Annotated in this window: 53 protein-coding genes, 2 tRNA genes and 2 pseudogenes (1 of these 57 only partly in view); 30 read left to right on the top strand and 27 right to left on the bottom strand. The window is 70.8% G+C overall.

The window, feature by feature from the left end; translation table 11 throughout:
• Positions 1-66 precede the first annotated feature (66 nt).
• Positions 67-172, bottom strand: a tRNA-OTHER gene (locus tag CGL27_RS50230).
• Positions 173-209: 37 nt separating this feature from the next.
• The gene (locus CGL27_RS27565) at positions 210-1,022 is read right to left on the bottom strand and encodes a class I SAM-dependent methyltransferase (RefSeq protein ID WP_119990699.1); all 813 of its coding nucleotides are present in this window, start codon (positions 1,020-1,022) and stop codon (positions 210-212) included.
• A 58-nt stretch (positions 1,023-1,080) separates the two neighbouring features.
• Between CGL27_RS27565 and CGL27_RS27560 the strand changes: the two genes are divergently transcribed.
• The 17 genes from CGL27_RS27560 (at position 1,081) to CGL27_RS27480 (ending at position 14,752) form a co-directional block, all read left to right on the top strand.
• Positions 1,081-1,797, top strand: a complete 717-nt coding sequence (locus tag CGL27_RS27560) for a GntR family transcriptional regulator (RefSeq protein WP_119990697.1) — start codon at positions 1,081-1,083, stop codon at positions 1,795-1,797.
• A 609-nt stretch (positions 1,798-2,406) separates the two neighbouring features.
• Entirely contained in the window at positions 2,407-2,676 is a 270-nt protein-coding gene (locus tag CGL27_RS27555) for a DUF6284 family protein (protein ID WP_119990695.1), read from the top strand.
• Positions 2,673-3,164, top strand: coding sequence for a Pycsar system effector family protein (locus CGL27_RS27550; protein ID WP_119990693.1), 492 nt, complete (start codon positions 2,673-2,675; stop codon positions 3,162-3,164). The genes CGL27_RS27555 and CGL27_RS27550 overlap by 4 nt, the downstream gene beginning before the upstream one ends.
• Positions 3,164-3,511: a hypothetical protein gene (locus CGL27_RS27545; RefSeq protein ID WP_078642658.1), complete on the top strand. Its 348-nt coding sequence runs from the start codon at positions 3,164-3,166 to the stop codon at positions 3,509-3,511. Before CGL27_RS27550 ends, CGL27_RS27545 begins: the two co-directional genes overlap by 1 nt.
• Positions 3,508-4,365: a hypothetical protein gene (locus CGL27_RS27540; RefSeq protein WP_162953080.1), complete on the top strand. Its 858-nt coding sequence runs from the start codon at positions 3,508-3,510 to the stop codon at positions 4,363-4,365. Before CGL27_RS27545 ends, CGL27_RS27540 begins: the two co-directional genes overlap by 4 nt.
• The gene (locus CGL27_RS27535; RefSeq protein WP_119990689.1) at positions 4,362-5,273 is read left to right on the top strand and encodes a hypothetical protein; all 912 of its coding nucleotides are present in this window, start codon (positions 4,362-4,364) and stop codon (positions 5,271-5,273) included. The genes CGL27_RS27540 and CGL27_RS27535 overlap by 4 nt, the downstream gene beginning before the upstream one ends.
• Positions 5,270-5,599 (top strand): hypothetical protein, encoded by a 330-nt coding sequence (locus CGL27_RS27530; RefSeq protein ID WP_119990687.1) that lies wholly within the window; start codon positions 5,270-5,272, stop codon positions 5,597-5,599. Before CGL27_RS27535 ends, CGL27_RS27530 begins: the two co-directional genes overlap by 4 nt.
• An 89-nt stretch (positions 5,600-5,688) precedes the next feature.
• A complete protein-coding gene (locus CGL27_RS27525) occupies positions 5,689-6,192 on the top strand; it encodes a hypothetical protein (RefSeq protein WP_119990685.1) in 504 nt (167 codons plus the stop codon).
• Between the two features lie 17 nt (positions 6,193-6,209).
• Positions 6,210-6,812 (top strand): plasmid transfer protein TraA, encoded by a 603-nt coding sequence (gene traA / locus CGL27_RS27520; protein WP_119990684.1) that lies wholly within the window; start codon positions 6,210-6,212, stop codon positions 6,810-6,812.
• Positions 6,813-6,827: 15 nt separating this feature from the next.
• On the top strand, positions 6,828-8,888 hold the full coding sequence (traB, locus tag CGL27_RS27515) for a plasmid transfer protein TraB (RefSeq protein ID WP_119990681.1): 2,061 nt from the start codon (positions 6,828-6,830) through the stop codon (positions 8,886-8,888).
• Between the two features lie 169 nt (positions 8,889-9,057).
• On the top strand, positions 9,058-9,504 hold the full coding sequence (locus tag CGL27_RS27510; RefSeq protein WP_119990680.1) for a hypothetical protein: 447 nt from the start codon (positions 9,058-9,060) through the stop codon (positions 9,502-9,504).
• 16 nt (positions 9,505-9,520) lie between these two features.
• Entirely contained in the window at positions 9,521-9,916 is a 396-nt protein-coding gene (locus CGL27_RS27505; protein ID WP_119990678.1) for an ASCH domain-containing protein, read from the top strand.
• Positions 9,917-9,940: 24 nt separating this feature from the next.
• Positions 9,941-10,216 carry a hypothetical protein gene (locus tag CGL27_RS27500; RefSeq protein WP_119990676.1) on the top strand — a complete coding sequence of 92 codons (276 nt, stop codon included), beginning with the start codon at positions 9,941-9,943 and terminating at the stop codon, positions 10,214-10,216.
• A gap of 87 nt (positions 10,217-10,303) precedes the next feature.
• Positions 10,304-11,197, top strand: a complete 894-nt coding sequence (locus tag CGL27_RS27495) for a bifunctional DNA primase/polymerase (RefSeq protein ID WP_119990674.1) — start codon at positions 10,304-10,306, stop codon at positions 11,195-11,197.
• Between the two features lie 2 nt (positions 11,198-11,199).
• Positions 11,200-12,675 carry an ATP-binding protein gene (locus CGL27_RS27490; protein WP_119990671.1) on the top strand — a complete coding sequence of 492 codons (1,476 nt, stop codon included), beginning with the start codon at positions 11,200-11,202 and terminating at the stop codon, positions 12,673-12,675.
• Positions 12,676-13,137: 462 nt separating this feature from the next.
• Entirely contained in the window at positions 13,138-13,326 is a 189-nt protein-coding gene (locus CGL27_RS27485; protein ID WP_119990669.1) for a helix-turn-helix domain-containing protein, read from the top strand.
• 61 nt (positions 13,327-13,387) lie between these two features.
• Positions 13,388-14,752 (top strand): tyrosine-type recombinase/integrase, encoded by a 1,365-nt coding sequence (locus CGL27_RS27480; RefSeq protein ID WP_119990667.1) that lies wholly within the window; start codon positions 13,388-13,390, stop codon positions 14,750-14,752.
• A 160-nt stretch (positions 14,753-14,912) separates the two neighbouring features.
• Here the strand turns inward: CGL27_RS27480 and CGL27_RS27475 are convergent.
• A tRNA-Tyr gene (locus CGL27_RS27475) sits at positions 14,913-14,994 on the bottom strand.
• 189 nt (positions 14,995-15,183) lie between these two features.
• Here CGL27_RS27475 and CGL27_RS27470 point away from each other — a divergent pair.
• The gene (locus CGL27_RS27470) at positions 15,184-15,672 is read left to right on the top strand and encodes a YajQ family cyclic di-GMP-binding protein (protein WP_078642890.1); all 489 of its coding nucleotides are present in this window, start codon (positions 15,184-15,186) and stop codon (positions 15,670-15,672) included.
• 72 nt (positions 15,673-15,744) lie between these two features.
• On the opposite strand, the gene CGL27_RS27465 is transcribed toward CGL27_RS27470, so the two are convergent.
• From CGL27_RS27465 to CGL27_RS27410, 12 genes and pseudogenes are all read right to left on the bottom strand, one after another.
• Positions 15,745-16,137, bottom strand: a complete 393-nt coding sequence (locus tag CGL27_RS27465; RefSeq protein ID WP_078642889.1) for a YccF domain-containing protein — start codon at positions 16,135-16,137, stop codon at positions 15,745-15,747.
• Positions 16,134-16,997, bottom strand: coding sequence for a zinc metalloprotease HtpX (gene htpX, locus CGL27_RS27460; protein ID WP_078642888.1), 864 nt, complete (start codon positions 16,995-16,997; stop codon positions 16,134-16,136). The genes CGL27_RS27465 and htpX overlap by 4 nt, the downstream gene beginning before the upstream one ends.
• Positions 16,998-17,251: 254 nt before the next feature.
• Positions 17,252-18,811 (bottom strand): NADH-quinone oxidoreductase subunit N, encoded by a 1,560-nt coding sequence (locus CGL27_RS27455; protein WP_119990666.1) that lies wholly within the window; start codon positions 18,809-18,811, stop codon positions 17,252-17,254.
• Positions 18,808-20,457: an NADH-quinone oxidoreductase subunit M gene (locus CGL27_RS27450; protein ID WP_119990664.1), complete on the bottom strand. Its 1,650-nt coding sequence runs from the start codon at positions 20,455-20,457 to the stop codon at positions 18,808-18,810. Before CGL27_RS27450 ends, CGL27_RS27455 begins: the two co-directional genes overlap by 4 nt.
• A gap of 3 nt (positions 20,458-20,460) precedes the next feature.
• Positions 20,461-22,479, bottom strand: coding sequence for an NADH-quinone oxidoreductase subunit L (locus CGL27_RS27445; RefSeq protein ID WP_119990662.1), 2,019 nt, complete (start codon positions 22,477-22,479; stop codon positions 20,461-20,463).
• On the bottom strand, positions 22,476-22,877 hold the full coding sequence (gene nuoK, locus CGL27_RS27440; protein WP_119990660.1) for an NADH-quinone oxidoreductase subunit NuoK: 402 nt from the start codon (positions 22,875-22,877) through the stop codon (positions 22,476-22,478). Before nuoK (CGL27_RS27440) ends, CGL27_RS27445 begins: the two co-directional genes overlap by 4 nt.
• On the bottom strand, positions 22,877-23,461 hold the full coding sequence (locus CGL27_RS27435) for an NADH-quinone oxidoreductase subunit J (protein WP_119990658.1): 585 nt from the start codon (positions 23,459-23,461) through the stop codon (positions 22,877-22,879). The genes nuoK (CGL27_RS27440) and CGL27_RS27435 overlap by 1 nt, the downstream gene beginning before the upstream one ends.
• A pseudogene (locus CGL27_RS27430) lies at positions 23,458-24,176 on the bottom strand (4Fe-4S binding protein). Before CGL27_RS27430 ends, CGL27_RS27435 begins: the two are co-directional and overlap by 4 nt.
• A complete protein-coding gene (locus tag CGL27_RS27425; protein ID WP_078642881.1) occupies positions 24,176-25,141 on the bottom strand; it encodes a complex I subunit 1 family protein in 966 nt (321 codons plus the stop codon). Before CGL27_RS27425 ends, CGL27_RS27430 begins: the two are co-directional and overlap by 1 nt.
• Positions 25,138-26,676, bottom strand: a complete 1,539-nt coding sequence (locus tag CGL27_RS27420) for an NADH-quinone oxidoreductase subunit C (RefSeq protein ID WP_240450649.1) — start codon at positions 26,674-26,676, stop codon at positions 25,138-25,140. The genes CGL27_RS27425 and CGL27_RS27420 overlap by 4 nt, the downstream gene beginning before the upstream one ends.
• The gene (locus tag CGL27_RS27415; protein ID WP_119990656.1) at positions 26,673-27,389 is read right to left on the bottom strand and encodes an NADH-quinone oxidoreductase subunit B; all 717 of its coding nucleotides are present in this window, start codon (positions 27,387-27,389) and stop codon (positions 26,673-26,675) included. Before CGL27_RS27415 ends, CGL27_RS27420 begins: the two co-directional genes overlap by 4 nt.
• Positions 27,359-27,781, bottom strand: a complete 423-nt coding sequence (locus tag CGL27_RS27410; RefSeq protein WP_059149010.1) for an NADH-quinone oxidoreductase subunit A — start codon at positions 27,779-27,781, stop codon at positions 27,359-27,361. Before CGL27_RS27410 ends, CGL27_RS27415 begins: the two co-directional genes overlap by 31 nt.
• Positions 27,782-27,960: 179 nt before the next feature.
• Between CGL27_RS27410 and CGL27_RS27405 the strand changes: the two genes are divergently transcribed.
• The 9 genes from CGL27_RS27405 (at position 27,961) to CGL27_RS27365 (ending at position 40,506) form a co-directional block, all read left to right on the top strand.
• Positions 27,961-29,193 (top strand): sensor domain-containing protein, encoded by a 1,233-nt coding sequence (locus CGL27_RS27405; protein WP_119990654.1) that lies wholly within the window; start codon positions 27,961-27,963, stop codon positions 29,191-29,193.
• 288 nt (positions 29,194-29,481) lie between these two features.
• Positions 29,482-30,825, top strand: coding sequence for a sensor domain-containing protein (locus tag CGL27_RS27400; protein ID WP_119990653.1), 1,344 nt, complete (start codon positions 29,482-29,484; stop codon positions 30,823-30,825).
• 162 nt (positions 30,826-30,987) lie between these two features.
• Positions 30,988-31,659, top strand: a complete 672-nt coding sequence (locus tag CGL27_RS27395) for a response regulator transcription factor (protein ID WP_014054096.1) — start codon at positions 30,988-30,990, stop codon at positions 31,657-31,659.
• Positions 31,660-31,894: 235 nt separating this feature from the next.
• The gene (locus CGL27_RS27390; protein ID WP_078642876.1) at positions 31,895-33,847 is read left to right on the top strand and encodes a 2-oxoacid:acceptor oxidoreductase subunit alpha; all 1,953 of its coding nucleotides are present in this window, start codon (positions 31,895-31,897) and stop codon (positions 33,845-33,847) included.
• Positions 33,840-34,922, top strand: coding sequence for a 2-oxoacid:ferredoxin oxidoreductase subunit beta (locus CGL27_RS27385; protein ID WP_119990651.1), 1,083 nt, complete (start codon positions 33,840-33,842; stop codon positions 34,920-34,922). The genes CGL27_RS27390 and CGL27_RS27385 overlap by 8 nt, the downstream gene beginning before the upstream one ends.
• Positions 34,923-35,055: 133 nt before the next feature.
• Entirely contained in the window at positions 35,056-37,020 is a 1,965-nt protein-coding gene (locus CGL27_RS27380) for an APC family permease (RefSeq protein ID WP_119990649.1), read from the top strand.
• A gap of 162 nt (positions 37,021-37,182) precedes the next feature.
• Positions 37,183-38,040, top strand: coding sequence for an SDR family oxidoreductase (locus tag CGL27_RS27375; protein WP_119990648.1), 858 nt, complete (start codon positions 37,183-37,185; stop codon positions 38,038-38,040).
• A gap of 158 nt (positions 38,041-38,198) precedes the next feature.
• Positions 38,199-39,335 (top strand): EamA family transporter RarD, encoded by a 1,137-nt coding sequence (rarD, locus tag CGL27_RS27370; protein WP_119990646.1) that lies wholly within the window; start codon positions 38,199-38,201, stop codon positions 39,333-39,335.
• A gap of 226 nt (positions 39,336-39,561) precedes the next feature.
• Positions 39,562-40,506: a M28 family metallopeptidase gene (locus CGL27_RS27365; protein WP_119990644.1), complete on the top strand. Its 945-nt coding sequence runs from the start codon at positions 39,562-39,564 to the stop codon at positions 40,504-40,506.
• A gap of 47 nt (positions 40,507-40,553) precedes the next feature.
• Here the strand turns inward: CGL27_RS27365 and CGL27_RS27360 are convergent, their stop codons facing one another.
• From CGL27_RS27360 to CGL27_RS27335, 6 genes are all read right to left on the bottom strand, one after another.
• Positions 40,554-41,588: an ABC transporter permease gene (locus tag CGL27_RS27360; protein ID WP_240450648.1), complete on the bottom strand. Its 1,035-nt coding sequence runs from the start codon at positions 41,586-41,588 to the stop codon at positions 40,554-40,556.
• On the bottom strand, positions 41,575-42,558 hold the full coding sequence (locus CGL27_RS27355) for an ABC transporter ATP-binding protein (RefSeq protein ID WP_119990642.1): 984 nt from the start codon (positions 42,556-42,558) through the stop codon (positions 41,575-41,577). Before CGL27_RS27355 ends, CGL27_RS27360 begins: the two co-directional genes overlap by 14 nt.
• A 50-nt stretch (positions 42,559-42,608) precedes the next feature.
• The gene (locus tag CGL27_RS27350) at positions 42,609-43,862 is read right to left on the bottom strand and encodes a DUF2092 domain-containing protein (protein ID WP_119990640.1); all 1,254 of its coding nucleotides are present in this window, start codon (positions 43,860-43,862) and stop codon (positions 42,609-42,611) included.
• A 406-nt stretch (positions 43,863-44,268) separates the two neighbouring features.
• Positions 44,269-45,279 (bottom strand): polyprenyl synthetase family protein, encoded by a 1,011-nt coding sequence (locus CGL27_RS27345; RefSeq protein WP_078642868.1) that lies wholly within the window; start codon positions 45,277-45,279, stop codon positions 44,269-44,271.
• Between the two features lie 332 nt (positions 45,280-45,611).
• A complete protein-coding gene (locus CGL27_RS27340; protein ID WP_119990638.1) occupies positions 45,612-46,811 on the bottom strand; it encodes an FAD-dependent oxidoreductase in 1,200 nt (399 codons plus the stop codon).
• A 37-nt stretch (positions 46,812-46,848) separates the two neighbouring features.
• The gene (locus CGL27_RS27335) at positions 46,849-48,087 is read right to left on the bottom strand and encodes an ATP-grasp domain-containing protein (protein WP_240450647.1); all 1,239 of its coding nucleotides are present in this window, start codon (positions 48,085-48,087) and stop codon (positions 46,849-46,851) included.
• Positions 48,088-48,310: 223 nt separating this feature from the next.
• On the opposite strand from CGL27_RS27335, the gene fahA reads away from it, so the two are divergent.
• The 3 genes and pseudogenes from fahA to CGL27_RS27320 form a co-directional block, all read left to right on the top strand.
• Positions 48,311-49,561 carry a fumarylacetoacetase gene (gene fahA, locus CGL27_RS27330; RefSeq protein ID WP_119990636.1) on the top strand — a complete coding sequence of 417 codons (1,251 nt, stop codon included), beginning with the start codon at positions 48,311-48,313 and terminating at the stop codon, positions 49,559-49,561.
• Positions 49,562-49,611: 50 nt separating this feature from the next.
• Positions 49,612-50,121 (top strand): hypothetical protein, encoded by a 510-nt coding sequence (locus tag CGL27_RS27325; RefSeq protein WP_078642865.1) that lies wholly within the window; start codon positions 49,612-49,614, stop codon positions 50,119-50,121.
• Positions 50,122-50,348: 227 nt separating this feature from the next.
• A pseudogene (locus CGL27_RS27320) lies at positions 50,349-50,866 on the top strand (GntR family transcriptional regulator); the annotation flags it as partial.
• A 365-nt stretch (positions 50,867-51,231) separates the two neighbouring features.
• On the opposite strand, the gene nuoN reads toward CGL27_RS27320, so the two are convergent.
• The 6 genes in view from nuoN to nuoI are tightly spaced (at most 16 nt apart) and all read right to left on the bottom strand, a layout consistent with a single transcriptional unit that may run on beyond the window.
• On the bottom strand, positions 51,232-52,884 hold the full coding sequence (gene nuoN, locus CGL27_RS27315) for an NADH-quinone oxidoreductase subunit NuoN (protein ID WP_078642862.1): 1,653 nt from the start codon (positions 52,882-52,884) through the stop codon (positions 51,232-51,234).
• The gene (locus CGL27_RS27310) at positions 52,881-54,545 is read right to left on the bottom strand and encodes an NADH-quinone oxidoreductase subunit M (RefSeq protein ID WP_078642861.1); all 1,665 of its coding nucleotides are present in this window, start codon (positions 54,543-54,545) and stop codon (positions 52,881-52,883) included. The genes nuoN and CGL27_RS27310 overlap by 4 nt, the downstream gene beginning before the upstream one ends.
• Before the next feature lie 3 nt (positions 54,546-54,548).
• Positions 54,549-56,444 carry an NADH-quinone oxidoreductase subunit L gene (gene nuoL / locus CGL27_RS27305; protein ID WP_119990635.1) on the bottom strand — a complete coding sequence of 632 codons (1,896 nt, stop codon included), beginning with the start codon at positions 56,442-56,444 and terminating at the stop codon, positions 54,549-54,551.
• 16 nt (positions 56,445-56,460) lie between these two features.
• Entirely contained in the window at positions 56,461-56,760 is a 300-nt protein-coding gene (gene nuoK, locus CGL27_RS27300) for an NADH-quinone oxidoreductase subunit NuoK (protein WP_014054072.1), read from the bottom strand.
• On the bottom strand, positions 56,757-57,668 hold the full coding sequence (locus tag CGL27_RS27295) for an NADH-quinone oxidoreductase subunit J (protein ID WP_119990633.1): 912 nt from the start codon (positions 57,666-57,668) through the stop codon (positions 56,757-56,759). The genes nuoK (CGL27_RS27300) and CGL27_RS27295 overlap by 4 nt, the downstream gene beginning before the upstream one ends.
• Positions 57,665-57,671, bottom strand: partial view of an NADH-quinone oxidoreductase subunit NuoI gene (gene nuoI, locus CGL27_RS27290; RefSeq protein WP_203348501.1) — the final stretch only. It continues 608 nt past the right edge of the window; only the last 7 of its 615 coding nucleotides appear in the window; its start codon lies off the right edge, out of view — the gene reads right to left on this strand; it ends in the stop codon at positions 57,665-57,667. The genes CGL27_RS27295 and nuoI overlap by 4 nt, the downstream gene beginning before the upstream one ends.

Here is a 57,671-nt window from a genome sequence, read left to right as displayed (position 1 = left end):
GCTCCACCCTGACACAGCAAACGGCCCCTGACTGCGTTTCCGCAGTTCAGGGGCCGTTTTCCACTGTGGCGGCGCCAGGATTCGAACCTGGGTAGGCTAAGCCGACGGATTTACAGTCCGCGCGGCCGTACTGCTGTGATCAGGCAGAACGTCCCAACTGGGCCGCTCTGCCCCACACCTGTCCCATGGGTCGCGCCGAACAGCCCGGATTACAGGGGCGCCTTCCCGACCGCCAGCAGGTGGGAGCTGGCGGCCAATAGCTCGGGGTAGGGCTCAGCCATCCGCGCGGCTGTGAGTGCGGAGGCGAACAAGTCGTCTGTGGGCCCGTCCCCCGGCTGCTGCTCCACCACCTTGAGCAACGACCACGCAGGGCCCTCGATCCCGAACACTTCGACGTCGGTCAGCCCCGCCGCACGCAGTTCGTCCGCCAGTTCCTCGGCACGGTGGAAGTAGGCCAGGGTGAAGCCTTTGCCGTCGTGCACAGCGGTGCTGAGGATCTTGGAGATAGCCGTCTGTAGACGGTCGGTGTGCAGGTGGGCATAGCTGACGTGCTCGAAGAGCGAGGCGTACCGGTTGATGCCCGCCGCGGCGACGATTCCCCCCGGCTTCACTACGCGCCGGGCCTCCGAGAGGGCTTGGCGCCGGTCTTCCGGGTCGGGCAGGTGGTAGAGCGGGCCCAGTAGCTGCACGACGTCATAGCTCGCGTCGGCCGCGTCCAGTGCACGCGCGTCGCCCTGCGATGCGGGACAGATGGCCGCCGCCTGCTCGACGTGCCGGGCCACGGGGTCGATCAGCTCGACCTTGTAGCCGTCTTCGACAAGCCACCGCGCGTGCACCCCCGTCCCTCCCCCCACGTCGAAGACGCGCGCCGGGGCCGGTGGGAGGAAACGGCGCAGGATCTCCTGAGTGCGGATGAGTTCCAGCCGCCCGTCTGCCGACATGCCCAGCCGGGCGTTCTCGTCGATGACCTGTGAGTAGAAGTGTTCGATCTCCGGTGCTAGGGCCAGCTCTGGTTTCGACATAAGGGCAGTATCCTGTGTACCGGTGGACCAGTCCAGTACGGACCTGACAAGGGGAGCCATGGCGCTGCTGAAGTACGAGGAAATCGCGGAATCACTGCGGTCCCGGATCGCAGCGGGTGAGTTCGAGCCGGGCGAGATCGTCCCATCGGGGCGGGATCTGGCCGAGCAGTGGTCCGTGTCACGGGCCACTGCCATCAAGGCCATGGACGTGCTGCGAAACGACGGCGTGGTCGAGGCCAAGCAAGGCACGGGGTTCATCGTCACCGAGACCCCCAAGGCGCGGCCAGCGGGTGGGCGCCGGGCCGGTTCGGCGCGCGTGACCGGCGGCATGCCGTTCCTGCGCGTGGGCGCCCCCGACTGGGCGGCGCCTCCGGCGCACGTGGCCGAGGCGCTTCGGATGGACGGCGACGCGGAGGCACTCCGCCGGGTGCGCGTGATGCAGCTTCCCGACGGGAGCCCCCACAGCTACGCGGTGGCGTGGTTCCCGCCCGAGGTGGCGGAGGCTGCGCCCCGTCTGGCCCAGACCGCCCCCATCGCCGAGGGGACGACGCGGTACGTACGCCGACAGACCGGCCGGTTCCCCGTGGAGGGGGCGGACGTCACCACGGTGCGCCTGGCGACCGAGACCGAGGCGGAGCACCTGGGCCTGTCGGACCCAACCCCGGTGGCTGTCGTGCTGCACACGGCGTACGACCAGGAGGGGCGCCCGCTGGTCTGCGAGGAAGGGGTCACGCCGGGCCCCCTCTATGAGCGGGAAGAGACCTACGAGATGTAACCATCACGCACAACAGAAGAAGCTGGACCGGTCCGCCGGTCCAGCTTTTTTCGTGCCCAAAAAGCGACTCTCACCAGCGGATACGCGCCGACCCTCAACCGACTTCCACTCGAAGAGGGTTGACTGGACCGGTCCACCGGTCCAGTCTATGGATGTGGCCGCAAGCCAGCCCGAACCCCCTCGGGGGCGGGGCTACTTGGCCATGCGTACGCCCGGAGGGCCCCGTGAGACGGGTCCGAAGGAAGCGACTGGATCTTGAGAACTCAATAGAGGACGCACCGCAGCCTGCACACGGGAAGAGCGGCCGTCAGAAGCATCAGGCAACAGCGACAAGCCGTAGGCCCTGCCGCACGAGCAGCAAGCACCTTCTCCCAAGCCGTCCCTACAGGACGGACAAGTGACCCACACGTGCGGTGAGACAAGGGCAAAGATCGCGGAGCCCCGAAGGCAGCCTGACCGGTTCGAGTCCGGTCCGGGGCACTCCGGCCGCCGTTTGCGGCCGTGCCACGCGAGGTTCGCGCGGCTTTCCACCACAACGGCGCGCACCCCCGAAGCGGCAACTCCGGGGGTGCTGTTCGGGCCGTTCCCTTGTGAGAGGAACCACGACCCATGAAGCACATCGGTGCACTTCAGGCGGTTGTTACCGCCGATCTGTCCGATCGCGAGCCGACTGCCGCTGAGCTGGACGCGATCGAGGACGAGATGCCGCTGATCGAGGCGGAAGTCGAGTTGCTGGACGTGCAGATCAGCCTGCTTGACCGGCCCGCTTCGGAGCTGGACACGCGTCGTCTGCGGAGGGCTCGCCGCAAGGTGTTGGCCGTCCGGCGGGAGCTGACGAACCGCACCACCGAGGTGAACACGTCGGAGGTGGGCGCGTGAGCACCTCGGAGACGTCGGCCACTGCCGCCTCGGTGGCGCGGGTGGATGCGAACCTGACGTCGGCGTATGCGGACGTCAAGGCCGACATGGCCCGTACCGACAACAAAGTTGCTCTGTTGCTGGCGTTCGACGGCGCGGCCCTGGCCGGTCTGTGGACCGCCGGGACCGGGCTGTCCCTCCCGGTCGCCGCGATGGTGGTCGGCGGGGTGGCGGTTGTGCTGCTGCTCGCCTCGGCCAGCGTCCTGCTGGCTGCCGTCCGCCCTCGCCTCGGTGGGACCGATCACTGCTCGTTCCCCTACTGGGCTGGTCTGACGGCCGAGGAGCTGCTGGCGGACATGCGCCAGGACCGCCGCCCGGCGGCCGTCGTGACGCTCTCCCGGATCGCGGTCACGAAGTTCGAGCGGCTTCAGGTCGCGGTCGACCTGATCCGGTACGCGGCCATCCCGCTGGTGATCGCGGCCGGTATCGCGATCGGGGGTGCGGTGTGATGCCGACGCCCCCCGAGCGGATGGCGCCGCGGCGGCGCGTCGTCGCCACCGACTCCGTGACGCTGGCTGCGCGACTGGTGACGCTGCTCAACCAGACCGACGCCGTTACGGCGCTGCTGCGGGCCGTGCATGACGCGCTGGACCTGCCCCTGCCGGACATCACCGACGAGGACGAGCGGGAACACCGCGCGCTCCTGATCAACCGGGCGGCCCATGCACGGATCACCCTGGCCGGTGTCCTGGAGCAGGACCACGACATCGCAGGGGCTGCCGAGCATCTGGACCGTTGGATCGCCGACGAGCCGGTCACCTACACCCCCTGGGAAGACAAGGGGGCCCCGGCATGAATGGCAGGTCCCTCCCGCCGCGCGTCCAGAACGACGCGTTGAACCGGCTCCAGTCGGGGCTGACGACGGTCCTGGTGCTGGTGGCCGTGGTGGCGCTCGCGTTCACCGCGACCAACGTCACGATGTTCGCCATCCAGCACGAGGTCTCGCCCTGGATCGCGTGGCTGCTGGACCCCATGGTTGCGGTCGCTCTCGGGGCCGTTCTGATCGTGGACGGCCGGTTGTCGGAGTACGGCGTGAACCCCTCCGGCTGGGCCTCGGGGCTGCGCTGGTTCGCCGGTCTGGGCACCTGGGTCATGAACTGCTGGGGCTCGCTGTGGCCGGAAGGGAGCGCGTTCGGCGTTCCCCGGCAGGTGGATCCGGCCGGGCTGGTGCTCCACTCCATCCCCCCTGTCCTCCTGATCGTTCTCGCCGAAGCGATCACCCACTACCGGCGCGCGATCCTCGGCAAAATCGCCGAGCTGCGCGCCGAGGTGGAAGCGGTGGACGCCCCGGTGGAATCCGCCCCTGTCCCCCCGGTGTCCACCCCGGTCGCCGCACCCCCTGCTCCGGCCCCGACTCCCGCGCCGGTCCCGGCGGCGGTGGAGCGGTCGCCGCTGGTCATCTGTGGTGACAGCCAGGTGTATGAGCTCACCGTCCCCCCGGTATCTACCTCGGCCGAGGACGATGCCGTGGAGACGGAGAAGCTGCCCGCGGATGAGGCGTTGAACGTCATCCGCACGTGCTGGGTGATGGGGGAGACGATCACCGAGGCGGCCCGGAAGTCCACCCGTTCCACCTCCTACGTCCACAAGATCTACCAGCGTCTCCGGGACCAGGCATCCGGCCCCGAGCCTGGGGCGGTGGCGGCATGACATCCCCTCTTCTGCGTGTGCTGTCCTTAGGGGCCGGGGTGCAGTCCAGCACGTTACTGCTGCTGTCGGCCGAGGGCCGGTTGCCGCGGCTGGATGCGGCGGTGTTCGCCGATACAGGCTGGGAACCGGCCGCGGTCTATGCCCATCTGGACCGGCTTGAACAGCAGGTCGCGGCACCGGCCGGGATCCCGGTCATCCGTACCAGCGGCGGGAACATCCGCACGGATGCTCTCGACCCGGCCCATCGGTTCGCGTCTATGCCGCTGTTCGTGCGGAACCTGGACGGCACGGTGGGCATGATCCGGCGCCAGTGCACGGATGAGTACAAGCTGAAGAACATCAAGCGGCAGGTCCGCCACCTGCTCGGCTACCCCACCGGCCGCGTCCCGCGCGGGGTCTTCGCTGAACAGTGGGTGGGGATCAGCCGGGATGAGTTCACCCGGGCCAAGGACTCCGGCATCAAGTACGCGATCAACCGGCATCCGCTGCTGGAACTGGACTGGTCCCGCACCGACTGCGTGCGCTACCTAGCCGGTCACGGCTGGGGAGCCACGCCGAAGAGCGCGTGTATCGGCTGCCCGTTCCACTCCGACGCCCAGTGGCGCCACATGCGCGACCACCAACCCGAGGAATGGGCGGACGCGGTCGCGTTCGACTACGCCATCCGCAACGGCAACGCCCGCGGCACCATGACTGGTTCGCCCCTGCTCGGTGAGGCGTATCTGCACCGCTCCTGCCTCCCGCTGGACCAGGCACCGATCGACCGCATCACCGCCCATGAGTGGAAGCAGCGCCAAGGCTCCCTCCTGGACCTGCTCGCCGACCAGGGCGAAGAGGAAGAGCCCACGGGCTGTTCACCCTGGACCTGCCGCGGCGAAGACCAGGACGCGGCGGGGGCGGCGGCATGAGCGAGCCGATCGTCTACGCCGACACCTGGCGGCCGGTGATGGAAGCGGCGGGTTACCGCTGTCAGTGCACCGGCCAGTGCGGCAACGCCCACGTCAAGGGCAAGGGGCGCTGTCCGCGTGAGCACGACCAGCACGCCAGCAAGCACCGCGGCCCGGTCCGCCTGATCGCGGCCCCGGCTGACCCGCTCACTCCTGCTCTCGCCGCGGCCAAGCTGCCGCACCGGGAGTTGCGGGCCTGGTGCCCGGACTGCCTCACCGCGGCCCGCCGCCGCGCCACCGCAGCAGTACGCAACATCACGCCTCCGCAGCAAGCCGGGCTGTTTTGACCGCCCCGCCTGCCGGGCCCGTGCTCACCACCCAATCCCGAGGAACAGCGCGCTGCCTGACCACTCCACCCCTTCAAGGGAGATTCACTGTGTCTAGCCGTACCCGTGCCCGCGCCGTGAAGACGGCGGCGGGTGTCACGACCGTTCGTATCCCGCGCCAGCACGGTCGCCGCTCCGCTGACCCGTTCGTGGTCGTGGTGCCCGAACGCCCGACCCTGACCCGCCTGGCCCTGGACGCGGCGGCGCGGTGGCTGTGGAAGCACCGCCGCGCCCTTGCCCCGCTCACCCTCGGCATGCTGGCCCTGCCCATCACCGCACTCCTGCACGTGATGGCCTGGTGGTCCGCTCTGGTGCTCGCCCCCGCCGCCGCGGGCCCGCTGCTGTGGCTGGCCATCGCGCAGCGTCGCCGTCCGGCCAAGGACGGCACGGTGTGGGCCTGGCGCATCTCGGCTGCCCTGCTCGGCACCTCCGGGCTCGCCTGGACGGCGCTGGCCGCGGGGTTCGGCCCGCTGGCCGGTCCGCTGGAGCTGCTGTGGCTGCTCAACCTGATCGCCGCACAGACCGCCTGGCTCGTCGTCCGCCGCACCCACTGACCTGAGGAGAGGGCCACATGGCAAACAACGGAAGCACCAACCGGGTCCACAACTTCCGGAATCGGCAGGCTCAGCAGCCGTACCAGCCGCGCACCAACGGCAACAGCAACGGCGGGGGCGCGAACAAGAGCAACAAGTTCGCCAACGCGGGCGCCGCCGCGGGCGGGTTCGTCGGCGCGATGGGCGGCTCGTTCGTCCCGCCGATCAACGTCACGGTCAACAACAACCGCAGCAAGACCCGCGCCAACGGCGGCCGTCCGCACTCCGAAGCCCTGCTGCCCTCCCCGGAGTTCGGCTCCCCGGCGCAGGTGCGGTTCTACTGCAACAGCATCCGTGCCGCGGCCGTCACGCTCTCCATCGAGGTGGCCATGGGTGCCGAGATCCTCAAGGGCGTACTCAGCGCGGTGCCGGACCCGGAGGGCAAGACGTTCGGCTCCCGCATCCGGGCGCAGAAGGTGGCCCGGAAGCTCCAGAAGTCCGCTGACGATCTGCGGGATGCGGCCAAGAACGCCGCGGCTGCCTACGCCACGTTCCAGCAGCAGTACGAGGAAGAGATCAGCCGCGTCCGTCACCGTGCCCGGAAGCCTCAGCAGCCGCGCATGGACTGGACCCAGCAGTAAGAAGGAGGTACGACCATGGCGCGCAATTGGACTGACCAGGACGGCCGGAGGTACCCGCTCGCCGTCCCCGCCGACACGAACGCGGGTACGGGCGGCTCCGTCGGGGCGTACCTGCTGCACCGCATCAAGCCGCACCTTCCCTCGTGGCTCGGGGTCGCCGCCACCGGCGTGGTCGGGGTCCTGGGGCATGAGCGGTGGGCGGACAGTGCGGGGGCCGGGGTCGGTCTGACCCTGGCGTCCGTGGCCCTGACCGGCACCACCTGGTGGGTCGGCCGCACTACCAGCAAGCAGCGCCGTCTCCACTCGGCCATCAGTGTCGCGGCGGGCTCGGCCTGGCTCACCGCCGCGTGCCTGGCCGGACCGACCACCGGCCCGATCGATGACGTCTACCTCATGGGCGGGCCCGGTGTGGCGCTGTCGTGGAACGTGCGCATGGCCATGCGCCGCAACGACCCGGCCGGGGACGGCGCAGGCTCAGATAAGGGCCTGCTGGAGAAGGTGGGACTGGCGCGGGCGCAGATCGGCGCCGCGAAGGTCGAGCCGAACCGCGTCACCGCGCCGATCGCTGGGGCGGCCGGGGAGCACACCCACGACGACGTGACGAAGGCGCTGGCCCACATCGCGTCCGCCCTAGATCTGCCGACTTCGGCCGTGCGCTACACGCCCGACCCCGACTCGGCACGACGCGGCGAGCTGGTGATCGTGCCGGAGGACATGCTGGCCGAGACGGTCGAGTGGGAGGGTCCCTCCCAGCTCGGCGGTTCGATCGCCGATCCGCTGGTCATCGGCCGCTACGACGACGGCGCCCCGCTGATGCTGTGGCTGCCCGGTGACCCGAGCCCGGAGGTCAAGCGGAACTCCACACACCTGCTGATCGCGGGCGGCACCGGTTCCGGCAAGGGCGACGCGGCACTGAACCTGCTGACCGAGATCCTCTCCCGCCGCGATGTGCTGGTGTGGCTGTCAGACCCGAAGGCGTTCCAGGACTTCGGCCCGCTGCGCCCCGGTCTGGACTGGGGCGTAGAGGGCGGCACCGACACCGAGGTCATGGTGGAGGGCGTCAAGGCAGCCATCCCGGCCCGGACGCGCTGGCTTGGCGCCCACAGCTACCGCCAGTGGGTTCCCGAGTGCGCGCAGGTGCAGAACGACCCGGAGCACACCTGCCGTCCGGACGGCCGCGCGTGCGGCTGCCCCGGGATGCCGTTCCTGGTCGCCTGGATGGAGGAGTCCGCGAACACTCTGCGGGCGTTGGGGGACGATGCGTTCACCGGCATCGCGCAGGAGGCCCGTTCTGCCGGCATCTCTCTGGTGGTCTCGCTCCAGCGGCCGAGCTATGACCAGATGAGCACCAGCACCCGCGCCTCCCTGCCCTCCGTGCTCGCCCTCGGCTGCGACCCGCGCGACGAGGGATTCTCCCTGCCGGAGTCGGTGCTGGACGCGGGCGCCCACCCCGGCGCCTGGGGCAACCGGCGCCCCGGCTACTGCTACCTGGTCACGCCCGGCATCCCCGAGGACCGCTACCCCTCCCCGGGCCGCACGCGGGCCTTCAGCCACCGCGCGGTCTCGCTCATGGAGGTGCTGGCCTCCTGGGCACAGCGCAACGGCGCCACCGCCGACCCCATCACCGCTGGCGCAGCCTCCGGTGTCGCCGGACGGCTCTACACCGGCCGCACTGCCCCCGGGGACAACCAGACGGCGGCGCCAGACGCCGCGGAGGAGGACGAGGACGGCATGGAGTACGGGCTGTTGGTGGACCCCGAGGACGCCGACATCGACCCCGAGGCCGAGCTGCCGGAGCCGGAGCAGGGCGATGACGCCCCGATCTTCGGGCAGGACACCGGCCGCAAGCCCTCCCCGGCCGAGGCCCGGCAGCTCTTCGCCCGCGCGCTGGAGGAGTTCGAGACCGAGGGCCGGATGGTCGTCGGCCCGAAGGACTTCACGGACTGGTGCGACCAGAACAACCTCTCCCGCCCGTGGGTGTCCGCGCGGCTGAAAGAGGCCGCGATGGAGGGACGGCTGGAGCCGACCAACGCCACCGGCCGGTGGCGCATCGTCCCCGCCCTGACAGCCGCCTGACGCCTGACACCGTCACGGCCGTCTGACACCCAAACCCCTAGGCAAACCCGCTGTCAGGAACACGTGACACCACCGCGTGACACCCCTGACACCCGAGCCTGACACCCGACCCCCGTGGGCCCGCGCCACCTCCCGGCGCGGGCCCGCGGGCATCCCGGAGGGATTCGCGATGACCCACCTCGACCGGCCCCCAGCCGTCGAAGTCCACCACCCCCAACCCATCACCCCGCACCCGACCACCGCGCCCCTGGTACCGGTGCAGCCGGGCACGGCGGCCCAAGTGCAAAGCGTCGTGCTGCCGGACGGGCGAGTCATCACCGGCTACGCCATCGAGCCCGTCAAGCCCGAACCCATCACGACCAAACCTGTCATCTCCCCCGCAGCGGTGAACATCGCCCTCGGCGGGATCGGGTTCGCCGCGGTCTGCGGTGGGCTCTTCCTACTCACCACGTTCATCGCCGCCCTGACCGCGTTCATCACTCAGCTCATCATCCTGGCCGCGGTCATCTTCGGCGGCTGGATCGCCGTGCAGATCTTCAGCGCGAACCGGTCCAGCCACGGGACCACGGTCAACATCCGCAAGGCCGTCATCAAGCGCAACCACTTCCACAGCTAAGAACGAAAGGGGCGTCGTGAAGGCACTGACCATCAAGCAGCCGTGGGCGGACGCCATCGCCTACGGCGGCAAGCGCATCGAAAACCGCTCGTGGACCCCGCCCGCCGCGACTGTCGGCAGCACCATCCTCATCCACGCGGGCAAGACCTTCGACCCCATGGCCCGCTTCCTCATCACCGACTGGGACACGCTCGACGGCTGGCCCGACGCCCGCGGAGCCGTCATCGCCACAGCCGTCCTGGCCGGACACCACTGCGCTGATGGCTGCTGCTCCCCCTGGGGCGAATCCCGCGGCCATCACTGGCAGCTCACCGACGTCCAGCCGCTCACCGAACCGGTGCCCTGCCGCGGAGCCCAAAGGCTCTGGACACCCGCCACAGCCACCATCCAGCGCATCATCCGCACCGCCTGATCACGACGAAACGAGGAACGCCGCATGATCCGACTCCGCGTCCACGTCTCGCACTGGCCCCGCCCCGCACTCATCCTCACCGACACTCCCCGCCCCAACTGCCCCGACTGCGACGGGTACGGCGGCACCGAACACGACTACGGCGACTACGAGACCGGCGAATACGCAGGCACCGACTACGAGACCTGCCCCTGCTGGAACGAAAACCGCCGCTGGACCCTGCTCCCCCTCCCGCACCGCCCCCGGTGGCTGCGTCGGCAACACCCCGACATCGACCCCTGGGCCGAGCCCCCGTTCTAGACACGCCCGGGGCGGCCCCCTCTCACGCCAATGAAGCGGGGCCGCCCCGGTCTCCCAGCACTACCAACAGAACTGGAGGCATCCAGCATGACCCAACCCGCCGTCATCCGGCGAGACCCTCCCGCCCCGTCGCCCCTGCGGACCGCGCTGGAGCTGGCCGCGGCCGGTCTGCCGGTGCTGCCCCTCCGGCACGGCAAGGTGCCGTTCGGGAACTGCCGCACCTGCGCGAAGGACGCCCAGACCGGCAGGGCCGCCTGTGGCGGGCGGCCGAACATGAAAGACGGGGGCCCCTGCCAGTGCCCCGGTCCCTGCCACGCGTGGGCCGCCGCCACCACCGACCCGGACGTCCTCGCCTCGCCCGCGTGGGCGTCGGCGTGGCGGGAGGCCGTGACGGTCGCCTACCACCCCGGCGGCGCCGGGCTGACCGTGGTGGACCTCGACGACACCGCAGCCGTCGCATGGGCCCGGGAGACCCTGCCGCCCACCCGGATCGTGCCGACGACCCGCGGTGAACACTGGATCTACCGAGACGCCATGCGATCTGTGAACGCCGTCCGTGAGGGTGTCGACCTCAAGTCCACGATGGCCTACGCCCGGTGGCTCGGTCACGGCACCGGCACCATGACCGACCTGCCGGAAATCGTGCGCGCGCTGGCAGTGAAAGAGCCCTCCACGGTCCGGGCGGCCCCGCAGGCCATCACCGTGCCCGCATGGGCCGGGGAAGCAGTGTGCCCTCACCGCACGCCCGCCTACCTGGACCGTGGCATCGCCATGGCCGAGCAGCGCATCACCGAGGCCCGCAGCGCGGTCCACACCACCGTCTACCGGACCTTCCTCGCCGTGCTCTCCACCCACGGCCGGTGCGGCTGCCTCACCGACGCCCACATCGCGCGACTGTTCACCGCCGCGCAGGCCAAGGGCGAATCCCCCCGGCACTGCACCGACGCGTGGACCAACGCCCGTACCACGTTGGGACTGTGACCATGTCCGACGACGAGAAGAACCCCGCCCGCGAGGTCATCACCGACTACGCGCAGGCGCACTTCCGGTACTTCCGCACCGCCGACGGGACCGTGTACGCGCAGAAGAACGGCCACCCCGTGGCCCGCCCCATCCGCTCCCAGGGCACCACAGGAAGCCACCGTCAGGAACTCATGGTCGGCCTGTTCAAAGACGGGCGCGGCGTGTTCAACGGAACCGCGCTCAAGGAGGCACTGGACTTGATCGAAGCACTCGCGCTGTCTGAGGACGTGCAGCCCGTCCACATCCGCGTCGCGCCCGGATTCGACGGCGCGACCTGGCTCGACCTGGGCCGCAACGACGGACAGTCCGTCCGCATCCACCCCACCGGCTGGGACATCGTCGTCCCCGACCCACGCGAAGTGTGCTGGCGACGCACCCAGCTCACCGGGGAACTGCCCCTGCCCGCGAAGGACACCGAGGGCAAGGGCATTGATCTGCTGCTGAGGCTGTGCAACTTCGCCAACGCGGAGACCGAGTGCCTGGCCATCGCCTGGCTGATCGGCTGCCTCGGGCCGTCCGTGCCCGTCCCCGCACCGTTCCTCACCGGCCCCCAAGGCGCGGGCAAGTCCACCGGCGGCCGGATGCTCACCAGGATCATCGAGGGCATGAGCGGCGACCTTCGCCGGGCGCCAAAGGACGAGGAGAACCTGATCGCGGCGGTGGCGGCCGGATGGGTCACGGCCCTGGACAACCTCTCCCACATGACCCCGGACCTGTCCGACGCCATGTGCTGCATCGTCACCGGGGCCGAGAGCGTCAAGCGTGCCCTGTTCACCGACGGGGACGTCTTCCGCGCCCGCTACCGCCGCCCCCTGCTCCTGACCGGCATCGACGTCGGCGTCATCCGCCCCGACCTCGCAGAACGGCTCCTGCCCCTGCGCCTGGAACGCCCCCGGGTGAGGCGCACCGAAGATGAGCTGTGGACGGAGTACGCGGAAGTTCTGCCCGTCGTCCTCGGCTCCCTCCTGGACCTCACGGTCAAGGTCCGCGCGGCCGAGGCAGAGACCCCCACGGACCTGCGGATGGCCGACTTCGCGCACCTGTGCGCGCAACTCGACGCAGCTACCGGTCTCGGGGCGCTCGCCGCCTACCGGGCCAGTCTGGACGACCTCAACGACGACGTGATCGAGGGTGACCTCCTCGCGCAGACCGTCCTCAGCCATGCGGACACAATCGAGCCGGGCGCGGCGCAGCGGATGACCTCCACCGAATGGCTGCACTGCCTCAGCCGCCTCTACAGCGGCGATGAACTGCGTCCCCTGCCCAAGGGGTGGCCGACCACGGGAAAAGTCCTCTCCGACCGCCTCAAGCGCCTCCAGCCCACCCTTGCAGCCCGTCGCGTCCTCATCGACTGGGGCCGCACCAGCGAGGGCCGCTACCTCGAAATGACCCGCCAACCGGCCCCACCACCACACGAGCAGAAGCCGCTGCTCTGACCCACGACCACGCGGGAACTCCCGGACAAGCAAGAGGAGCACCACCGGGCCAGACGTGCTCCTCTTGCTGTTCGGCGGAACGCCGCCCGATAGTCGCGCCGCGCAGCGGCTCCTTCTTCACGCTGTGAGCCGCGCCGCACCACAACAGACACCCCCTCTTTTTGTCCTAAGAGGGAAGACGCTGCGTCATCTGCGTCACGCAGACGGAAAAACGGCCCCTGACCTGCGGATACAGGCATGACGCAGACGGCAACCTCTGCGTCATCCTGCGTCATCTGCGTCACCCGATGACGCAACCCATGACGCGCCGATGACGCACCCCCAAACCACTGCGTCACACAAAACCGCAGGTCAAAAGCTCAAATGACGCTGATGACGCAATGACGCAGAAATCCGCGCTTCGGACAAGCACGCCCCTCGAAAGCCCAAAGACCCCGCCATCAGAGCGAAGGAGTCGAACGCGTGGCACGCGACGACAAGCTCAAGCTCCCCGACGTCCTCAAAGAGATCAAGATGAGCCGCGCCGCCTTCTACCGCATGCGCGCCCGCGGCAAGGCCCCGAAGCTCATCAAGCTCCCGAACGGCCACCTTCGCGTCCGTCGTAGCGACCTCGACGCCTGGTGGCGAGACCTCGAGTCCCCCGCTTACTGACCCACCCCCGAAGGGGACCGGCCGCACCGCGACCGGTCCCCTTTCGCATGGAAGGAACCACGTGGCGCACACGTTCAAAGTCCGCGTCTGGGCCGTACGGCAGCGGAAGGACCGGGGGCAGTCCTCGGCAGAGCTGCGCTGGAAGGTCGGGGACACCCCGCACTCCCAGACGTTCCGCACCAAGACCCTGGCCGATGGCCGCCGCGCGGAACTGCTCACCGCGGTGAACAACGGCGAGCGGTTCGACGAGGCGACCGGGCTGCCGCTGTCCGAGCTGCGCAAGCTCAATGACGTGAGCTGGTACCAGCACGCTCGCGACTACATCGAGATGAAGTGGCCGTGCGCGCCCGCGAAGACCCGGACCACACTGGCCGAGGCCATGGCCAGTGCCACCCCGGCCCTGGTGAGTACGCGTCGCGGTATGCCGGAGGCTCGGCAGCTTCGTCGCGCGCTGTATAGCTGGGCCTTCAACCTGAACCGATGGACGGAGGACCCACCCGCAGACGTCCAGCGCACCCTGGAATGGGTCGAGCGGCATGCGGTGCCCATGAGTGCCCTGGATGACCCGCTGCTGCTGCGGAAGGTGCTCACAGCCTTCACGGTCCGGCTGGACGGTAAGCCCGCCGCCGCCTCGGTGGTCCGGCGGAAGCGTGCCATCTTCCACAACGCCCTTGGGTTCGCCGTGGAGGCCCGTCGGCTCGACGTCAACCCGCTTCCGCAGGTGCAGTGGTCCATCCCCAACCCTGTGGAGCAGGTGGACCCCGGGGCTGTGGTCAACCCCCGGCAAGCCCGTCGGCTGCTGGAAGCCGTGAGCGAGCAGGGAGATCGGGGAAAGCACCTCCGGGCGTTCTTCGGGTGCCTCTACCACGCTGGGCTACGGCCCGGTGAGGCCGTGTGGCTCCGTCGCGAGAACTGCGAGCTGCCCCTGGAAGGGTGGGGCACGCTGCACCTCGACGGCTCCCGGCCGCGCGTCGGGAGTTCGTGGACCGACTCAGGCACCGCCCATGACCAGCGGGGGCTGAAGTGGCGCCCCGAGAAGGACGTGCGGCACGTCCCGATCCCGCCCGGCTTCGTGACCATGCTGCGGGAGCACCTGGAGACGTACGGCGCGGCCCCCGATGGCCGACTCTTCCGGACCGCCCGCGGGGGTCTGGTGCAGGAGAGCGGCTATGGGGAGGTCTGGGCACGGGCCCGAAAGGCGGCACTCGGGCCGGAGCAGCAGGCTTCGCCGCTGGGCGCCCGGCCGTATGACCTGCGTCACGCGTGCGTCTCGCTGTGGCTGAACTCGGGGGTGGACCCCGTGGAGGTCGCGCGCCGCGCGGGTCACACGGTCGCTGTGCTGTTGAAGGTGTATGCGAAGTGTCTGGACGGCGCGACAGCCATGGCGAACGCCCGGATCGATGAGGCACTGAAGAACTGGGGATGATCCCCGAGCGTGCCCCACGCATGCCCCACACGCAGTGGTCAGCACGCGAGATCGAGTGAGACACAGTGACATAGACCGCCCATTCCGGGCGCGATCCCCTCTCGCCGACGAAAACGGCCCCCGGCTGCGTTTTCGCAGCTCGGGGGCCGTTTCTTTGGCGTGGCGGCGCCAGGATTCGAACCTGGGTAGGCTAAGCCGACGGATTTACAGTCCGCTCCCATTGGCCACTCGGGCACACCGCCTGGGACGTGGCCAGGTGCCCCGCTCTCGCGGCGCTGCTCCCTGGCAACGACGTAAACAATACCTGATGTGCGGGGGTGCTTCGCCACCCGGTTGATCGCCTCTGGATCATGGCTGAGATCGCTAGGCTGGCTGGAGCGGTCCGCTGGGCCGTGCCACTGACGGATCTACGTACGAGGAGCCAACTCAAGATGGCCGACTCCAGTTTCGACATCGTCTCGAAGGTCGAGCGGCAGGAGGTCGACAACGCTCTGAACCAGGCGAGCCGCGAGATCTCCCAGCGCTACGACTTCAAAAACGTCGGCGCCTCGATCGAGTGGTCGGGCGAGCGGATCGAGATGCGAGCCAACTCCGAGGAGCGGGTCAAGGCGATCCTCGACGTCTTCCAGTCCAAGCTGGTCAAGCGCGGGATCTCGCTGAAGGCTCTGGACGCGGGCGAGCCCCAGGCGTCGGGCAAGGAGTACAAGATCTTCGCCTCGCTGCAGGAGGGGATCTCGCAGGACAACGCGAAGAAGGTCGCCAAGATCATCCGCGATGAGGGGCCCAAGGGCGTCAAGGCGCAGGTGCAGGGCGAAGAGCTGCGAGTGACCTCCAAGAGCCGGGATGATCTGCAGGCCGTGATCGCCCTGCTCAAGGGCAAGGACCTGGACTTCGCGGTGCAGTTCGTGAACTACCGGTAGCCGGCACTCGGAGCGGTGCGGCAGGGGCGGTGCGGCGTGGCCGTGCCGCCCCTGGTGTTGTCGGCGGGCAGGTCAGCGGTGGCCGAACGGCTGGTCGGTGGAGACGATGTCGACACCGAGGGGGGCCAGGGAGATCGGGATGAGCTTGAAGTTGGCCAGGCCCAGGGGGATGCCGATGATCGTGAGGCAGAGGGCGACGCCGGTGAGCAGGTGGCCGAGCGCCAGCCACCAGCCCGCGAGGATGAGCCAGAGGACGTTGCCGACGCAGGAGGCGGCTCCGGCGCCGGGGCGGGGGACGGTGGTGCGGCCGAAGGGCCACAGGGCGAAGCCGGCGATGCGCCAGGAGGCGAGCGCGAAGGGGATGCCGATGATCGTGAGGCAGAGGAGAACGCCGGCGAAGACGTAGAGGATCGCCATCCAGACGCCGGCGAAGATCAGCCAGATGAGGTTCAGGAGGGTTTTCACGGTTGGTGTCCTGCCATCTGCTCGAGTCGTGCGATGCGCTCCCGCATGGGCGGGTGGGTCGAGAAGAGCTTGGCCATGCCCTCACCGGCCCGGAACGGGTTGGCGATCATCAGGTGGCTGGCGGTCTCCAGACGGGGCTCGGGCGGCAGCGGAAGCTGCTTGGTACCCGCTTCGAGCTTGCGCAGGGCGCTGGCGAGGGCCAGGGGGTCGCCGGTGAGCTGGGCTCCGGAGGCATCCGCCTCGTATTCGCGGGAGCGGCTCACGGCGAGCTGGATGATGGAGGCCGCGAGCGGGCCGAGAAGCATGATCAGCAGCATGCCGACGAAGCCGGGGCCCTCGTCGTCGTCGGACCGGCCCATCGGGATCAGCCAGGCGAAGTTGACCAGGAACATGACGACGCTGGCGAGCGCGCCCGCGATCGAGGAGATCAGGATGTCGCGGTTGTAGACATGGCTGAGCTCATGGCCGAGGACCCCGCGCAGCTCGCGCTCGTCCAGCAGCCGCAGAATGCCGTCGGTGCAGCAGACCGCCGCGTTACGGGGGTTGCGGCCGGTCGCGAAGGCGTTGGGGGCCTCGGTCGGGGAGATGTAGAGCCGGGGCATCGGCTGGCGCGCGGCCGTGGAGAGCTCGCGCACCATGCGGTACAGCCCTGGTGCCTCGAACTCGCTGACGGGGCGGGCGCGCATCGCGCGCAGGGCCAGCTTGTCACTGTTCCAGTAGGCATACGCGTTGGTCCCGAGTGCGACGACGACCGCGATGATCAGCCCGGTGCGGCCGAAGAGGCTGCCGATGAGGATGATGATCGCGGACAGACCACCGAGGAGTACGGCGGTCTTCAGCCCGTTGTGCCGGCGGTGCACTGTGTGCCCTCCCGTTGTGCCGCAGGGGAACGCTTTGCCTGGTGTCTCCACCTTCCAGTGGACCCTCCTGAAAAAGTCAACGCCAGGCGAAGGGCACCAGTTCCCTTGTGCACACGGGTGCGGGCGTGCGGCCCGTGCCGACGGCGCGCGAGGCCGGTGCGACGGCCCGCACGGCCGGTGGCCGATGACCGAGTTGAGGCCGATGGCGGCCGTAAGGTAAGGCGAACGGAGGCCCGCGGCGGACGCGGGAGCGGTTACAGCAGGGTGTCCGAGGCGAACCGCAGGACGAGCTGCGGGGCGCCGGACAGGGCGATGCCGACGACCGCGGTGAGGCCGATGGCGGCCGTAAGAGGAACGGCGCGCGGGCGGGCGACGGCCGCCCCGGTGGCGGGTGCGGGCTCCGCCCCGGCGGCGGGCTCGGGGGCGCGGAAGAGCACCGCCGTCCACTGGAGGTAGTAGTAGAGCGCCACGACCACGTTGAGCGCCATCACCACCGCGAGCCAGCCCAGCCCCGCGTCCACGGCCGCCGAGAAGACGGTCACCTTCGCGAAGAGCCCGATGACGCCCGGGGGCAGCCCGGCCAGGCACAGCAGGAAGAAGCCCAGGGCCAGGGCGGCGGCCGGGCGGGCCGCGTACAGCCCGCGGTAGTCGGTGAGGCGGTTGGCCGGGCTCGTACGGGCCACCAGGGCGGCCACGGCGAAGGCGCCGAGGTTCACGGCCGCGTACATCAGGGCGTACGCGACGGTGGAGCCGATGGCGCGGGAGGCGTCCTTGTCGGAGTCGGCGTAACCGGCCGCGGCGATCGGGACCAGCAGATAGCCCGCCTGGGCGACGGAGGACCAGGCGAGCAGGCGTACGGCGCTGAAGGCGCGCTCCGGGCGCTGGCGCAGCGCCGCGGCGTTCCCCGCGGTCATGGTGAGGGCGGCCAGGACGGCGACGGCAGGGCCCCACACATCGGAGTACGAGGGGAAGGCGAGGACGGTCACCAGGATGAGGCCGGAGAAACCGACCGCCTTACCGACGACCGATAGATACGCCGCGACGGGCACGGGGGCGCCGACGTAGGTGTCGGGCACCCAGAAGTGGAAGGGCACGGCAGCGGTCTTGAACGCGAAGCCCACCAGGGTGAGCACGACCCCCGCCTGGGCGAGCGTGTCGAGCCGCGGGTCGACATGGGTGAGGGCGTCGGCGATCCGGGACAGATGGAGGCTGCCGGTGGCGGCGTAGACGAAGCTGACGCCGAGCAGCATCACGGCGGTCGCGGTGACCGAGGAGAGGAAGAACTTCAGCGCGGCCTCGGAGGACAGGCGGTCGCCGCGGCGCAGGCCCACGAGGGCGAAGGCCGGGAGCGAGGCCACCTCGAGGGCGATGACCAGCGTCGCCAGATCTCGGGAGGCGGGCAGCAGGGCCGCCCCGGCGGCCGAGGACAGCAGCAGGAACCAGAACTCGCCCGCGGGGAGTTTGAGGTCATCGAGGGCGCTGAAGGACAGCAGCCCGGTGAGCAGCGCCCCGCCGAGCACGAGGAACTGGATGACGAGGGCGAAGGTGTCGGCCGTGTAGCTGCAGGCGTGGGCGCCGGTGGTCAGGCAGAAGGTGGAGCGGTCGCCGTCCAGCAGCGGCAGCAGGGCGAGCGCGGCCAGGGCCAGTCCCGCTATCGCTCCCCAGCCCAGCAGATGCTTCCTGCGCTCGGGCAGGAAGAGATCCGCGACGAGGACGGCGAGGCCGGCCAGGGCCGCGATGGTGGGCGGTGCGACGGCGAGCCAGTCGACGGACTGGACGAGGCTGGTGGCCAGGCTCGTGGCGTTCGCAGTCATCGGTTGCCTCCCGCGAGGAGCTGCTGCACGGCCGGGTCGGTGAGGCCGAGGAGGGCCGCGGGCCACAGTCCGGCGAGGACGGTGAGGGCCACCAGGGGGCTCCAGGCGGCGAGTTCATGGCCGTGGACGTCGGCGAGGGCGGGCCGCTCGGGCTCGGTCCCGGTGCGGGGCTCGATCGGATGGTCGCCCATGCAGACGCGCCGTACGACGATGAGCATGTAGGCGGCGGTGAGCAGGGTGCCGAAGCCGGCGAGCGCCATATAGGTGAGATACGCCGGGCGGCTGAGCCCGTCGGCGGGGTCGAAGGCGCCGAACATGGCGAGCATCTCGCCCCAGAACCCGGCGAGTCCGGGCAGCCCCAGGGAGGCCACGGCGCCGAAGGCGAGCAGTCCGCCGAGGCGTGGCGCCCTGCCGTACAGGGCGGCGCCGCTGGTGCCCGCGAGCTGGTCGAGGTCGGTGGTGCCGGAGCGGTCCTTGAGGGCGCCGACGAGGAAGAAGAGCAGGCCGGTGATCAGGCCGTGGGCGATGTTGGCGAAGAGCGCGCCGTTCACCCCGGTGGGGGTGAGGGTCGCGATGCCCAGCAGCACGAAGCCCATATGGCCGACGGAGGAGTAGGCGATCAGGCGCTTGAGGTCGCCCTTGGCGCCGGTGCGGGCCAGGGCGAGGCAGGCGAGGGATCCGTAGATGATGCCGACCACGGCGAACGCGGCGAGGTAGGGCGCGTAGGTGTGGGCCGCCCCGGGGGTCATCGGCAGCACGATGCGGACCAGCCCGTAGGTGCCCATCTTGAGCAGCACGCCCGCCAGCAGCACCGAGCCGACGGTGGGGGCGGCGGTGTGGGCGTCGGGCAGCCAGCTGTGCAGCGGCCACATGGGGGCCTTGACGGCGAGTCCGACGATGATGGCGAGGGCCGCGATGAGCTGGGTGGTGTGGGTCAGCTTCGCGCCGTTGTCAGCGGCGAGTGCCACCATGTCGAAGGTGCCGCCCTTGACCCCGATGAGGAGGAGGCCGAGCAGCATGACGACGGAGCCGAGCAGCGTGTAGAGGATGAACCGCCAGGCGGCACGCTCGGGTGTGGCAGCAGCGCGAAGCGCTTCCTCGGGGTGGTGGCGGGTGACGGGCGGGAGCTCCCGTTCGCCGCTGCCCCACCGGCTGATGAGGAAGTACATCGGGATGAGGACCATCTCGAACGCCAGGAAGAACAGCATCAGGTCCAGCACCGCGAAGCTGGCCAGGGTGCCGGACTCCAGGAGCAGCAGCAGCGCGACGAAGGCCCTGGGGGACGGCCCGGCGGGCCGGTTGAAGTAGGCGTAGAGCGCGCTGAGGAAGGTCAGCAGCGCGGTCAGCACGAGCAGCGGCAGCGAGACGCCGTCCACGCCGAGGTGGATGCGGATGTCCAGCGCCGGGATCCAGCTGATGTCCGTCTGGGCCTGCATCCTGGCCGGGTGGTCGTGGTCGAAACCGGCGGCCAGGGCGATGGCGGCGGCGAGCACCACTCCGGTGACGGTCACGCCGTGGCGCAGTACGGCCTGGTCCGGTCCGCGGCCGCGCAGCCCGGGCGGGGCCGGGAGCAGGGCGGCGACGCTGCCGAGCAGGGGGAGCACGACCAGGGCGGCGAGGAGGAGTTGCTGGACGGTGTGGTTCACGGGTCAGGCTCCCGCTGCGACGAGGACGGCGGCCACGGCCAGGACGAGGGAGCCCGCGAGCAGCGCGCCGAGGTAGGTCTGCACATTGCCGGTCTGGGCGCGGCGGACGGCCGCGCCGAGCAGGCGGGGCGCACCGCCCGCGCCGCGTACGTACGTCTCGACGACCTCGCGGTCGAGGAAGCGGACGAGCCGGGCGGCGGCGGCCACGGGCCGGACGAACAGGACGCTGTAGACGGCGTCGAGGTGGAAGCCGACGGCCGCGTGGCGGTGCAGCGGGCCCAGGAGCAGCCGCCCGGGGTCGGCGGGGTCGCTGGCGCCCGCGATGGAGCCGTAGGCCGCCTCGTGGGTGGCGATGGCCTCGGCCTCGGAGACGGCGTCGGCGGCTTCGGGGTGGGCGGCCACCGCGCCGAGCGGGACGCGGGCGGCCCGGGCCGAGCTGTGCCGCCAGGCGCCGTACATGACGAGGGCGCCGGCCAGGGCCAGCCCGGTGCCGAGTACGGAGGTGGTGAGGGTCGGGGTGAGCGTCTCGCCGTCGAACCAGTCGGGCAGCGTGCCGTAGGCGAGGCCGAGGGCGGCCGTGGGGATGAACAGCACCCACAGGACGGCGTTCATGGCCACCGGCTGCTTGCCGTGGTCGGGGACGGGCTCGCCCCGGCCGCGGAACGCGAGCAGCCACAGCCGGGCCGCGTATCCGGCGGTGAGGAGCGCGGTAAGGAGACCGGCGAGGAGGACGGTCCAGCCGACGCCCGCCGGGACGCCGGAGGTGTGGCCGGTCGCGGCGTGCTCGGCCGTGCCGAGGACGGCCTCCTTGGAGAAGAAGCCCGCGAAGGGCGGGATGGCGGCGAGCGCGAGCAGCGCGACCGTCATCGTCCAGAAGGCGTCGGGGATGCGCTGGGCGAGGCCGCTCATCCGGGACATGGCGGCGAGGGAGTTGGTCCCGGCGGCGTGGATCACCACGCCCGCGCCGAGGAAGAGCAGCGCCTTGAACGCGCCGTGGGTGATGAGGTGGAAGACGGCGGCGCCGCGGTCGTCGACGGCCAGTGCGCCCGTCATATAGCCGAGTTGGCCGACGGTCGAGTAGGCGAGGACGCGTTTGATGTCGTCCTGGGCGAGCGCGGCGAGCGCCGATCCGACCATCGTCACGGCCGCCATGGCGGCCAGTACGGCGAGCGCGGCGGCGGAGGAGGCGAAGACGGGCAGCAGCCGGGCCACGACAAAGACACCGGCGGCGACCATGGTGGCCGCGTGGATCAGCGCGGAGACCGGGGTGGGACCGGCCATCGCGTCCGGCAGCCAGGTGTGCAGCGGGAACTGCGCGGACTTGCCCGCGACCCCGGCCAGCAGCAGCAGCGCGATCAGGGTGGGGTGGTCCAGCGGCACCCCGGCGGTCTCGGAGGTCAGCCGGGTGTGGATCTCGCTGATGCGGAACGTGCCGGTGTCGCCCGCGAGCGCGAAGATGCCGATCAGGAACGGCACGTCGCCGAGCTTGGTGACCAGGAACGCCTTCAGGGACGCCGAGCGCGCGGCCGCGGTCTCCCAGTAGTGGCCCACCAGGAAGTACGAGCAGATGCCCATGATCTCCCAGCCGACGAGCAGCACGATCAGGTCGTCGGAGTAGACGACCAGGAGCATCGCGGCGGTGAAGAGGGAGACGAGCGCGGCGTAGGAGGGGTAGCGGGGGTCGTCCCGCAGATAGCCGGTCGAGTAGATCTGCACACAGCAGGCGACGACGGCGACGAGGGCCGCGACCAGGGCGGCGAAGCCGTCGACCTGCAGGGCGAGGTCGATGGGGACCGAGCCGGTGTCGGCGAGCCGGGCCGCGGCGGTGAGCGGGGCCGTGCCGCCGCCCGCTCCCCCGCCCTGCCGTACGGCGACGAGCACGGCGAGACCGGCCGCGGCGAGGGTCGGCAGCACCGCGAGGGGGCGGACGAAACCGGGGGCGCGGCGGCCCAGCAGGAGCCCGGCGACGGCGCCGAGGAAGGGCAGCAGGGGGACGAGAACGGCAGCGGTCGTGGTCGTCACGCGGTCTGCCTCCGGGCGCGTCGTGCCTGGTCGGCGGCGTTGTCAGTGGGGGCTGCCATGCTGTCGTCCATCGGGTCCTGGCCGTCCGACGGGGGGTCGGCCAGGTCCCGGAGCTTGTCGACGTCGGCGGTGCCGCGGTTGCGGTGGACGAGGAGGACGATGGCGAGGCCGATGCCGATCTCGGCGGCGGCGATGGCGATGGTGAAGAGGGTCAGGGCCTGGCCCGCGTGCAGGGTGTCGCGGAGCCAGACGTCGAAGGCGACGAGGTTGAGGTTGACGGCGTTGAGCATCAGCTCGACCGACATCAGCACCAGGATCGCGTTGCGGCGGGCGAGGACGCCGTACAGGCCGGTGCAGAAGAGGAGGATGGCGAGCACGGCGGGGTAGGCGAGGTGCATCAGCGCTTCTCCTTGCCGCTCTGGGCGTCCCGAGGTTCGGCGGTCCTACGGGACAGGACGATCGCGCCGACGAGCGCGGCGAGGAGGAGCACGGACAGCGCCTCGAACGGCAGCACCCAGTGGCGGAAGAGGCTCTCACCGGAGACGGCGGTGGAGCCCTGGACGCCCTTGTCTAGCTCGATCCAGGTGGTCCGGAAGGCGTCCACGACCACCCACACCAGGACGCCAGCGGCGGCCACGGCCACCGCGAGCGCGGCCGGGCGGTTGCCCGAATCGGCGTCCGGGGAGGGGCCGATGGGCGCCTTGGTGAGCATCAGCCCGAAGAGGAGGAGGACGACGACGGAGCCGACGTAGATCAGCACCTGCACCCAGGCGATGAACTCCGCCGTGAGCAGGAGGTACTCCACGGCGATGCCGCCGAGCGCCACCACCAGCCATAGGGCGGCGTGCACCAGTTGCTTGGTGGTGACGGTGAGGACGGCCGCGCCGAGGGTCGCGATGCCCACCAGCAGGAAGACGATCTCGACGCCGGTCGGCGACAGGAACCCGTGGCCGGTGGCGGCCAAGTGGACCGCGGGACTCACGTGGCGGCTCCGTTTCCGTCGGATCCGTCGGTGCGGTCGCTCGCGTCGGTGCCGTCGCTCGCGTTGGGCCCGTCGCTCGCGTTGGGCCCGTCGCTCGCGTTGGGCCCGTTGGGCTCGTTGGTCCCGTTGGGCCCGTCGCCGGCGTCGGAGGCGCGCTCCGCCTCGGCCTGCGCGGCCTCGGCGGCGGCCGTGGCCTCCGCGGCGACGAGCTTGTCGGCGGCCTTACGGGCGGCGCCGATCTCCTTGGGCTCCTCCGCGCGCGGGTCGAGCGCGGGCGGCGCGGGCACCGTCCACATCCAGTCGCGGAGCTTGTCCCGCTCATGGGTGAGATCGCGGATGTCCTCCTCCGCGTACTCGAACTCCGGCGACCAGAAGAGCGCGTCGAAAGGACACACCTCGATGCAGATACCGCAGTACATGCACAGGGCGAAGTCGATCGCGAACCGGTCCAGCACATTCCGGCTGCGCTCGCGCCCGCCCGGGGCGGCCGGGGGACGGTCTCCTTGTGCGAGTCGATATAGATGCACCAGTCCGGGCATTCGCGGGCGCACAGCATGCAGACCGTGCAGTTCTCCTCGAACAGCCCGATCACCCCGCGGGTACGGGGCGGCAGCTCGGGCTGCACGTCCGGATACTGCGCGGTGTGCGACTTCCGGGTCATCGTGCGGAGGGTGACGGCCAGGCCCTTGGCCAGGCCGGATCCGGGGATGCCCATCAGGAGATCACCACCTTGACGACGCCGGTGAGGGCGATCTGGGCCAGTGAGAGCGGAATGAGGCAGGTCCAGGCGAACCGCTGGACCTGATCCTCGCGCAGCCGCGGATAGCTGACCCGCAGCCAGATCACGACGAAGGCGAGGACGGCCGTCTTCAGCAGCGTCCACAGCCAGCCGAGACCATCGGCGAACGGACCGTGCCAGCCGCCGAGGAAGAGGACGGTGGTCAGCCCGCACAGGATGACGATGCCCGCGTACTCGGCGAGCAGGAAGAGCGCGAACCGCAGCCCCGTGTACTCGGTGTACGCACCGAAGATGATCTCGGAGTCGGCGATCGGCGCGTCGAACGGCGGGCGCTGCAGCTCGGCGAGACCGGCGGTGAAGAACACCACCCCGCCGACGATCTGCCACGGCACCCACCACCACTCGAACGCCTCGAGGATGCCGGGCAGCGAGACCGTGCCCGCCGCCATCGCCACGGAGGCGGCGGTGAGCAGCATCGGCAGCTCGTACGCCATGAGCTGGGCGGCCGTACGCAGGCCCCCGAGGAGGGAGAACTTATTCGCCGAGGCCCAGCCCGCCATCAGCGAACCCAGCACCCCGACGCCCATCACGGCGAGCACGAAGAAGATGCCCGCGTCCACGACCTGGCCGACGGCGCCCTCGGCGGGGCCGACCGGGATCGCGACGAGGACGAGCAGGTACGGCAGCAGGGCGACGGCGGGCGCGAGCTGGAAGATCCGCCGGTCGGCGCCGGTGGGTACGACGTCTTCCTTCTGCGCGAACTTCACCCCGTCCGCGACGAGCTGGGCCCACCCGTGGAACCCACCCGCGTACATCGGCCCGAGGCGGCCCTGCATATGGGCCATGACCTTGTGCTCGGTCTGCCCCACGAGCAGGGGCAGTACGAGAAAGGCGAGCAGGAGGGCGAGCAGTCGCAGCGCGACGTCGAGGACGTCGTTCACGCGGTGCCTCCTGGCTGGTCGTCGGAGTTGGTGTCGGGCGTGTCGGAGGCGGAGTCGGAGTCGGAGTCGGGTTTCTCGCCGCCGCGTTCGTCTCCGTGCGCCTCGGCCTCCGCTGCCTCCGCTGCCTCCGGCTCGCGCGACGACTCGGCGTCCTCGTCCCGCGCGGGGCGCGCGTGATGCCAGGGGGCGTCGGCCGATCGGGTCCGCGGCGCGGGGCGCCGCGGGTGCGCCGGGGACGCGGATGCGTGCGACTCGGCCCCGGCGGCGTCATCGGCCGCGGGGGCTTCAGGTGCGGGGGCTTCGGCCGCCGCACCATCGGCCGCGGGCGCTTCGGGCGCCGAGGCTTCGGCCGCCGCGCCTTCGGACGCCGGTGGCTCGGCGGGGGCCGAGGGCTCATCGGCTGCGGCCCGCCGACTGGCGGCGGCGTCCGGGGCCGAGGCTTCCGCCGTCGGCTCCGCACCCGCCGGGCGCTCGGCCGCCGGGGTGGGAGTCTCCCCCACCGCCCCAGCCCCTGCCGGACGGTCCGCGGCTGAGCGCTCGGCCGCCGGGGTCTGAGAGTCGGCCGTCGACTCGGCGCTTCCCGGACGCTGGACCACCGGGGTCTGAGCGTCCGCCGCCTCCGCGCCTGCCGGACGCTGGCTTGCCGAGCCCTCGCTCACGCTGCGCGAGCGCCGCGCCGGGCGTTCGGCCGCCGGAGTCTGGGCCTCCGCCGTCGGCTCCGCACCGCCCGGGCGCTGGCTCGCGGAGCCGGCTGTCGCGGTGCGGGTGCGGCGGGCGGGGCGCTCGCCTGCGGCGCGGGCGCCGCCGCGGGCCGGGCGGGCCGGGGCAGGGGGTAGCTGGCCCTTGAGGGGGCCCCACTCGTTGGGGTCGGGGACGCCTGGCGGCAGCATCTGTCGGCGCTTGGGACCGTGGCCGGTGCCCGACTCCCCCGGCTCCTTCGCGCCCGGCCACGCCTTGACGACCCGGGCCGCCAGCACGAAGTCCTTGCGCAGCGGATGCCCCTCGAAACCGTCGGGGAGCAGCAGCGGCGCGAGACCGGGGTGGCCGGTGAAGCCGATGCCGAACATCTCGTGGGTTTCGCGCTCATGCCAGCCCGCCCCGGCATAGACGCCGGTCGCGGTCGGCAGCGCGGCCGCGTCGTGCGGCACGGTGGTGCGCACCAGCAGACCGCGCACCGCACGCCCGGCCCCACTCGCGCCCTCGCTCCCGCTCCCGCCGAGGGCGACGACGTACGCGGCCACCCGGAAGCCGGTGCCCGGCTCGTCGACCGCGCTCAGCCAGTCGAAGTAGGTGCAGCCGAGGGTGTCGCGGGCCGTCTCCAGCGACGCGATCCAGGAGTCGGCGGGGACGTCGACGGTGAGCAGGTCGTACGCCTCCTCCGCCGTGGTGCCCTCGCCGAACAGCTCGGTGGCGGAACGCGGCAGCCAGCCCACGGGCGGGGCGGCCACCGCAGCGGGCTCCGCCACCTCAGCGGGCTCGACCTCCGCGGGCTCCGGCATCCCGGTCCGCTCCGGCGTCTCGTTCGGCTCGGTCATGTCGTGTCTTCCCGCCCCGGAGGCGTGACCAGCCCGCTGCGCAGCGCGGCCGCGGACGGGCGGCCCGAGGCCGTGGATTCGACACCGCGCCCCGAAGTCCCGTAACGCTCGCCCAGCGACTCGCGGGCGATCTTCTCCTGGAGCTTGAGGATGCCCTGCAGCAGCGCCTCGGGCCGGGGCGGGCAGCCGGGGACGTAGACGTCGACGGGGATGATCTGGTCGACGCCCTTCGTCACGGCGTACGAGTCCCAGTAGGGGCCGCCGCAGTTCGAGCAGGCCCCGAAGGAGATCACGTACTTCGGCTCCGGCATCTGCTCGTACAGCCGCTTGACCGCGGGCGCCATCTTGTCCGTGACCGTGCCGGAGACGACCATCAGGTCGGCCTGGCGCGGCCCCGGCGCGAAGGGGATCACGCCGAGCCGGATGAAGTCGTGGCGGGCCATCGACGCGGCGATGAATTCGATCGCGCAGCAGGCGAGCCCGAAGTTGAAGACCCACAGGCTGTAGCGGCGGCCCCAGTTCAGGACCACCTTCATCGGCTCGGGAGCCAGCCGGGCCAGCGTGCCGAGACGGCGCGGCTCCGGCAGGTCCACCGGAGCGGAGGCGGGGACTGGCGCGGGGACCGATGCGGGGACCGGCGCGGGGACCGCCGCGGCGGCCGGCGTCGGCGTCGGGTTCGGTGTCACGTCCACTCCAGGACGCCCTTCTTCCATGCGTACAGCAGACCTACGGCGAGGAACCCGAGGAAGATGAACATCTCCACCAGCGTGGCGGCCCCGAAGCCGGGTGCAGCGAAGACCGTCGCCCACGGGAACAAGAAGATCGAGTCCACGGCGAAAATCACATACAGAAAAGCGTAGACGTAGTAACGGACCTGGGTGTGGGCCCAGCCCTCACCCACCGGGTCCACTCCGCACTCGTAGGTCAGCAGTTTCTCCGGCGTCGGCACGACGGGCCGCAGCAGCCGCCCGGCCCCGAAGGCCACGGCGACGAAGATCACGCCGATCGCCGCCAGCAGTCCGACCACCGCATAGCCCTGGAAGTAGCCGTCCGCGAGCTGGACGCCGGCGCCACTCGTGGTGTGTACAGTCGTCGCCTCCGGCACGTCCGCCCTCGCTCCCTGGTCTCGTGGTCCCTGCCCGCTCCTCGTCGACCTCGCGTGTTCGACGATCCGTACGGACGGGAAGTCTAGGCCCTGCCGCCGCCCGGCCGAGCGGCCCGTCCGCCATGCGGTAGGGCTACCCCCATGGCGATCCCCCTGCCGGGCCGGGCAGTCTTGCTGCCATGACCTCCAGTTCCCCCGCCCACGACCCCGACGGCGGCGGCCGTGGCCGCGGCGACGAGCGGCTGCCGCGGCCGCCCGCGTTCGCCTTTCCCGCGCAGACCTGGAAGGAGATCGCCTATCTCCTGGCCAATCTGCTGGTGGGCATTGTCTGCTTCGTCTTCACGCTGGTCTGGCTGGCCGTGGGGCTGGGGCTGTCCGTCACGGTGGTGGGGCTGCCGCTGCTGGCCCTGGGGCTGCGCTTCAGTCGGCTCCTCGGCCGGTTCGAGCGGAACCGCGCCAGGTCGCTGCTCTCGGTGCACATCGATGAGCCCAGCCCCCTGCCGTACCGGCCGGACAGTGGCGTCCTCAGCCGGTTGTGGACGAGTCTGCGGGATCCGGTGGGCTGGCGCGCCACGCTGTACGCCCTGATCCGGCTGCCGTGGGCGGTGGTCACCTTCGCTCTCACCCTGACCTCGCTGTTCGTCGCCTGGCCGGTGCTGCCGTGGATCGCCCGGGGGCTGACGCATGTGGACCGGGCGATGGTGCGCGGGCTGCTGTTCCCCTCCGATGAGCTGGAGCGGCGGATCGCCGAGCTGGAGTCGGACCGGGGCACGGTGGTCGACACCGCCGCCGCGGATCTGCGCCGCATCGAGCGCGATCTCCACGACGGCGCCCAGGCCCGGCTGGTCGCCCTCGCCATGGGGCTCGGTCTGGCGAAGGAGAAGCTGGAGGAGGACCCGGAAGCCGCCGCCAAGATGGTCGACGAGGCCCACGGCGAGGTGAAGCTCGCCCTCCAGGAGCTACGGGACCTCGCCCGCGGCATCCACCCCGCCATCCTCACCGACCGCGGCCTCGGCCCCGCCCTCTCCGCCCTCTCGGCCCGCTGCACCGTCCCCGTCACAGTGACGGTCGAGCTGCCCGAACGCCCGGCGCCCGCGATCGAGGGAATCGCCTACTTCACCGTCTCCGAACTGCTCCAGAACATCAGCAAGCACAGCGGCGCCCGCACCGCCGAGGTCGACCTGTGGCGCACCGAGGACCGGCTGCTGATCCAGGTACGGGACGACGGACACGGCGGGGCGTCCACCGACGGGGGCACAGGGCTGGCGGGGCTGACGGAGCGGCTGGGCTCGGTCGACGGGCTGTTCGCGGTGGACTCGCCGCCCGGTGGGCCGACCTCGGTGACCGCCGAGCTGCCCTGGCGGCACCGGACGGGGTCGGCGGCGGGCACGGCGGTGGCACGTTCCCGGTAGGGCGCCTGACGCCGGAGGGCAGACCCCCCCGGGGGCGAAGAACCTGCCCCCGAAGACAGAGCCGGCCCCAGACAGAGCCGACCCCCAGCAAGGCCCCCGGCCCCTGGCTCCTGGCCACCGGCCACCGGCCACCGGCCACCGAAGGTAGGGCTAACCCCCCGGTGAAGAGGCCGATCCGCCCGATGGTCGGGCCGACCGCGCTCCGGGACTCTTGGGTGTACGCAGACGACGCGACCACCTCACCGCGGATCGCGTGACCGACCAGGCTCCCGGAGGACGGACGAGACGATGGCCACCGCATACCGCCCCTACGAGCCGGAGACCGAGCCCCGTGGCCATCTGGTGCCCGCGGCACTGAAGGCGCCGTTCCAGGCCCGGGTCTGGCGTGAGTTCCTCTATCTCGTGATCAGCCTGCCGATGGCCATCCTCACCTTCGTCTACACGATCACGATGATCGCGCTCGGCGCCGGGCTGCTGATCACCTTCCTCGGCGTCCCGGTGCTCGGCGCCGCCCTCGCGGGCTGCCGGGCGCTCGGCGTCGTCGAGCGGGCCCGCGCCCGTGCGCTGCTGCGGCTGGACGTGGCCGAGCCCGAGCCCGTCCTCGGCCGGAGGGGTGGCCGCGGGGGCAAGCGCGGGCCGGTCGCCTGGGTGGGCGCGCTGCTCAGGAGCGGCACCTCCTGGCGTCATGTGATCTACGCGCTGATCCATCTGCCGTGGGCGGTCTTCTCCTTCGCTTTCGCGATCGCCTTCACCAGCTACGGCTGGGGCTTCGCGACCTATCCGCTGTGGCGCTGGGTCTTCCCCCGGTACGTGGACGAGCCGGGCCTGCAGATCTTCGGGGACGACCACGGGCGCGCGTTCTATCTGGACACCCCGTTCGAGATCACCGCGACCTGTGTCGTGGGTGTGCTGGTCCTGCTGCTGACCCCGTGGGTGATGCGGGCGCTGACCTCGGTCGACCGGATCATGGTGGCCGGGCTGCTCGGTCCGTCCCGGCTGGCGAGCCGGGTCTGGGAGCTGGAGTCGGACCGGGGCACGGTGGTCGACACCGCCGCCGCGGATCTGCGCCGCATCGAGCGCGATCTCCACGACGGCGCCCAGGCCCGGCTGGTCGCCCTCGCCATGGATCTGGGCCTGGCGAAGGAGAAGCTGGACGAGGACCCGGAAGCCGCCGCCAAAATGGTCGACGAGGCCCACGGCGAGGTGAAGCTCGCCCTCCAGGAGCTGCGCGACCTCGCCCGCGGCATCCACCCCGCCATCCTCACCGACCGCGGCCTCGGCCCCGCCCTCTCCGCCCTCTCGGCCCGCTGCACCGTCCCCGTCACAGTGACGGTCGAGCTGCCCGAACGCCCGGCGCCCGCGATCGAGGGAATCGCCTACTTCACCGTCTCCGAACTGCTCCAGAACATCAGCAAGCACAGCGGCGCCCGCACCGCCGAGGTCGATGTCTGGCGCACCGAGGACCGGGTGATGCTGCAGATCACGGACGACGGGCGGGGCGGGGCCGGCACCTCCGCCGGTTCGGGTCTGGCGGGGCTGGCCGAGCGGATCGACGCGGTGGACGGGATCCTCGTCGTCAACTCCCCGGCTGGCGGTCCGACCACCGTGACCGCCGAGCTCCCCTGGCGCTGAGGGCGCACGACCCTGCCGGCCGTCGCCGAGGGCGCACGACCCCCACCGGCCGTATGCCCTCGGCGTCGGCCGGTTCTGTGCGACGCGGGCGGCCCAACCCTGGGATGCTGGTCCCCACGGAACAAGCGAAACGGGGGCCGAGTGGAACGGGGACCGAGCATCGTGCCGGACAGAGTACGGGTGGTCATCGCCGAGGATTCGGTGCTGCTCCGGGAGGGGCTGACCCGGCTGCTGACCGACCGGGGCCATGAGGTGGTCGCGGGCGTCGGGGACGCGGAAGCGCTGATCAAGTCGGTGCGGGAGCTGGCCGACGAGGGCGTACTGCCGGATGTGGTGGTGGCCGACGTGCGGATGCCGCCCACGCACACCGACGAGGGGGTGCGGGCGGCCATCCGGCTCCGCCGTGACCATCCGGGCCTGGGGGTGCTGGTCCTGTCGCAGTACGTGGAGGAGCAGTACGCCACGGAGCTGCTGGCCGGGAACAGCCGCGGCATCGGCTATCTGCTCAAGGACCGGGTGGCCGAGGTGCGCGAGTTCGTGGACGCGGTGGTGCGGGTCGCCGAGGGCGGTACGGCGCTCGACCCGGAGGTGGTCGCCCAGCTTCTGGGCCGCAGCCGCAAGCAGGATGTGCTGGCCGGGCTCACCCCGAGGGAGCGGGAGGTCCTGGGGCTGATGGCCGAGGGGCGGACCAATTCGGCCATCGCCCGGCAGCTCGTGGTGAGCGATGGCGCGGTCGAGAAGCATGTAAGCAACATCTTCTTGAAGCTGGGTCTGTCGCCGAGTGACGGGGATCACCGTCGGGTGCTCGCCGTCCTCACGTATCTCAATTCCTGAAAGCAGACTTCCGCGGGCCAAAGCGGGGCCAAAGGCTGAACGGGGGATCAGCGGAAATGACAGCACGGGGGATGGGACACGCCATGCCAAACCGTGACATATATGGTTCTTCTTTGGACGTCCACCATGTGATCCGGCGAAGGAAGGCCACCCTTACCGACGTACGATGGCCATGGGACAACAACCGGTCGGCACCGACTGTCCAGGAGCGCCGCCTCAAGGGAGGTCCGAAGCAGTGACCAGCCAGGTCAGCAGCCCGGCCGAGCAGGCCGAACCAGCCGATCAGCAGGGCGGGCAGACGCCCGCCGGGGGGCAGCGAACAGCAGAGGGCGGCAAAGAGGTCCGCCGTCTGGACCGGGTGATCATCCGGTTCGCGGGTGACTCGGGTGACGGTATGCAGCTCACGGGCGACCGGTTCACCTCGGAGACGGCGTCGTTCGGAAACGACCTGTCGACCCTGCCGAACTTCCCGGCGGAGATCCGCGCGCCCGCCGGCACCCTGCCCGGAGTGTCGAGCTTCCAGCTCCACTTCGCCGATCACGACATCCTCACACCAGGTGACGCGCCGAACGTGCTGGTGGCGATGAACCCGGCCGCGCTGAAGGCCAACCTCCCCGATGTGCCGCGCGGGGCGGAAATCATCGTCAACACCGACGAGTTCACCAAGCGCCCGATGGCCAAGGTCGGCTATGACCAAAGCCCCCTGGAGGACGGCTCGCTGGACGGCTATCACGTCCACCCGGTGCCGCTCACCACGCTGACCATCGAGGCGCTGAAGGAATTCGGCCTGTCCCGCAAGGAGGCCGAGCGCAGCAAGAACATGTTCGCGCTCGGGCTGCTGTCGTGGATGTACCACCGGCCGACCGAGGGCACCGAGAAGTTCCTGCGGCAGAAGTTCGCGAAGAAGCCGCAGATCGCCGAGGCGAACGTGGCCGCCTTCCGGGCGGGCTGGAACTTCGGCGAGACCACCGAGGACTTCGCCGTCTCCTACGAGGTGGCCCCGGCCACCAGGGCCTTCCCCACCGGCACCTACCGGAACATCTCCGGGAACCTGGCGCTGTCGTACGGGCTGATCGCGGCCTCCCGCCAGGCGGATCTGCCGCTGTTCCTGGGGTCGTATCCGATCACCCCGGCCTCGGACATCCTGCATGAGCTGTCCAAGCACAAGAACTTCGGTGTGCGCAGCTTCCAGGCCGAGGACGAGATCGCCGGGATCGGCGCCGCGCTGGGCGCGGCCTTCGGCGGCTCCCTCGCCGTGACCACCACCTCCGGCCCGGGCGTGGCGCTGAAGTCGGAGACCATCGGGCTCGCGGTGTCGCTGGAGCTGCCGCTGCTGGTCATCGACATCCAGCGCGGCGGCCCCTCCACCGGGCTGCCCACCAAGACCGAGCAGGCCGATCTGCTGCAGGCCATGTACGGGCGCAACGGCGAGGCCCCGGTGCCGATCGTGGCCCCGAAGACCCCGGCCGACTGCTTCGACGCCGCGCTCGACGCCGCCCGGATCGCCCTGACCTACCGCACCCCGGTGTTCCTGCTGTCGGACGGCTATCTGGCCAACGGCTCGGAGCCCTGGCGGGTGCCGGACGTCGACGAGCTGCCCGACCTCCGCGTCCAGTTCGCGACCGGCACCAACCATGTGCTGGCCGACGGCACCGAGGTCTTCTGGCCGTACAAGCGCGACCCCAAGACCCTGGCCCGCCCCTGGGCCGTGCCGGGAACGCCCGGTCTGGAGCACCGGATCGGCGGAATCGAGAAGCAGGACGGCTCGGGGAACATCTCCTACGACCCGGCCAACCACGAGCACATGGTCCGCATCCGCCAGGCCAAGGTGGACGGCATCACGGTGCCGGACATCGAGGTGGACGACCCGACCGGCGACGCCCGCACCCTGGTCCTGGGCTGGGGGTCGACGTACGGCCCGATCACCGCCGCGGTGCGCCGCGTCCGCGCCGCGGGGGACCGCATCGCCCAGGCCCATCTGCGCCATCTCAACCCCTTCCCCGCCAACCTCGGCAAGGTGCTGGAGGGTTACGAGAAGGTGGTGGTGCCGGAGATGAACCTGGGTCAGCTGGCGACGCTGCTGCGCGCCCGCTATCTGGTCGACACCCGCTCCTTCACCCAGGTCCGCGGGCTGCCCTTCAAGGCCGAACAGCTCGCCACCGCCCTCAAGGAGGCCATCGATGACTGACACCCTCGCCGAGGGCGCGGCATCGGCTCGAAGCGCGCTCTCCCTGGTGCCCAAGAGCGACACCAAGCAGACGATGAAGGACTTCAAGTCCGACCAGGAGGTCCGCTGGTGCCCCGGCTGCGGTGACTACGCGATCCTCGCCGCCGTCCAGGGCTTCATGCCCGAACTGGGCCTGGCGAAGGAGAACATCGTCTTCGTCTCCGGCATCGGCTGCTCCTCGCGCTTCCCGTACTACATGAACACCTACGGGATGCACTCCATCCACGGCCGCGCCCCGGCCATCGCCACCGGTCTGGCCGCCTCGCGGCAGGATCTGTCGGTGTGGGTGGTCACCGGTGACGGCGACGCGCTGTCGATCGGCGGCAACCACCTGATCCATGCGCTGCGCCGCAATGTGAACCTGAAGATCCTGCTCTTCAACAACCGCATCTACGGCCTGACAAAGGGTCAGTACAGCCCCACCTCCGAGGTCGGCAAGATCACCAAGTCGACCCCGATGGGCTCCCTGGACGCGCCGTTCAACCCGCTGTCGCTCGCGCTCGGCGCCGAGGCGGGCTTCGTGGCCCGCACCATCGACTCCGACCGCAAGCACCTGACCGAGGTGCTGCGGCAGGCGGCTGCCCATCCGGGCACCGCGCTGGTGGAGATCTACCAGAACTGCAACATCTTCAACGACGGCGCCTTCGAGTCCCTGAAGGACAAGGACCAGGCCCAGGAGGCCGTGATCCGGCTGGAGCACGGGCAGCCGATCCGCTTCGGCGTCGACCAGGCCAAGGGCGTCGTCCGCAACCAGAGCACCGGCGACCTCGAAGTGGTCACCGTCACCACCGAGAACGAGCACCAGGTGCTGGTGCACGACGCCCACGCCACCTCGCCCACCACGGCATTCGCGCTGACCCGGCTCGCCGACGCCGACACGCTCCACCACACCCCCATCGGGGTGCTGCGCGATGTGGACCGCCCGGTCTACGACACCCTGATGTCCCACCAGCTCGACAACGCCGTGGAGCTGAAGGGCAAGGGCGACCTCGGCGCCCTGCTCGCGGGCGGCGACACCTGGACCGTCGTGGGCTGACCCCCAGCGGGCCCCGCCCCGCCGACGGGCACCTTCGTACAGTCGGCGGGCACATTCGTACATACGGGCACAGGCGGGTGCCCGGCCGGAGCGTCTGACCACGCCCAGGCCGGGCACCCGCTCTGCTATCCGCATGGCCGACCCCGCCGCCCCGATCCAGCCGCCCGACCGCCCCGCCTACCGACTCAAGCGGCGGCTGCTCGGCCCACCCCTGATCACCGAGCGGATCCGGCGCGAGAAGCTGGGCAACCCGGCCGCGCTGGGCGTGCTGGCCTCCGACTGCATCTCGTCGACGGCGTACGGCAGCGAGGAGATGCTGCGGGTGCTGGTGCCGGTCATCGGGGTCGCGGCGTTCACCCTTATCCTCCCGGTGACCGGGGCGATTCTGCTGGTGCTGCTGCTGGTCACGCTCTGCTACAGCGATGTGGTGACGATCTACACCCGGGCGGGCGGCTCGTATGTGGTGGCGCGGGAGAACTTCGGCCCGGACATCGCCCAGATCGCCTCCGTGGCGCTGCTGGTGGACTACATCGTCACCGTCGCGGTCCAGGTCTCGGCGGGCACCAACGCGATCATCTCGTTCGCCCATCTCGTCGGCGGCACCTGGACCGGCATCGACCATCTCCAACTGCCCCTCAGCGCCCTGGTGATCCTGATCCTCGCCTACGGCAATCTGCGCGGACTGCGCGAGGCCGGGCGGGTCTTCATGGTGCCCGCCTATCTGTTCATCGCCGCCGTCGGCCTGATGCTGGTGGTCGGCGTGGTCCGCGGGCTCACCGGGCGGCTTCCGCACGCCGATATGCACGCCGCCGGCGCCGTGCCCCTCGGCACCTCGGGCAGCGGCTGGCTCTACGGCGCCTCGCTCTTCATCGTGCTGCGCTCGTTCGCCAACGGCGGCTCCTCGCTGACCGGGCTGGAGGCGATCTCCAACAGCGTCTCGGTCTTCCGCGATCCCAAGGGCCGCAACGCCCGCCGCACGCTGATCACCATGAGCTGCATCCTGGGCACGCTGGTCCTCGGGGTCTCCGCCCTCGCCCACTTCACCCACGCCATCCCGTACCGGGACGGCACCCCGACCGTCCTCGCGCAGGAGGCCCATCTGGTCTTCGGCGACGGAGTGGTGGGCGCCCTGGGGCTGGCGTTCGTCCAACTGGCGACCGCGCTCATCCTCTACACGGGCGCCAACACGCCGTTCACCGGCTTCCCCTTCCTGGCCAGCTTCGTGGCCGAGGACCGCTTCCTGCCCCGGCAGCTCACCCGGCGCGGTCACCGGCTGGCCTTCTCCAACGGGATCATCGCGCTGGCCGTGGTGGCTTTGGCGCTGCTGGTGGTCACCAAGGCCAATGTGGACCGGCTGGTGGCGCTGTACGCGATCGGGGTGTTCACCGCCTTCACCATGGCCGGGGCCGGGCTGACCGCCTATCATCTGCGCCGCCGGGAGCCGGGCCGCGGCTGGAAGATCGCGGTCAACCTCACCACCGCGGCCGTCTCCGCCGCCGTGGTGCTGATCTTCGGGATCACCAAGTTCACCGAGGGCGCCTGGCTGGTCGTGGTGGTCTTCCCGCTGGGGGTCTGGGCGCTGATCCGGATCAACCGCGAGTACCGCGCGGAGGCGGCCGCCCTGGAGGCGGTGGAGCGCCCCGGTGACGACGTCCCGCGCTGGCGGCGCCATGTCGTCTTCGTCCTGGCGGACACCATCGACCTCGCGACCGTCAAGGCGCTGCGCTACGCCCATGAGCTGCGGCCCGACGAGGTCCGCGCGGTGCACTTCATGGTGGACGAGAGCCATGCCCGCCGGCTGATGGCGCGGTGGGAGGCCACGGCGGGGGTGACGGTGGCGCTGGAGGTCGTGGCGTGCCCGGACCGGCGGCTGCGCCATGCGGTGATGGAGCTGGCGGCCCGTACCACCGAGGACGGGCAGACCGCGCTGACCCTGCTGGTGCCGCGCCGCACCTATGCCTCCCCGCTGGGCAAGCTGCTGCACCGGGGCACGGCGGAGTCACTGGCGAAGGCGCTGGAGCATCTGCCGGGTGTCGCGGTGACGATCCTGCCGTTCGCCGTCAGCCTCGCGGCACGGGAGCGCGAGGCCCCGGAGTGACGCGGTTCCGGCCCCGGACTCCGACTCGGCCCCGGCCCGGACTCGGCCCCGGCCCCGGATGAACACACTTACTTAACCGGAAGTACCTTTCTATTGGTTAGCGCTTCCCTTAAGGTGGGTGTGCCGACCTCAAGCAGGCCCGAACAGGAGAGAGTCACACCTATGAGCATTGTCGTCACCGGAGCCACCGGCCACCTCGGCCGTCTCGTCGTCGAGGGGCTGCTGGAGAAGGTTCCCGCCGACCAGATCACCGCAGTCGTGCGCGACACCGCGAAGGCCGCCGACTTCGCCGACCGCGGTGTACGGCTGCATGAGGCCGACTACAACCGGCCCGAGACGCTCGCCGGCGCCTTCGCCGCGGGCGACAAGGTGCTGCTGATCTCCGGCAGCGAGGTCGGGCAGCGCGGTCCGCAGCACCAGGCCGTCGTAGACGCCGCCAAGGAGGCCGGTGTCGCGCTGCTCGCCTACACCAGCGTTCTGGGCGGCCCCGCCGCCGACTTCACCCTGGCCGACGAGCACAAGGTCACCGAGCAGGCGGTCACCGACTCCGGCCTGCCGTACGCCCTGCTCCGCAACGGCTGGTACAACGAGAACTACACCGAGAACCTCGCCCCGGTCCTGGAGCACGGCGCCGTCGTGGGCGCCGCCGGCGAGGGCCGGGTCGCCTCCGCCTCGCGCGCCGACTACGCCGCGGCCGCCGTCGCCGTCCTGACCGGTGAGGGCCACGAGGGCAAGGCGTACGAGCTGTCCGGCGACACCGCCTGGAGCTTCGCCGAGTACGCCGAGGTGGTCGCCGAGCAGACCGGCAAGGAGATCGTCTACGGCGCCGTCTCCCCGGCGGAGTACCAGACCATCCTCACCGGCGCGGGCGTCCCCGAGCCGCTCGCCGCGATCCTCTCCGATGTCGAGGCGGCCATCGAGCGCGGCCGACTGGCCGCCACCCCGGGCGATCTTTCCCGGCTCATCGGCCGCCCGACCACGCCCATCGCGGACTCGGTCGCGGCCGCGCTGAAGGGCTGACCGGCCCCGTACGCACCACGGCCCGCCTGTCATCACCGCCATCCGACCTGTCATGACCGTCATGCGATACGGGAATGACAGGCGGGCCTCACCAGCGCTACCTTCGGACCCTCGGAACGGGCCCGCCCTGGGCTCGCCATGCCGTCGGGGAGGGTGCCGTGACGCCGCAGGACCAGCAGGAGCGCGCCGATCGCGCCGGTCTCCTCTACGGCTTCGCGGCATACGCCTTCTGGGGGCTGGTGCCGCTCTTCTGGCCGCTGCTGGAGCCCGCCGGCGCGATGGAGATCCTCGCCCACCGGATGGTGTGGTCGCTGGCGGCCGTCGGTCTGGTGCTGCTGGCGCTGCGCCGCTGGAGCTGGATACGGCCGCTGCTGCGGGAGCCCCGACGGCTGGGCATGATCGCGCTCGCCGCGACCGTGATCTCTATCAACTGGGGCCTGTACATCTGGGGCGTCAACAGCGGCCACGTGGTGGAGGCCGCGCTCGGATACTTCATCAACCCGCTGGTCAGCATCGCCTTCGGGGTGCTGCTGCTGCGTGAGCGGCTGCGGCCCACGCAGTGGGCGGCGGTCGGCGTCGGGGTGGTGGCCGTGGCCGTGCTGGCGGTGGGTTACGGCAAGCTGCCGTGGATCGCGCTCACGCTCGCCTTCAGCTTCGCGACGTACAGCCTGGCCAAGAAGCGGGTCGGGCTGGACGGACTGGAGTCGCTGGCCGCCGAGACCGCCGTACAGTTCCTGCCCGCGCTGGGCTTCCTGATCTGGCTCGGGGCGCGTGGCGACAGCACGTTCGCGAGCGAGGGCGCCGGACATGCGGCGCTGCTGGCGAGCTGTGGCTTCGTCACGGCGCTGCCGCTCATCTGCTTCGGGGCCTCGGCCGTGCGGCTGCCGCTGTCGACGATCGGGATGCTGCAATACGTGGCGCCGACCTTCCAGTTCGCCCTCGGCATCACCGTCTTCCACGAGACGATGCCACCCGAACGGTGGGCAGGCTTCTCCCTCGTCTGGCTCGCCCTCGCGCTGCTCACCTGGGACGCGCTGCGCACCGCGCGGCGGGCGCGGCGGGAGCTGGCCAACGCCGCCGCGCGGGCGGCCGCGCTGTCGGCGACAGTGGAGGGCGGTGTCGTTCCGGAGGCGGGTGTCGTTCCGGAGGCGGGTGTCCTTCCGGAGGCCGGTCTCGTTCCCGAAGCCGGTGTCATTCCCGAAGCCGGTCTCGTTCCGGAGACCGTCATCTCGGATGTCGCCACAGCGGATGCCGCCGTGCCCGATGCCCGGCCCGGATCGATATCCGGCGGGTGATGTCCGGTTCCCGCCCTTGACGCGGAGTCAGCCACACCCGGAGCATCAGCCTCGCGTCATCGCCACTTCACCGAACCGCAGGTTTCACCGCTCCATCGCCCCCACGGGCACGTGCACCACACAGCGTCACGTCATTCCGTCCTGTCCCCGTTCGGAACCGGAGCCCCCCATGTCGTCATGCGCTGAGCGCCGCCCCCGAAGATCCCTGATACGCCGGACGGCCGCCATGGCCGCCGCCGGTACCGCCGTCGCCGCCCTGGTGTCGGCCGCCCCGGCCACCTCCGCCTCCGCCGCATCGGCCCGGCCCGCGGCGGACGCCCGTACCGCCCTCGCGGTGCCGGACATCTCCGTGGCCAATGTGAAGGCCCATCTGACCCAACTGCAGTCGATCGCCACCGCCAACGGCGGCAACCGCGCCCATGGCCGCCCCGGCTACAAGGCGTCGCTCGACTACATCAAGGGCAAGCTGGACGCCGCCGGTTACACCACCACCGTGCAGCAGTTCACCTCCAGCGGTTCCACCGGCTACAACCTCATCGCCGACTGGCCCGGCGGCGACACCAACAACGTGGTGTTCTCCGGCGCCCATCTCGACTCGGTCACCGCGGGCCCCGGGATCAACGACAACGGCTCGGGCTCCGCCGGAACCCTGGAGACCGCGCTCACCGTCGCCCGCCAGGGGGCGAAGCCCACCAAGCATCTGCGGTTCGCCTGGTGGGGCGCCGAGGAGCTGGGGATGGTCGGCTCCCGCTACTACGTCAACAACCTGCCGTCATCCGAACGGGCGAAGATCGACGGCTATCTCAACTTCGACATGATCGGCTCGCCGAACCCCGGCTACTTCGTCTATGACGACGACCCCGGGATCGAGTCGGTGTTCAAGGCGTTCTTCTCCGCCAAGGGCGTTCCCACCGAGATCGAGACCGAGGGCGACGGCCGCTCCGACCACGCGCCGTTCAAGAACGTGGGCATCCCGGTGGGCGGTCTCTTCAGCGGCGCCGACTACATCAAGACCTCCGCCCAGGCCCAGAAGTGGGGCGGCACCTCCGGCCGGGCGTTCGACAGCTGCTACCACCGCTCCTGCGACACCATCAGCAACATCAACGACACCGCCCTGGACCGCAACAGCGATGCCATCGCCTACGCGGTCTGGACACTCGGCGGCGCCTGATCCCGGTTGACGTGCCGTGTTCGGCTCCGTCCTCGGCTCAAACCGGCTCAGGCCGTGATGTCCTTCGCGGTGAACCGGGCCCAGGCCGCCGAGCCGAACACGGCGACGTACAGCCCCTGCAGCCCCAGATTCTTGACCAGCTCGTCCCAGTAGACCGGCTCGCGCAGGAGATCGGCGAAGCTGAGCCAGTAGTGCGGGAAGAGATACGGGTGGATCGCGTGCAGTTGCGGGATGCTGTCGAGGATCTGCGTGGTGACCACCAGCCCCACGGTCGTGGCCATGGCCGCGATCCCGCTGTTGGTGAGGGTGGAGATGAACAGGCCCACCGTCGCGATCCCCACCAGCGACAGGGCCACCAGGGTCGCCACGCCGAGGGCCCGGAGCAGCGCTTCCTCGAACGAGACGGTGATGCCCGAGATCAGCGTGACATCGCCGAGCGGGAAGAGCAGCGCCCCCGTCACCAGGCCCGAGAGCGCCACGATCAGGGTCGCGATCAGGCAGAAGGCCATGGACGTGGTGAATTTGGCCAGCAGGAGACGGGTCCGTCCGGCGGGGGCGACCAGCAGATAGCGCAACGTTCCGGCGCCCGCCTCACCGGCGATGGCATCACCGGTGATCACGCCGATCACCATCGGCAGGAAGACGGGCAGCGTCGCCGCCAGCGACGCGAAGACCAGGAAGATCCCGTTGTTGGTGATCTGGGAGAAGAAGGCGGGGCCCTGCCCGTCTCCGCCACGGCCGCCGCCGAGGCCGTCGCCGTCGCTCGTCTCGATCTTCACGGCGACACCGATGAGGATCGGGATCAACGCGAGCACCCCGAGCAGGGCCAGGGTCCGCCAGCGGCGGAGGGTGGTGGTCAGCTCGGAGCGGAAGAGCGCCAGGGCCCAGAGAGGGTTCGGGCGGGGCGCGTTCGGGGCCTTTCCGTCGGTCGCGGTGGCCGGTACGCGGGTGTCAACCGTGTCCGGTGCGCCGAGGTCGACCGTATCCGGTGCGCCGGTGTCAACCGTGTCCGGTACGCCGAGGTCGGCCGTCCCTGGTCCCTCAGCCCGCGACCGCGGCCCCAGTTCCTCAGCCCGCGACATCGAAGCCCTCCCCGGTCAGCGCGACAAAGGCGTCCTCGAGCGAGGCACGTTCGGCCCCGAAGGCCCGGACCCGCACCCCCGCACGGACGAGGGCGGCGTTGAGATCGGCCAGCTCCAGCGGCGCGTCATCCGCACCGGGGCCGGGCACCGGCAGCTCGCCGGAGACCCGCTCGTCCAGGATCACCAGATCCGTCACGCCGTGCTCCTTCAGGATCCGGACCGCGTCCACCGGGTCCGGGGTGGTGACGACCAGCCTGCCGCGGCTGCCCGCCGCCAGCTCGGCCACCGTGCCCTGGGCGATCAGACGGCCCTGGGCCATCACGGCGGCATGCGTGCACACCTGTTCGATCTCGTCGAGGAGATGCGAGGAGAGGAAGACGGTGGTGCCTTCCTCGGCCAGTTCGCGCACCAGGGAACGGATCTCGCGCATGCCCTGCGGATCGAGGCCGTTGGTCGGCTCGTCCAGGACCAGCAGCTCACGCGGCTGGAGCAGCGCGGCGGCCAGGCCCAGGCGCTGCTTCATGCCGAGCGAGTAGGCGCGGGCCTTCTTCCCGGCGGCAGCGGCCAGCCCGACCCGGTCCAGGGCTGCCTCGACGCGGGGGACACGGGTGCGGGGGTCGGCCGTGGGGTCCGCGGCGTCGTAGCGCAGCAGATTGTCGCGGCCGGTCAGAAAGGGGTAGAGGGCGGGGCCCTCGATGAGGGCGCCCACCCTCGGCAGCACGCTCCGGGCGGCGCGCGGCATCGGCTCACCGAGCAGCCTGGCTCTGCCCGAGGTGGGCTCGATCAGGCCCATGAGCATGCGGATCGTCGTCGTCTTCCCCGAGCCGTTGGGCCCGAGGAAGCCGAAGACGCTGCCACGCGGCACGGACAGGTCGAGTGCGTCGACCGCGAGCTGTCCGCCCCGGTAGCGCTTGGTGAGCCCGCGGGTCTCCACCGCGGTGTCGTCCCCCTCGGTGGACCGCTGCTCCACGGGCTCCCCTTCGTTATGCGTCGTGTTCTACGCCGTGCGCGCCCAGCGCCTCACTTGGCCGCGTTGGCGGCCTTGACCAGGGCGTCCTTGTCGACCGCGCCGACGAACACCTTGCCGTCGTCGGTGAGCAGCGCGTTGACCAGACGGGTGCTGACCACCGTGCCGGAGCCGAAGTCGCCCTTGACCTCCTTGCCGAAGCCGCCGAGGAGTCCGGACGCCGCACCCGGGCCGCTGTCGCCGCCGGGGGGCGTGGACGCCGCGCCGCCGGGGGTGTCGAGCCGGGCGACCGAGTCCCAGCCCTTACCGACGACGTTCAGCCCGGACAGGGCGCCCTGGGCGTCCTTGAAGTCCTTGGAGCCGAAGTCCTTGGAGCCGAAGTCCTTGGCCTCGGGCCGGCCGGCCTTGGGCTCCTCGGTGACCTTGGCGCCCTTGGGCGGGGTGAAGTCGAAGGTGCCGGCCTTGGGCTTGCCGAAGTCGACCTTGGTGTAGCCGACGTCGATGGCCGCCTTGCCGCCGCTCTTCGGGGAGAGGGTGAACTTCAGCGGGACACCGTTGTCCGCGCCCACCGCGATACGGACGGATCCGATCGTGGAGTCGCTGTCCGCCTTGGGCTTGATCAGCAGGTCGTACGCGTCCCGTCCGGCGACCCGGGAGGTGCCGTCGACCGTCACATCCGTGGTGTCGTCCACGGAGGCGAGCACCGTCTTGGCGATCTCCTGGGGCGTGGCGCCCCGCAGGTCCTTCGGCAGCTCCTGCCGGTGGTCGCCCTTGGCCTTCGCCTCCTTGGGGGCGGTGGCGTGGTACGCGGAGTTGCTCCCGCTGTCGTACGCCCAGATCTCGTCGCCGTTGTGGATCATGCTGTACTCGGCGGCGTTCTCGACGATCGACACCCGCTGCTTGTCGGGGCCGTCGGTGGCCACCCGCAGGGTGTGGGAGCCGGAGACCAGCTCCATCAGCCGGGATTCGGGCGAGGCGGACGCCTCGCCGCCCCGCGCCCCGCCGAGGTCGGCGAGGGAGCCGCCGCCGGGAAGCGAGGGGATGCCCAGGTCGGTGGTGATCTTCACCGAACCGGACATCTGCTGGGCGTCCGATGCCGCCATCTTGCTGATCAGCTCTTGTGCCGAGATCTTCGGCAGGTCGGGGTCGCCGGTGCTGGCCAGCGCCGGGACCAGCCCTATGGTCGCCGCCGCGATGCCCGCGACCGCGACCGGGGCGGCGTACCGGGCGGCCTTCTTCCCCCGGGATGGCCGCTCGTCATCCCAGAAGCCGTCGTCGGCGACCTGTGTCGGTCGGATCCGTGCCATGTGTGCTCTACCTCCGTCGTCGGCGGCGGTTCGTCAGCTTGCACTCGTCCACCCTCTCGGGCCATTGTCACCCGATCCCGCCATGTGGTGGTCTTTTCATCCCACCAAATCGTGCGACGTGGCGCGTCAGCCCGCAGGATCACCTAGGTGTACTGCTCGGGGATGACACCGCTCCCCCAGGAGTCAGGGTCGGCTCCCCCGGAGCCGGGTGGTGGTCGGGGCGGAGCGGGCGCCGGGCAGGCGTCCAGCCGACCCGATGGGCGGGGGCTGGGCGGGGGCGTCAGCCAACCGGTGGGCAGGGGCTGGACGGGGGCCAACCGGCCGGTGGGCGGGGCGTCAGCCGGCCGGTGGGCGGGGGCGTCAGCCGGCCGGTGGGCGGGGCGTCAGCCGGCCGGTGGGCGGGGCGTCAGCCGGCCCGGTGGACCACCGCGTCGCACAGCCCCTCGAGGGCCGCCTTCGCCGGGCCCTCGGGCAGCGGCGCCAGCATCGAACGGGCCTCCGCCGCATAGCGGACCGTGACCCGGCGGGCCTGCTCCAGCGCCGGGTGGGCGCGCAGCCGCCGCAGTACCTCGGCATGGCGCGCGTCATCGGTCAGGTCGCCCGCGAGCAGCTCGCACAGCTCGCGGTCCTCGGCAGAACCGGTCGCCTCGGCCCGCTCGCGCACATAGAGCACGGGCAGGGTGGCCACGCCCTCGCGCAGATCGGTGCCGGGGGTCTTGCCGGACTCATGGCTGTCGCTGGCGATGTCCAGCACATCGTCGGCGAGCTGGAAGGCCATGCCGAGCCGCTCGCCGTACTGCGTGAGGATGCTGACGATGGACTCGTCGGCACCCGACATCATCGCGCCGAACCGGCCGGAGACGGCGATCAGCGAACCCGTCTTGCCGGCCAGCACATCCAGATAATGCTCGACCGGGTCACGGCCGTCGCGGGGGCCCGCCGTCTCCAGGATCTGGCCGGTGACCAGCCGCTCGAACGCCTCGGCCTGGATCCGCACCGCCTCGGGGCCGAGATCGGCCAGGATGTGCGAGGCCCGGGCGAAGAGGAAGTCGCCGGTGAGGACCGCCACCGAGTTGCCCCAGCGGACGTTGGCGCTGGAGACGCCGCGCCGCACCTCCGCCTCGTCCATCACATCGTCGTGGTAAAGCGTCGCCAGATGGGTGAGCTCGACGACCACGGCCGAGGGCACCACTCCGGGTGCGTGGGGATCGCCGAACTGCGCGGCCAGCAGCGCCAGCAGGGGCCGGAACCGCTTCCCACCGGCCCGCACCAGATGCTGGGCGGCCTCGGTGATGAAGGGCACTTCGCTCTTGGTGGCCTCCAGCAGGCCCTCTTCGACCGCCGTCAGCCCGGCCTGGGTGTCGGCTTCCAGAGTCCGGTCCCGCACGCTCAGCCCCAAGGGCCCGACGAAGCTCACGGGGTACTCCTGTCTGCCTACGAATGGCGCGAATGTCGATGTGTCGCTGCCTCCACCAACAGGCAGCGTATCCGGTCGGGTATCGATCACTGTGGGCGCCTTCCCGCCTTGTGCGCCTCTCACCGTTCTCTCCCGAATCGGCTACTTCACATCGCAGTACCGCGATCGCAGCAGATCATTCACCCTCCGGCCCCCGACAAATCAGCCAACCCGACCCACTGACGGGCCAGCCGGCCCGGCCTGCTGCCCGGTCAACCGACCCGCCCCGCCGACTGGTCAGCCGACCCGGGCACAGGCCGGGGCAGGCAGATGGCCGTGGGCCCGGCAGGCGCTCATCCGTGCGCGGCGGCCACCGCCTTCGCCAGCCGCGGCGACGCGTACTCCGTGCCGCAGACGAACCGCATCACCGGACCGAAACTCGCCGCCGCGGGCAGCCCGGTGAAGTAGAGCCCCGGGACCGAGGAGCCGTACCCGGCGTCGAGCCAGGGTCCCCCGGCGCCGGTGACCAACTCGGAGCGGAGCCCGGGCCCGAGGAAGTCCAGCGCGGCGACGCTCATCCGGTAGCCCGTCGCGGCCATCACATGGTCGGCGGCCAGCTCACCGACCCGGCCGCTCCCATGCAGGCTGAGCACCGGCCGGCCGTCGGCCCGTACGGTGACCCGGCTGATCCGCCGCCCCTGGGTGACCCGCACCCGCCCGGCGAACCGATCCCTCAGCCACCAGGCGCCCTTGGGCCCCAGCACCCTGCGGACCAGATACTCCCGGGTCGGTGCGGGCAGCCGCCGGAAGCCCACGGCGTGGTACGACAGCGCGTACAGCGACCAGGCGCGGCCGAACGGCGACTCGGGCCGCAGCCTGGGCTGGCGGTCCGGCGGGGAGCCGAAGGCGACCGCGCGCGGTCCGCGGGCCACCACCCGCACGGCGGCGCCCGCCTCGGCCAGCAGCACCGCGCTCTCCAGCGCCGACTGCCCGGCCCCGACGACCACCACCTCACGCCCCTGGAAACGCCCCAGGTCGTGGTGGTGCGAACTGTGCGAGACGGGGCCGCCGGGAGCGGGCCCGTCCGGTACGGCGGCGGCCAGCTCATGGGGAAGGTGGGCGAGCCCGCTGAGCCCGCTGGCGACGACGACGGCGCGCGCCGTGAGCTGCTCCCCCGAGTCCAGCTTCAGCTCGAACCGGCCACCCCGCCGGTCGACCGAGACCACCCGCACCCGCTCCAGCTCCGGCACCAGCCGCTCCTGGAACCACAGCCCATAGGCCGAGAAGGTCTCGACGGGGATGAGGTCCCAGTCCGACTCATAGCGCGGGCCGCCCATCGCATAGCAGAAGTCCAACAGGGTGTGCCCCGGCTGCGGTGCGTCGATGTTCGAGGCGACCGGTGTGGACTTGAGCAGCATGCCCGCGGGCATCCGCTCGCGCCAGCTCACCATCGGATCCCCGAAGACACGGACCGGCAGCCCGCGGGCGCGCAGATGAGCCGCGGTCGACAGACCGTACGGACCGGCCCCGATGACCACTACCGGATCGTTCATGAATCCCCCCAAGGTGTACAGCCAAGGTGTTCAGCGTTCACTTGGCGCGCCACAGCCGGTACAGCTGGGCCGCGCCGGGCCGCAGCGAGCGGGCCAGCATGGTGAAGAACGGCTTCATGTCGTCCCGCGCGGCCCAGGCGAGCTCGGTCCCGCTCGCCCTCGCCGGGGCGTGCGGGGTGGTGTATCCGCTGCGGCGATAGGCGAGCAGTGCGGGCAGGTCGATGTTCTCGACCGTGAACCGGCGGTCCGGCCGCTGCCCGGCCCCGGGGACCGCGCGCCCCGTCAGATCGAGATGCTGGGCCCGGACGACATCGATCCCCGCGGCGCTCTCGAAGAGCCGGAACTGGGCGCCCATCCGCGGATTGAAGTCCAGCAGCTTGTACCGTCCGTCGCGCCGGTCGAAGCGCCAGTCCAGGTCGACGATGCCGCTGAAGCCGATCCGCTGGACGAACTGGGCCGCCATCCGCGCCAGCTCCTCGTTCTCCACTACATAGGCGCATGCCGTCATCCCCGCGTGCGGCGGCCAGGACCGCACCTTGACCCCGGTGAACATCGCCAGCGGTGTGCTCCGGGAGTCGAAGTACCCATGCACGATCCAGTCCTCGGCGTCCTCGCGCGGCAGATACTCCTGCAGGACCACCCCGGGCCGCGGTCCCCACCGCCGCGCCAGCTCCATCAGCTCTCGCGGGCCCTCGATCCGGGTGGTGCCGCCCACCGCGGGCTTCTTCCGCCGCTCGAACGCCTCCCGGTTCTTGGCGACCACCGGAAACCGCGCGCTCGCCGCGAACGCCTTGACGTCGGCGTAGGTGTCCGGGAAGGCGCCCTCGGGCGTGGGCACCCCGTGCTTGACGCACAGCTCGTGCAGCCCCTGCTTGCTCGCCAGCCGCCTGGGCAACTCGGGCTCGGCGCGCGGGAAGAGGAAGCCGCCCTCCCCGGCGAGCCGATCCGCGTGCTCGGCGATCAGCACCGCCGCTTCCTCGTCCGTGGGCAGCAGAACCGTCGGCCGGCCGATCGCCCGGCCTATCCGCAGCAGCCCCTCCACCAGCCGCTCCGGCCGCTCGCTGCCGGTGGTCGGCCAGACGAAGGCCCTCGCCAGATAGCGTGAGAGCGCCGCCGGGGTCCAGCGGTCCTCGGTGACCGCGTACATGGGGACACCGAGACGCCCCAGGGACCGGATGGCGCCGACGCCACCGTGATGCAGTGGATAGTGGCCGATCTTCACGACCAGAGCGGGTACGGAACGGTCCACCGCGAATGGCACGGCACTGCTCGCCACGAGCCCCCCTCGGTCACCGCAGCGCAGTGGCCCCCCCACTGTGCGTGACCCCGAGGAAGGACGCTACTTCGGAATCGCCGCCTCCAGCAAGGATTTTCCGGACATTGCCATCTCTTTAGGGAGTAGCCGACACGGTGCCACCTTCCTTTCTTCCCCGCACTCCCCTCGCCTTAGGGTGTGCTGCACCCCCAGCAGTGACCAGGAGAAGGCGAGGCAGCCCCCGATGCCGCAGCGATCCCCGCTGGACCTGCCCGAAGGCCACCCCTTCGGCCCGCACAACCTCCCCTATGGCGTCTTCACCACGCCGCACGCTCCTCATCTGCGGAAAATCGGGGTGCGCTACGGAAACCATGTGCTGGACGCCGGCGCCGCCGCGGCCGCGGCCGCCTCTCCGCACGCCGAACAGCTCGGCGCCGACACCCTCAACCCGCTGATGGCCGCGGGCCGCCCGGTCTGGCAGGCCGTCCGCGCCGAGGTGCTCGACTGGCTCACCGACCGGGCGCACCGGTCGACCATCGAGCCGCTGATGCACCCCCTCCCCACCGTCGCGCTCCATCTCCCCTTCGAGGTGGCCGACTACGCCGACTTCTATGCGAGCGAGCACCACGCGACCAACGCGGGCAGGGTCTTCCGCCCCGACGGCGACGCGCTCACCCCCAACTGGAAGCACATGCCGATCGGCTACCACGGCCGGGCCGGCACCATCCTCGTCTCGGGCACGCCCATCGTCCGCCCGCAGGGCCAGCATCTGCCTCCGGCCGATACCTCCGCACCACACGCTTCCTCCCCCACTCCGGTCTTCGGCCCCTCCCTGCGCCTCGACTTCGAAGCGGAGGTGGCCTTCGTCGTCGGCGCCCCTTCCACTGTTAATACACCGGTGCCCCTCTCCGGGTTCCACGACCACGTCTTCGGCGTCTGTCTGCTCAACGACTGGTCCGCACGCGACATCCAGGCATGGGAGTACCGCCCGCTCGGCCCCTTCCTCGGCAAGTCCTTCGCCACCTCGCTCGCCGCGTGGGTCACCCCGCTGGAAGCCCTCACCGCCGCCCGTACCAGCCCGCCCGTCCGCGACGTCCCGCTCCTCCCCTACCTGGACGACAGCGCGGCCGAGCCCGGCGGGCTCGATCTGCGCCTCGAGGTCGCCCTCAACGGCCACACGGTCTCCCGCCCGCCCTTCTCCGCCATGTACTGGACCGCGGCCCAGCAGCTCGCGCATCTGACGGTGGTCGGCGCCTCGCTGCGCACCGGCGACGTCTTCGCCTCCGGCACGGTCAGCGGCCCCCGCCCGGACGAGCTGGGCTGTCTCCTCGAACTCACCTGGGGAGGCCGCCGGCCCCTGCGTCTCCCCGACTCCACCCGGACGTTCCTGGAGGACGGTGACGAAGTGACCATCACGGCCTGGGCGCCGGGCCCGCAGGGGGTCCGTATCGGCCTGGGCGAGGTGACCGGCCAGGTCGTCCCGGCCACGCCCTGACACGGCTGCTAATTTGTCGTGCTCCCGCCCTGACGATCGAGGAGAGACACGTGAACAAGGCAGTGGGCATCGCCGGCACGGTGGCGGCGGCCGCCCTGCTACTGACCGCATGTGGCAGTGACGGAGGCGACGACAAGAAGGACACCTCCAAGGACCCCTCCTCCGCGTCGAGCGCCCCGGCGGAGGGGGGCGCGGACGCGAAGGTCTCCGGCACCTATGTGGCGAAGTCCGGTGACGAGGCCGTCATCCTGTCCATCAGCGGCAAGCAGGCCGTCCTGATGGCCGGCAAGCACATCTGCAACGGCGAATACGCCGACATGGGCGGGAAGATGCTCATGCTCAAGTGCGCCGACGGCAACACCGAGCGCAGCGCGGGCAAGGTCACCCTGGGCGCGGACGGCAAGACCCTCACGGTCGACTGGGACGCGCTCGCCAAGAACGACACCTTCGTCAAGGCGACCTCGCCCAGCGACCTTCCCTCGGGCCTGCCGACGTCGCTCCCCTCCGGCATCCCGACCGATCTGCCGAGCGGCATCCCGACCGACCTCCCGACCGGCTGAACCACGGCTCAGGACTTCGTCCGGCGCTCCGGGCTCCTGGCGCACCACCGCGCCGGGGGCCCGCCGCGCACAGTGGCAGATCTTGCCGCCGCGGCGACGAAACCGCAGGCGGCAGCGGTACGAAAGCCGCCGCCAGGTGGCGCAACACTTCGGCAACACCATCGGCCCGGCCCCGTCGGTATGGTCCCCGTACGACCACGCCGACCAGCACACCCCGGAGCCGGCCGATGCCAGCCGAACGCCCCCGCGAGCACGCCCCGCCGGTCGCCGCCGCGCGCCGCCGGCGGCTCCGCGCCGACCGGGCACGGCAACTCGCCGATCTCCTCCGCCACCAGGTCCTCACCGGCGGCTTCCCCGGAGGCGTACTCCCCCTGGAGGACGCGCTCGGCCAGGACTACGGCGCCTCCCGCAACACCGTGCGCCAGGCGCTCGACCTGCTGCGCGCCGAGCGCCTGGTGGAGCGGCAGCCCGGGGTGGGCACGGTCGTCGTCGCCGAGAAGTACCCGCACGGCCTCGACCGGCTGATGGGTCTGGCCGAGACCCTTCATGAACACGGCCGGGTCACCAATGAGGTGCGCACCGTCGGCCCCGTCCCCGCGCCCGCCTGCGCGTCCCCGCGCGTACCGATGTCCTCTACGTCGAGCGGCTGCGCCGGCTCGACGGACTCCCGCTCTCCCTCGACCTCACCTACCTCCCGATGGATATCGGTGCCGACCTGATCGGCGCCGACCTGGAGAACACCGATGCTGGCGTTGCTGCCGCTGGCGGAGCGGGGGGTGGGCACGGCGCGGGAAGCGCTGTCCTCGGTTCGGTCCGACCCGGACGCGGATGTCCGCGCGTACGCGGCCAAGGCGACGGCTTAGCGTCGGCGCCTGCGACGGGCTCGCCCCCGCCCCTCCCCGATCCCAGGGGGCTCCGCCCCGGGCCCCGCTCCTCAATCGCCGGAGGGGCTGGAATTGTGTCCCTGCCAGGGCGGGGTCCAGGGGCGCGGCCCCTGCGTTCGGGAAGGGGCGGGGTGGGGAATTGCTCCGGCCGGGCGCGGGCACCGTCGTGGTGTCCGCGCCCGGCCGGGGTTCGGGACGCTGAGTGCCCTGGTCGGGGTGAGGAGAGCTAGCGGACGAAGACCCCCGCCTGGCTCGCCAGATCCAGGAAGTACTGCGGGGCGACGCCCAGGACCAGCGTGACCGCCACGCCGATCGCGATGGCCGACGAGGTCAGCGGGCTGGGCACGGCCACGGACGGGCCGTCCGTGCGCGGCTCGCTGAAGAACATCAGCACGATCACCCGGATGTAGAAGAACGCGGCGATCGCCGAGGAGATCACACCGACCACGACCAGCGCGCCCGCCCCGCCGTCGGCCGCCGCCTTGAAGACCGCGAACTTCCCGGCGAAGCCGCTGGTCAGCGGGATACCGGCGAAGGCCAGCAGGAAGACCGCGAAGACCGCGGCCACCAGGGGCGAACGGCGGCCGAGCCCGGCCCACTTGGACAGGTGGGTGGCCTCGCCGCCCGCGTCCCGCACCAGCGTGACCACTGCGAAGGCGCCGAGGGTCACGAAGGAGTACGCGGCGAGGTAGAAGAGGACGGAGGAGATGCCGTCGGGCGTGGTGGCGATGACACCGGCCAGGATGAACCCGGCGTGGGCGATCGACGAGTACGCCAGCAGCCGCTTCACATCGGTCTGGGTGACGGCCACGATCGCACCGCCCAGCATGGTGACGATGGCGACGCCCCACATCACCGGCCGCCAGTCCCAGCGCAGCCCCGGCAGCACGACATACAGCAGCCGCAGCAGCGCGCCGAAGGCCGCGACCTTGGTGGCCGCCGCCATGAAGCCGGTCACCGGGGTCGGGGCGCCCTGGTAGACGTCGGGAGTCCACATGTGGAACGGCACGGCGCCGATCTTGAACAGCAGCCCCATCAGCACCATCGCCCCGCCGATCAGCAGCAGCGCGTCATTGCCCATGGTCCCGGCGAGGGCCGGGGTGACGTTCCTGACCTGGCCGTCGACGACGTCCGCGATCCCGGAGTAGGTGACCGTGCCCGCGTAGCCGTACAGCAGGGCGATGCCGAAGAGCAGGAACGCCGAGGAGAAGGCGCCCAGCAGGAAGTACTTGACGGCGGCCTCCTGCGACAGCGCGCGATGGCGCCGGGCGAGGGCGCACAGCACGTACAGCGGCAGGGAGAAGACCTCCAGCGCCACGAAGAGCGTCAGCAGATCGTTGGCGGACGGGAAGACCAGCATGCCGCCGACCGCGAAGAGGACCAGCGGAAAGACCTCGGTGGTGGTGAAGCCCGCCTTGACGGCGGCCTTTTCCGCGTCGCCGCCAGGCACGGCGGCGGCCTGCGCCGCGAAGGAGTCGACGCGGTTGCCGTGCACCAGCGGATCCAGCCGCCGCTCGGCGAAGGTGAACACCGCCACCAGCGCCACCAGGAGAATGGTCCCCTGCAGGAAGAGCGCCGGTCCGTCGACCGCGATCGCGCCCATGGCCGCGACGTGGGCCTTGCTGGTGCCGTAGTCCCCGGCGGCGAGGCCGATGACGGCGGCGAAGGCCGCGGCGAGGGCGACGACAGAGACGAACACCTGTGCGACGTACCGCTGGCGGCGCGGCAGGAGCGCCTCGATCAGGACGCCGACGATCGCGGCGCCGAGCACGATCAGCGTGGGCGACAGCTGGCCGTACTCGATATCGGGCGACGGGATCTTGTCGGGCGCCGCCGCCGCTGTTGTCCACAGGCTGTGGACAGTGGCCGCGTGGGTCACTTGGCACCTCCGGAAGCACCGTCGTGGGAAGCACCGTCGGACTTCGGGCTGTAGTTGAACCAGCCCGCGTCGGTGACGGGGTGATCGGGCCTGGGATCCTTCTTGTCCACCACGGACATCGTGTGGTCGACCGCCGGGTTGACGATGTCGGCCAGCGGCTTCGGATAGACGCCGAGGAAGACCAGCAGCGCGATGAGCGGGGCCACGACGACCAGCTCACGCACCCGCAGATCGGGCATGGAGCGCACCTCGGCCTTCACCGGACCGGTCATGGTGCGTTGGTAGAGGATCAGGACGTAGAGCGCCGCCAACACTATTCCGACGGTCGCGATCACGCCGAACACCGGGTAGCGGCTGAACGTGCCGACCAGGACCAGGAATTCGCTGATGAACGGCGCGAGTCCGGGCAGCGAGAGGGTGGCGAGCCCGCCGATCAGGAAGGTGCCGGCGAGCACCGGGGCGACCTTCTGCACACCGCCGTAGTCCTCGATGAGCCGCGAACCGCGCCGGGTGATCAGGAACCCGGCCACCAGCATCAGCGCGGCCGTGGAGACGCCGTGGTTGACCATGTAGAGCGTGGCGCCGCCCTGGCCCTGGGTGGTCATCGCGAAGATGCCCAGGATGATGAAGCCGAAGTGGGAGATCGAGGCATAGGCGATCAGCCGCTTGATGTCCCGCTGGCCGATCGCCAGCAGCGCCCCGTAGATGATGCTGATGAGCGCCAGGATCATGATCGCCGGGGTGGCCCACTTGCTGGCCTCCGGGAAGAGCTGGAGGCAGAAGCGGAGCATCGCGAAGGTGCCGACCTTGTCGACGACCGCGGTGATCAGCACGGCGACCGGGGCGGTGGCCTCCCCCATCGCGTTGGGCAGCCAGGTGTGCAGTGGCCACAGCGGCGCCTTCACCGCGAAGGCGAAGAAGAAACCGAGGAACAGCAGCCGCTCGGTGCTGGACGCCATGTCCAGATGGCCGCCCGCCCGCGCCTGGACGATCTCCTGCAGCGAGAAGGTGCCGGTGCCGAGCTGATCGGCGGTGACCGCGTACAGACCGACCACCGCGGCCAGCATGATCAGCCCGCCCGCCAGGTTGTAGAGCAGGAACTTCACCGCGGCGTAAGAGCGCTGAGTGGCCGTCTCCTCCTCGGAGCGGCCCCCGGCCCGGTCCCCGAAGCCCCCGATGAGGAAGTACATCGGGATCAGCATGGCCTCGAAGAAGATGTAGAAGAGGAAGACATCGGTGGCCTCGAAGGAGATCACCACCATCGCCTCGACCATCAGGATCAGCGCGAAGAAGCCCTGGGTCGGCCGCCAGCGGCTGTTGGGCCGGGCGCCTTCCAGCGGATCGGCGTCATACCAGCCCGCCAGGATGATGAAGGGGATGAGCACCGCGGTGAGCGCGATCAGCGCGACCGCGATCCCGTCCACGCCCAGTTCGTAGCGGACGCCGAAGTCCTTGATCCAGGCATGGGATTCGGTGAGCTGGAAGCGTGCGCCGCCGGGATCGAAGCGGACCAGCACGACCGCGGCGAGGGCGAGCGTGAGCAGGGAGAAGCCCAGCGCCACCCACTTGGCGGCGGCGCGCTGGGCGGCGGGCACGGCGGCGGTGACGACCGCGCCGAGCGCGGGCACCACGGCCGTGGCCGTCAGCAGGGGAAATGACATGACTCAGACCGCCCTCATCAGCAGGGTCGCGGCGATGAGCACCGCCGTACCGCCGAACATCGAGACCGCGTACGTTCGGGCGTAGCCGTTCTGCAGCTTCCGCAGCCGGCCGGAGAGTCCGCCGACTCCGGCCGCGGTGCCGTTGACCACCCCGTCGACCAGCTTGTGGTCGACATAGACCAGACCGCGGGTCAGGTACTGGCCGGGTTTGACGAGCGCGACATGGTTGAAGTCGTCCTGCAGCAGATCGCGCCGGGCGGCGCGGATGAGCAGGGAGCCGCGGGGGGCGGTGCGCGGCACCGGCCGGCGTCCGTACTGCGCCCAGGCGAGCGCCACACCGATCAGCAACACCACCATCGTCCCGCCGGTGACCGTCGCGGCGCTGAGCGGGGAGTCGCCGTGGCTGTGGCCGGTGACCGGCTCCAGCCACTTCAGGAACGAGTCGTTGAGGCTGAACAGCCCGCCCGCGAAGACCGATCCCACGGCCAGGACCATCATGGGGATGGTCATGGACGAGGGCGACTCGTGCGGATGCGGCTCCTGACCGGCCTCGTCGGGCACCCAGCGCTTCTCGCCGAAGAAGGTCAGCAGCATCACCCGCGTCATGTAGTACGCGGTGATGGCCGCGCCCAGCAGGGCCGCGCCGCCGAGGATCCAGCCCTCGGTGCCGCCCTTGGCGAAGGCCGCCTCGATGATCTTGTCCTTGGACCAGAAGCCGGAGAGCCCCGGGAAGCCGATGATCGCGAGATAGCCGAGCCCGAAGGTGACGAAGGTGATCGGCATGTACGTGCGCAGGCCGCCGTACTTGCGCATGTCGACCTCGTCGTTCATGGCGTGCATGACCGAACCGGCCCCGAGGAAGAGCCCCGCCTTGAAGAAGCCGTGGGTCACCAGGTGCATGATCGCGAAGACATAGCCGATCGGGCCGAGCCCGGCGGCCAGGATCATGTAGCCGATCTGCGACATGGTGGACCCGGCCAGGGCCTTCTTGATGTCGTCCTTGGCGCAACCGACGATCGCACCGAAGAGGAGCGTGACCGCGCCGACCGTGACCACCGCGGTCTGGGCGTCCGGGGCGTTGTCGAAGATCGCGCCGGAGCGGGTGATCAGATACACGCCCGCGGTCACCATCGTCGCCGCGTGGATCAGGGCCGAGACCGGAGTCGGGCCCTCCATCGCGTCCCCGAGCCAGGACTGCAGCGGCACCTGGGCCGACTTACCGCAGGCGGCGAGCAGCAGCATCAGCCCGATCGCGGTGAGCTTGCCCTCGCTCGCGTGGTCCGCGTTCGTCAGCACCGGGGCGAAGGTGAAGGTCCCGAAGGTCGTGAACATCAGCATGATCGCGATCGACAGGCCCACATCGCCGACGCGGTTGACGATGAACGCCTTCTTCGCCGCCGTCGCCGCGCTGGGCTTGTGCTGCCAGAAGCCGATCAGCAGGTACGAGGCGAGGCCGACGCCCTCCCAGCCGACGTACAGCAGCAGGTAGTTGTCGGCGAGGACGAGCAGCAGCATGGCCGCGAGGAAGAGGTTGAGATAGCCGAAGAAGCGGCGGCGGCGCTCGTCGTGCTCCATATAGCCGATCGAATAGATGTGGATCAGCGTGCCCACACCGGTGATCAGCAGGACAAAGGTCATGGACAGCTGGTCGAGCTGGAAGGCGACGTCCGCCCGGAAGCCGCCCACCGGGATCCAGCTGAAGACCTTGCTGTGCAGGGCCCGGTCGTGCTCGCCGCGGCCGAGCATCTCGGCGAAGAGCACGGCGCCGATCACGAAGGAGGCGGCGGCGAGCACCGTGCCGATGTAGTGGCCCTTGCCGTCCAGCCGCCGCCCCCCGCACAGCAGCAGGGCAGCGCCGAGAAGCGGCGCCGCGACAAGCAATCCGATGAGGTTCTCCACTTGAACGCGACCCCTTCTAGAGCTTCATCAGGCTGGCGTCGTCGACCGAGGCCGAGTGGCGGGAGCGGAAGACGGACACGATGATCGCGAGACCGACCACAACCTCCGCCGCGGCCACGACCATCGTGAAGAACGCGATGATCTGGCCGTCGAGATTGCCGTGCAGCCGGGAGAAGGTGACGAACGCCAGGTTGCACGCGTTCAGCATCAGCTCGACGCACATGAAGAGGACGATCGCGTTCCGCCTGATCACGACACCGGCCGCACCAATGGTGAACAACAGGGCGGCCAGGTAGAGGTAGTTGACCGGATTCACTTGGCGACTCCCCTCGAGTTCGCGCTGGCCGCGTTCTCACCGTTCTCGCCGTTCTCGCCGTGCTCCGGTTCGGCGGCGTCCTCGGCCTTCTTGCCGGTGTCCTTGGCCTTACGGCCCAGCCAGCGCTGCGAGCGCTGCTCCAGCGCCGCCAGCTCGGCCAGCGCCTCGCTGGAGACGTCCCGGATCTGACCGCGGCCGCGCAGCGTCGCGTTGACGGTGAGCTCGGACGGGGTGCCGTCGGGCAGCAGACCGGGGATGTCCACCGCGTTGTGCCGCGCGTACACGCCGGGAGCGGGCAGCGGCGGCACGTTCCGCCCGGTGCGCACCCGCGCCTCGGACTGCTCGCGCTGGGTGCGGGCCCGCTCGGTGCGCTCGCGGTGGGTCAGCACCATCGCGCCGACCGCCGCGGTGATCAGCAGCGCGCCGGTGATCTCGAAGGCGAAGACGTACTTGGTGAAGATCAGCGCCGCCAGGCCCTCCACATTGCCGCCGGCGTTGGCCTGGCCCAGGCCGTTCCACGTCGTCAGCGAGGCATTGCCGATCCCGGCGCACAGCAGGATGCCGAAGCCGAGCCCGCACAGGGCGGCGAGCCAGCGCTGCCCCTTGAGCGTCTCCTTGAGGGAGTCGGCCGCGGTGACACCGACCAGCATCACCACGAAGAGGAAGAGCATCATGATCGCGCCGGTGTAGACGACGATCTGGACGACGCCCAGGAAGTACGCGCCGTTGGCGAGGTAGAAGACCGCCAGGACGATCATGGTGCCCGCCAGGCACAGGGCGCTGTGCACGGCCCTGCGCATCAGGATCGTGCACAGCGCGCCGATCACGGCGACGGTGCCGAGCACCCAGAACTGGAGGGCCTCCCCCGTGGAGGTGGTGGAGGCCGCAGCGGCCAGAGTGCCGCTCATGCC

It is taken from the genome of Streptomyces sp. 11-1-2 (assembly GCF_003595545.1).
GTDB classification, from domain to species: domain Bacteria; phylum Actinomycetota; class Actinomycetes; order Streptomycetales; family Streptomycetaceae; genus Streptomyces; species Streptomyces hygroscopicus_B.
This window is presented reverse-complemented; position numbering and strand designations above follow the sequence as displayed.

Coding starts and splice junctions, on each gene's coding strand:
- CGL27_RS27565 (WP_119990699.1), bottom strand. CDS start 1,022: ATGTCGAAACCAGAGCTGGCCCTAGCACCGGAGATCGAACACTTCTAC.
- CGL27_RS27560 (WP_119990697.1), top strand. CDS start 1,081: ATGGCGCTGCTGAAGTACGAGGAAATCGCGGAATCACTGCGGTCCCGG.
- CGL27_RS27555 (WP_119990695.1), top strand. CDS start 2,407: ATGAAGCACATCGGTGCACTTCAGGCGGTTGTTACCGCCGATCTGTCC.
- CGL27_RS27545 (WP_078642658.1), top strand. CDS start 3,164: ATGCCGACGCCCCCCGAGCGGATGGCGCCGCGGCGGCGCGTCGTCGCC.
- CGL27_RS27540 (WP_162953080.1), top strand. CDS start 3,508: ATGAATGGCAGGTCCCTCCCGCCGCGCGTCCAGAACGACGCGTTGAAC.
- CGL27_RS27535 (WP_119990689.1), top strand. CDS start 4,362: ATGACATCCCCTCTTCTGCGTGTGCTGTCCTTAGGGGCCGGGGTGCAG.
- CGL27_RS27530 (WP_119990687.1), top strand. CDS start 5,270: ATGAGCGAGCCGATCGTCTACGCCGACACCTGGCGGCCGGTGATGGAA.
- traA (WP_119990684.1), top strand. CDS start 6,210: ATGGCAAACAACGGAAGCACCAACCGGGTCCACAACTTCCGGAATCGG.
- traB (WP_119990681.1), top strand. CDS start 6,828: ATGGCGCGCAATTGGACTGACCAGGACGGCCGGAGGTACCCGCTCGCC.
- CGL27_RS27510 (WP_119990680.1), top strand. CDS start 9,058: ATGACCCACCTCGACCGGCCCCCAGCCGTCGAAGTCCACCACCCCCAA.
- CGL27_RS27500 (WP_119990676.1), top strand. CDS start 9,941: ATGATCCGACTCCGCGTCCACGTCTCGCACTGGCCCCGCCCCGCACTC.
- CGL27_RS27495 (WP_119990674.1), top strand. CDS start 10,304: ATGACCCAACCCGCCGTCATCCGGCGAGACCCTCCCGCCCCGTCGCCC.
- CGL27_RS27490 (WP_119990671.1), top strand. CDS start 11,200: ATGTCCGACGACGAGAAGAACCCCGCCCGCGAGGTCATCACCGACTAC.
- CGL27_RS27470 (WP_078642890.1), top strand. CDS start 15,184: ATGGCCGACTCCAGTTTCGACATCGTCTCGAAGGTCGAGCGGCAGGAG.
- CGL27_RS27455 (WP_119990666.1), bottom strand. CDS start 18,811: ATGACTGCGAACGCCACGAGCCTGGCCACCAGCCTCGTCCAGTCCGTC.
- nuoK (WP_119990660.1), bottom strand. CDS start 22,877: ATGCACCTCGCCTACCCCGCCGTGCTCGCCATCCTCCTCTTCTGCACC.
- CGL27_RS27420 (WP_240450649.1), bottom strand. CDS start 26,676: ATGACCGAGCCGAACGAGACGCCGGAGCGGACCGGGATGCCGGAGCCC.
- CGL27_RS27415 (WP_119990656.1), bottom strand. CDS start 27,389: ATGGAAGAAGGGCGTCCTGGAGTGGACGTGACACCGAACCCGACGCCG.
- CGL27_RS27405 (WP_119990654.1), top strand. CDS start 27,961: ATGACCTCCAGTTCCCCCGCCCACGACCCCGACGGCGGCGGCCGTGGC.
- CGL27_RS27400 (WP_119990653.1), top strand. CDS start 29,482: ATGGCCACCGCATACCGCCCCTACGAGCCGGAGACCGAGCCCCGTGGC.
- CGL27_RS27385 (WP_119990651.1), top strand. CDS start 33,840: ATGACTGACACCCTCGCCGAGGGCGCGGCATCGGCTCGAAGCGCGCTC.
- CGL27_RS27380 (WP_119990649.1), top strand. CDS start 35,056: ATGGCCGACCCCGCCGCCCCGATCCAGCCGCCCGACCGCCCCGCCTAC.
- CGL27_RS27375 (WP_119990648.1), top strand. CDS start 37,183: ATGAGCATTGTCGTCACCGGAGCCACCGGCCACCTCGGCCGTCTCGTC.
- CGL27_RS27365 (WP_119990644.1), top strand. CDS start 39,562: ATGGCCGCCGCCGGTACCGCCGTCGCCGCCCTGGTGTCGGCCGCCCCG.
- CGL27_RS27360 (WP_240450648.1), bottom strand. CDS start 41,588: ATGTCGCGGGCTGAGGAACTGGGGCCGCGGTCGCGGGCTGAGGGACCA.
- CGL27_RS27350 (WP_119990640.1), bottom strand. CDS start 43,862: ATGGCACGGATCCGACCGACACAGGTCGCCGACGACGGCTTCTGGGAT.
- CGL27_RS27340 (WP_119990638.1), bottom strand. CDS start 46,811: ATGAACGATCCGGTAGTGGTCATCGGGGCCGGTCCGTACGGTCTGTCG.
- fahA (WP_119990636.1), top strand. CDS start 48,311: ATGCCGCAGCGATCCCCGCTGGACCTGCCCGAAGGCCACCCCTTCGGC.
- CGL27_RS27310 (WP_078642861.1), bottom strand. CDS start 54,545: ATGTCATTTCCCCTGCTGACGGCCACGGCCGTGGTGCCCGCGCTCGGC.
- CGL27_RS27295 (WP_119990633.1), bottom strand. CDS start 57,668: ATGAGCGGCACTCTGGCCGCTGCGGCCTCCACCACCTCCACGGGGGAG.